Annotated in this window: 54 protein-coding genes; 34 read left to right on the forward strand and 20 right to left on the reverse strand. The window is 57.4% G+C overall.

The features are described from left to right. Both tnpA and ltrA read right to left on the reverse strand, forming a co-directional pair. A partial coding sequence (gene tnpA, locus IEN85_RS01805; RefSeq protein WP_191615361.1) for an IS66 family insertion sequence element accessory protein TnpA occupies positions 1-295 on the reverse strand: 295 nt, incomplete at its 3' end. Between the two features lie 55 nt (positions 296-350). After that, entirely contained in the window at positions 351-1,181 is an 831-nt protein-coding gene (ltrA, locus tag IEN85_RS01810) for a group II intron reverse transcriptase/maturase (protein WP_191615363.1), read from the reverse strand. Positions 1,182-1,744: 563 nt separating this feature from the next. On the opposite strand from ltrA, the gene IEN85_RS01815 reads away from it, so the two are divergent. From IEN85_RS01815 to IEN85_RS01865, 11 genes are all read left to right on the forward strand, one after another. Then, on the forward strand, positions 1,745-2,407 hold the full coding sequence (locus IEN85_RS01815) for a hypothetical protein (RefSeq protein ID WP_191615364.1): 663 nt from the start codon (positions 1,745-1,747) through the stop codon (positions 2,405-2,407). A gap of 64 nt (positions 2,408-2,471) precedes the next feature. Beyond that, entirely contained in the window at positions 2,472-3,032 is a 561-nt protein-coding gene (locus tag IEN85_RS01820; RefSeq protein ID WP_191615365.1) for a GNAT family N-acetyltransferase, read from the forward strand. 65 nt (positions 3,033-3,097) lie between these two features. After that, entirely contained in the window at positions 3,098-3,319 is a 222-nt protein-coding gene (locus tag IEN85_RS01825) for a ribbon-helix-helix domain-containing protein (RefSeq protein WP_191615366.1), read from the forward strand. Beyond that, entirely contained in the window at positions 3,306-3,566 is a 261-nt protein-coding gene (locus IEN85_RS01830) for a type II toxin-antitoxin system RelE family toxin (RefSeq protein ID WP_191615367.1), read from the forward strand. Before IEN85_RS01825 ends, IEN85_RS01830 begins: the two co-directional genes overlap by 14 nt. A gap of 283 nt (positions 3,567-3,849) precedes the next feature. After that, complete coding sequence (locus IEN85_RS01835; protein ID WP_191615368.1) at positions 3,850-4,056, forward strand: hypothetical protein; 207 nt, start codon at positions 3,850-3,852, stop codon at positions 4,054-4,056. Between the two features lie 84 nt (positions 4,057-4,140). Next, positions 4,141-4,347 carry a hypothetical protein gene (locus IEN85_RS01840; protein WP_191615369.1) on the forward strand — a complete coding sequence of 69 codons (207 nt, stop codon included), beginning with the start codon at positions 4,141-4,143 and terminating at the stop codon, positions 4,345-4,347. Positions 4,348-4,411: 64 nt separating this feature from the next. Further along, positions 4,412-4,675, forward strand: coding sequence for a hypothetical protein (locus IEN85_RS01845; protein ID WP_191615370.1), 264 nt, complete (start codon positions 4,412-4,414; stop codon positions 4,673-4,675). Between the two features lie 102 nt (positions 4,676-4,777). Continuing rightward, positions 4,778-5,326 (forward strand): MOSC domain-containing protein, encoded by a 549-nt coding sequence (locus IEN85_RS01850; protein WP_191615372.1) that lies wholly within the window; start codon positions 4,778-4,780, stop codon positions 5,324-5,326. Between the two features lie 71 nt (positions 5,327-5,397). Then, complete coding sequence (locus IEN85_RS01855; protein ID WP_191615373.1) at positions 5,398-5,895, forward strand: hypothetical protein; 498 nt, start codon at positions 5,398-5,400, stop codon at positions 5,893-5,895. 534 nt (positions 5,896-6,429) lie between these two features. Further along, entirely contained in the window at positions 6,430-6,903 is a 474-nt protein-coding gene (locus IEN85_RS01860) for a hypothetical protein (protein WP_191615374.1), read from the forward strand. A gap of 336 nt (positions 6,904-7,239) precedes the next feature. Next, on the forward strand, positions 7,240-7,590 hold the full coding sequence (locus IEN85_RS01865; RefSeq protein WP_191615375.1) for a DUF2200 domain-containing protein: 351 nt from the start codon (positions 7,240-7,242) through the stop codon (positions 7,588-7,590). Between the two features lie 48 nt (positions 7,591-7,638). Here the strand turns inward: IEN85_RS01865 and IEN85_RS01870 are convergent, their stop codons facing one another. After that, positions 7,639-9,702 carry a M3 family metallopeptidase gene (locus tag IEN85_RS01870; protein WP_191615376.1) on the reverse strand — a complete coding sequence of 688 codons (2,064 nt, stop codon included), beginning with the start codon at positions 9,700-9,702 and terminating at the stop codon, positions 7,639-7,641. A 144-nt stretch (positions 9,703-9,846) separates the two neighbouring features. Here IEN85_RS01870 and IEN85_RS01875 point away from each other — a divergent pair, with 144 nt between their 5' ends. The 11 genes from IEN85_RS01875 (at position 9,847) to IEN85_RS01930 (ending at position 26,298) form a co-directional block, all read left to right on the forward strand. Beyond that, positions 9,847-10,632 (forward strand): AAA family ATPase, encoded by a 786-nt coding sequence (locus tag IEN85_RS01875; RefSeq protein WP_224772399.1) that lies wholly within the window; start codon positions 9,847-9,849, stop codon positions 10,630-10,632. A gap of 203 nt (positions 10,633-10,835) precedes the next feature. Then, complete coding sequence (locus tag IEN85_RS24300; RefSeq protein ID WP_224772400.1) at positions 10,836-12,812, forward strand: sodium:solute symporter family transporter; 1,977 nt, start codon at positions 10,836-10,838, stop codon at positions 12,810-12,812. A 157-nt stretch (positions 12,813-12,969) separates the two neighbouring features. Continuing rightward, entirely contained in the window at positions 12,970-13,836 is an 867-nt protein-coding gene (locus IEN85_RS01890) for an HDOD domain-containing protein (RefSeq protein ID WP_191615377.1), read from the forward strand. Next, complete coding sequence (locus tag IEN85_RS01895) at positions 13,802-16,597, forward strand: tetratricopeptide repeat protein (protein WP_191615378.1); 2,796 nt, start codon at positions 13,802-13,804, stop codon at positions 16,595-16,597. Before IEN85_RS01890 ends, IEN85_RS01895 begins: the two co-directional genes overlap by 35 nt. Next, positions 16,594-17,334 carry a hypothetical protein gene (locus IEN85_RS01900; RefSeq protein ID WP_191615379.1) on the forward strand — a complete coding sequence of 247 codons (741 nt, stop codon included), beginning with the start codon at positions 16,594-16,596 and terminating at the stop codon, positions 17,332-17,334. The genes IEN85_RS01895 and IEN85_RS01900 overlap by 4 nt, the downstream gene beginning before the upstream one ends. Before the next feature lie 38 nt (positions 17,335-17,372). Next, positions 17,373-18,107 carry a MotA/TolQ/ExbB proton channel family protein gene (locus tag IEN85_RS01905; protein ID WP_191615380.1) on the forward strand — a complete coding sequence of 245 codons (735 nt, stop codon included), beginning with the start codon at positions 17,373-17,375 and terminating at the stop codon, positions 18,105-18,107. Positions 18,108-18,590: 483 nt separating this feature from the next. Next, positions 18,591-22,283 (forward strand): TonB-dependent receptor plug domain-containing protein, encoded by a 3,693-nt coding sequence (locus IEN85_RS01910; protein WP_191615381.1) that lies wholly within the window; start codon positions 18,591-18,593, stop codon positions 22,281-22,283. Between the two features lie 176 nt (positions 22,284-22,459). Continuing rightward, positions 22,460-23,017 carry an RsmD family RNA methyltransferase gene (locus IEN85_RS01915; RefSeq protein WP_191615382.1) on the forward strand — a complete coding sequence of 186 codons (558 nt, stop codon included), beginning with the start codon at positions 22,460-22,462 and terminating at the stop codon, positions 23,015-23,017. 240 nt (positions 23,018-23,257) lie between these two features. Then, positions 23,258-25,330: an elongation factor G gene (gene fusA, locus IEN85_RS01920; RefSeq protein WP_191615383.1), complete on the forward strand. Its 2,073-nt coding sequence runs from the start codon at positions 23,258-23,260 to the stop codon at positions 25,328-25,330. A 121-nt stretch (positions 25,331-25,451) separates the two neighbouring features. Continuing rightward, positions 25,452-25,808: a putative quinol monooxygenase gene (locus tag IEN85_RS01925; protein WP_191615384.1), complete on the forward strand. Its 357-nt coding sequence runs from the start codon at positions 25,452-25,454 to the stop codon at positions 25,806-25,808. A gap of 79 nt (positions 25,809-25,887) precedes the next feature. Further along, positions 25,888-26,298, forward strand: a complete 411-nt coding sequence (locus tag IEN85_RS01930; protein ID WP_191615385.1) for a hypothetical protein — start codon at positions 25,888-25,890, stop codon at positions 26,296-26,298. Between the two features lie 150 nt (positions 26,299-26,448). Here IEN85_RS01930 and IEN85_RS01935 read toward each other — a convergent pair whose 3' ends face one another. The 3 genes from IEN85_RS01935 to IEN85_RS01945 form a co-directional block, all read right to left on the reverse strand. Beyond that, the gene (locus IEN85_RS01935; protein WP_191615386.1) at positions 26,449-27,162 is read right to left on the reverse strand and encodes an RsmE family RNA methyltransferase; all 714 of its coding nucleotides are present in this window, start codon (positions 27,160-27,162) and stop codon (positions 26,449-26,451) included. Positions 27,163-27,230: 68 nt separating this feature from the next. Further along, positions 27,231-28,058 (reverse strand): ABC transporter permease, encoded by an 828-nt coding sequence (locus tag IEN85_RS01940; RefSeq protein ID WP_191615387.1) that lies wholly within the window; start codon positions 28,056-28,058, stop codon positions 27,231-27,233. Beyond that, on the reverse strand, positions 28,055-29,014 hold the full coding sequence (locus IEN85_RS01945; RefSeq protein ID WP_224772401.1) for an ABC transporter ATP-binding protein: 960 nt from the start codon (positions 29,012-29,014) through the stop codon (positions 28,055-28,057). Before IEN85_RS01945 ends, IEN85_RS01940 begins: the two co-directional genes overlap by 4 nt. Positions 29,015-29,189: 175 nt before the next feature. On the opposite strand from IEN85_RS01945, the gene IEN85_RS01950 reads away from it, so the two are divergent. From IEN85_RS01950 to IEN85_RS01965, 4 genes are all read left to right on the forward strand, one after another. After that, positions 29,190-30,569 carry an ABC transporter substrate-binding protein gene (locus IEN85_RS01950; RefSeq protein ID WP_191615388.1) on the forward strand — a complete coding sequence of 460 codons (1,380 nt, stop codon included), beginning with the start codon at positions 29,190-29,192 and terminating at the stop codon, positions 30,567-30,569. An 87-nt stretch (positions 30,570-30,656) separates the two neighbouring features. After that, the gene (locus IEN85_RS01955) at positions 30,657-31,586 is read left to right on the forward strand and encodes a carbohydrate ABC transporter permease (protein WP_191615389.1); all 930 of its coding nucleotides are present in this window, start codon (positions 30,657-30,659) and stop codon (positions 31,584-31,586) included. Positions 31,587-31,696: 110 nt separating this feature from the next. Beyond that, positions 31,697-32,539: a carbohydrate ABC transporter permease gene (locus IEN85_RS01960; protein ID WP_191615390.1), complete on the forward strand. Its 843-nt coding sequence runs from the start codon at positions 31,697-31,699 to the stop codon at positions 32,537-32,539. A 61-nt stretch (positions 32,540-32,600) separates the two neighbouring features. Next, positions 32,601-33,113, forward strand: a complete 513-nt coding sequence (locus tag IEN85_RS01965) for an REP-associated tyrosine transposase (RefSeq protein ID WP_191615391.1) — start codon at positions 32,601-32,603, stop codon at positions 33,111-33,113. A gap of 106 nt (positions 33,114-33,219) precedes the next feature. Here the strand turns inward: IEN85_RS01965 and IEN85_RS01970 are convergent, their stop codons facing one another. Beyond that, positions 33,220-35,139, reverse strand: a complete 1,920-nt coding sequence (locus IEN85_RS01970) for a TRAP transporter large permease (protein ID WP_191615392.1) — start codon at positions 35,137-35,139, stop codon at positions 33,220-33,222. Between the two features lie 221 nt (positions 35,140-35,360). On the opposite strand from IEN85_RS01970, the gene IEN85_RS01975 reads away from it, so the two are divergent. Continuing rightward, complete coding sequence (locus tag IEN85_RS01975) at positions 35,361-36,776, forward strand: glucuronyl esterase domain-containing protein (protein WP_191615393.1); 1,416 nt, start codon at positions 35,361-35,363, stop codon at positions 36,774-36,776. 171 nt (positions 36,777-36,947) lie between these two features. Here the strand turns inward: IEN85_RS01975 and ftsY are convergent, their stop codons facing one another. The 8 genes from ftsY to panB all read right to left on the reverse strand — a co-directional run bounded on the left by ftsY (position 36,948) and on the right by panB (position 42,988). Continuing rightward, a complete protein-coding gene (gene ftsY / locus IEN85_RS01980; RefSeq protein ID WP_191615394.1) occupies positions 36,948-37,874 on the reverse strand; it encodes a signal recognition particle-docking protein FtsY in 927 nt (308 codons plus the stop codon). Between the two features lie 39 nt (positions 37,875-37,913). After that, positions 37,914-38,363 (reverse strand): transcription antitermination factor NusB, encoded by a 450-nt coding sequence (gene nusB / locus IEN85_RS01985; RefSeq protein ID WP_191615395.1) that lies wholly within the window; start codon positions 38,361-38,363, stop codon positions 37,914-37,916. A gap of 3 nt (positions 38,364-38,366) precedes the next feature. Continuing rightward, positions 38,367-38,837, reverse strand: a complete 471-nt coding sequence (gene ribH / locus IEN85_RS01990) for a 6,7-dimethyl-8-ribityllumazine synthase (protein ID WP_191615396.1) — start codon at positions 38,835-38,837, stop codon at positions 38,367-38,369. Between the two features lie 129 nt (positions 38,838-38,966). Beyond that, a complete protein-coding gene (gene ribB, locus IEN85_RS01995; RefSeq protein ID WP_224772403.1) occupies positions 38,967-40,076 on the reverse strand; it encodes a 3,4-dihydroxy-2-butanone-4-phosphate synthase in 1,110 nt (369 codons plus the stop codon). A 138-nt stretch (positions 40,077-40,214) separates the two neighbouring features. Beyond that, complete coding sequence (gene panD, locus IEN85_RS02000; protein ID WP_191615397.1) at positions 40,215-40,586, reverse strand: aspartate 1-decarboxylase; 372 nt, start codon at positions 40,584-40,586, stop codon at positions 40,215-40,217. A 17-nt stretch (positions 40,587-40,603) separates the two neighbouring features. Further along, positions 40,604-41,401, reverse strand: coding sequence for a type III pantothenate kinase (locus tag IEN85_RS02005; RefSeq protein WP_191615398.1), 798 nt, complete (start codon positions 41,399-41,401; stop codon positions 40,604-40,606). Beyond that, positions 41,398-42,171, reverse strand: coding sequence for a pantoate--beta-alanine ligase (panC, locus tag IEN85_RS02010; RefSeq protein WP_191615399.1), 774 nt, complete (start codon positions 42,169-42,171; stop codon positions 41,398-41,400). The genes IEN85_RS02005 and panC overlap by 4 nt, the downstream gene beginning before the upstream one ends. A 4-nt stretch (positions 42,172-42,175) precedes the next feature. Continuing rightward, on the reverse strand, positions 42,176-42,988 hold the full coding sequence (panB, locus tag IEN85_RS02015) for a 3-methyl-2-oxobutanoate hydroxymethyltransferase (protein ID WP_191615400.1): 813 nt from the start codon (positions 42,986-42,988) through the stop codon (positions 42,176-42,178). Positions 42,989-43,207: 219 nt separating this feature from the next. Between panB and IEN85_RS02020 the strand changes: the two genes are divergently transcribed. Continuing rightward, a complete protein-coding gene (locus tag IEN85_RS02020) occupies positions 43,208-44,500 on the forward strand; it encodes a UDP-N-acetylglucosamine 1-carboxyvinyltransferase (RefSeq protein ID WP_191615401.1) in 1,293 nt (430 codons plus the stop codon). 84 nt (positions 44,501-44,584) lie between these two features. Here IEN85_RS02020 and IEN85_RS02025 read toward each other — a convergent pair whose 3' ends face one another. The 5 genes from IEN85_RS02025 to IEN85_RS02045 form a co-directional block, all read right to left on the reverse strand. After that, positions 44,585-45,358 carry a type 1 glutamine amidotransferase gene (locus tag IEN85_RS02025; protein ID WP_191615402.1) on the reverse strand — a complete coding sequence of 258 codons (774 nt, stop codon included), beginning with the start codon at positions 45,356-45,358 and terminating at the stop codon, positions 44,585-44,587. A gap of 140 nt (positions 45,359-45,498) precedes the next feature. Continuing rightward, on the reverse strand, positions 45,499-46,089 hold the full coding sequence (locus tag IEN85_RS02030; RefSeq protein ID WP_191615403.1) for a hypothetical protein: 591 nt from the start codon (positions 46,087-46,089) through the stop codon (positions 45,499-45,501). A gap of 19 nt (positions 46,090-46,108) precedes the next feature. Further along, on the reverse strand, positions 46,109-46,645 hold the full coding sequence (locus IEN85_RS02035; protein ID WP_224772404.1) for an RNA polymerase sigma factor: 537 nt from the start codon (positions 46,643-46,645) through the stop codon (positions 46,109-46,111). 194 nt (positions 46,646-46,839) lie between these two features. After that, positions 46,840-49,209 (reverse strand): ATP-binding protein, encoded by a 2,370-nt coding sequence (locus IEN85_RS02040; protein ID WP_191615404.1) that lies wholly within the window; start codon positions 49,207-49,209, stop codon positions 46,840-46,842. Further along, positions 49,209-49,763: a YfiR family protein gene (locus IEN85_RS02045; protein ID WP_191615405.1), complete on the reverse strand. Its 555-nt coding sequence runs from the start codon at positions 49,761-49,763 to the stop codon at positions 49,209-49,211. The genes IEN85_RS02040 and IEN85_RS02045 overlap by 1 nt, the downstream gene beginning before the upstream one ends. Before the next feature lie 321 nt (positions 49,764-50,084). Here IEN85_RS02045 and IEN85_RS02050 point away from each other — a divergent pair, with 321 nt between their 5' ends. From IEN85_RS02050 to IEN85_RS02075, 6 genes are all read left to right on the forward strand, one after another. Further along, the gene (locus IEN85_RS02050) at positions 50,085-50,555 is read left to right on the forward strand and encodes a hypothetical protein (protein ID WP_191615406.1); all 471 of its coding nucleotides are present in this window, start codon (positions 50,085-50,087) and stop codon (positions 50,553-50,555) included. Between the two features lie 33 nt (positions 50,556-50,588). Then, complete coding sequence (locus IEN85_RS02055) at positions 50,589-51,440, forward strand: HDOD domain-containing protein (RefSeq protein ID WP_191615407.1); 852 nt, start codon at positions 50,589-50,591, stop codon at positions 51,438-51,440. 1 nt (position 51,441) lies between these two features. After that, a complete protein-coding gene (locus IEN85_RS02060) occupies positions 51,442-52,566 on the forward strand; it encodes a hybrid sensor histidine kinase/response regulator (RefSeq protein ID WP_191615408.1) in 1,125 nt (374 codons plus the stop codon). 174 nt (positions 52,567-52,740) lie between these two features. Beyond that, the gene (locus IEN85_RS02065) at positions 52,741-55,185 is read left to right on the forward strand and encodes an ATP-binding protein (RefSeq protein WP_191615409.1); all 2,445 of its coding nucleotides are present in this window, start codon (positions 52,741-52,743) and stop codon (positions 55,183-55,185) included. A gap of 25 nt (positions 55,186-55,210) precedes the next feature. Continuing rightward, a complete protein-coding gene (locus tag IEN85_RS02070; RefSeq protein ID WP_191615410.1) occupies positions 55,211-55,759 on the forward strand; it encodes a heme NO-binding domain-containing protein in 549 nt (182 codons plus the stop codon). Between the two features lie 6 nt (positions 55,760-55,765). Continuing rightward, entirely contained in the window at positions 55,766-57,142 is a 1,377-nt protein-coding gene (locus tag IEN85_RS02075; RefSeq protein ID WP_191615411.1) for a sigma-54-dependent transcriptional regulator, read from the forward strand. Positions 57,143-57,318: the final 176 nt, after the last annotated feature.

The raw sequence follows: 57,318 nt of genomic DNA on the forward strand, positions 1-57,318 counted from the left end.
CCTTCAGCTCCCGTATCCAGTCCGCGACGACGGACCTCTCGGCGGAGAGCGGGAACTCCGCCCAGATTCCGTTTGGCAAGGCCACGCTCAAGCTCCCTTCGCCCCGTTCGGCTCCGTCGAGCTCGACGAACTGGACCGGCTTGGCCGACTCCGGGCCGAGCCAGCGCCTGAGCGTGGGATAGCTCACGTTCATCTCCTTGCAGAAGCGCGACGCGTTCATCCCGCTTTGGCGGAAGAGCTCCAAGAGCTCTTGCTTCTGTTCTGCAGTGTATCGTTTCCCTCGTTCGGTAGACATGAAGGAAAAATAGCGGATCGACAATCAAGCGTCTAGGGGGCGGAATTTGTACCGCTTACCGCGTCTTGTCCTCGTTGACCAATAGCTTGAGCTTGCACTCCACGTAGCGGCGGATCTCGGCCAAGGCCTCAAGGGCTCTGGCTTTCGATCTCGCCATCACGAGGAAGTCGTCCGCGTAGCGAACCGACGGCAGCCCCGTCCCCTCGATCATCCGATCGAGAGGATCCAGCATGATGTTGGCCAGCAAGGGCGACAAGGGGCCGCCTTGAGGAACCCCTTTCGGAGTCTTCTCGGTGGTCCCGTCCTCCAGCCTCACGCCCGCACGAAGGTATTTGCCGATCAAGCGCAGCACGCGCTTGTCGCGGACCTTCAGGCCGACGCGATGCATCAGCAGGTCGTGGTTTACGACGTCGAAGAAGCTCTTCAGGTCGCACTCCACTCCCCAGCCGTATCCATCCTTGCTGCATTGGCTTACCCGTTCGACGGCGGCGATCGCCCGGCGCCCCGTCCTGAACCCGTAGCTCCGGTCGCTGAAGTCCGCGTCGAAGACGGGACCCAGAACCTGGGCTAGGGCTTGCTGGATAACCCGGTCCAATACGGTGGGAACGCCCAAGGGGCGCTCCTCTCCGTTCGGCTTGGGTATCCAGACTCTTCTTACTGCAGCCGGAGCGTAGCGGCCTTCGCGGATCTGGTCCTTCAGACGCGGCATGTGCTCGCGGGCGAACGCGGGGAAGTCCTCGACCGACATTCCGTCGACGCCCGGAGCCCCCTTGTTCGATCGCACGCGCTTCCACGCCGCGTTCAGGTTGGATTCGCTCAAGACCTGCTCCAGCAGACCGTTCTGCGGAACTCCATTCTCCTCGGACTGCGTCGCATGATTGCTCATAGCCGCGTCCGGTCGTTTCCGCCTCCTAGGTTCGGTCCTTCGCCGCGGGTGAGCCATCCGGACACCTTCGCTGGACGGATCATCCGTCGGCAGCTACTCCCGGCTCGTTTCACGCGACTACTACGACCTCGGCTGACTCCTCGCCCCTCAATGCGTCCATCGCTGGACGAACCGCGATGTCTTGACGGTAGATCTAAACCGACACCGCGCGTGGACGAGGCCTCCCCGGGTAAGAGCACGCTGTTTCGATGCGCGACCTCGGGATTTACCTGCATGGCTGAACTGAGGGTTTCGCTGCGTTGTGCCAGCTCACCCGCCATACCGGCCTTATATCCCGTTTCTGTTCGTAGGCCCGCACCTTTGACGTAGGCTTCCTTCCCACGAAACCTCGCGATTCCGCAGTTGCCATAATCTAGTTCTTTCATAGGTATTTATGCAGTTCATGAACATGGGACTTTCACCCAATTACAACGTGCCCATGCCGGGCACACACAAGTCGGTGGTCACAATTCCGGCAGCTCCGCTGTCTCCATCGTGACACCTCGGCGATTGGGTAGAAAAGGATGAGAAGGCTACAGAATATCAAATATCTGACCTGCGTGGTAAGTGCACTTTGGACGCAATCACCGTGCCTCACTGCAAATAGCGAGTTTCAGGGCATCCTAGAGTACGACTACGTCCAACGCAACTTCCTTGGAGAAGAAAAGAAACGAACTCTGTTTTATATTAAACACCCCAAAATCAGACTAGAAGCAGAGTACCCAGAGGGTAAAACTTTTGTGCTACAGGTTGATTTGAACGAAGGAACAAAAGCTATAGCGTGGAAGGGGTTGTATAGTATCCAGTCAGGCGATTACACCGAAATTCAAGACCTCTTTTCTAAAAAGCTAGCGGAGCTTGAACTCGAAACGACCAACCAAATCGGAAAGTGTGTAATAAATTCAAGAGATGGATCTTTAACAGCAACGATTGAGTACGATGAAGCAACTCCTACTTCCTGCTTCCTCGAGTTTCATGATCTATTCCGAGCAATTACCCAGGAACACGACTTACCCCAAAACATTCCAAACTACGTCGAATACGTCTTTGGGAGCGATTCAGGCAAACTAACGCTAATTAGGATGGAAGAAAAAAAACTGGATGAGAGTGTATTCACTATGCCACGAGTACCAACTCCCATAGATGCAGATGAGGTTTTGCAAACAGTTCCGAGAAAATCAAAATGACCCAACAAGTCGTATCAGGCAACGAGCGCAAGCGCTCGCCGCCTGTACTCGGCGATGCAGAACAATGAAAACGATTGAGACAAACAGAACCATCTTGCGTTGGTTCAAACCTGACGACGTCGAAGGGGCTCTATCGTTCCTAGGAAATTCGGAAGTTATGCGTTTCTCGTTAAGCGGACCATACGACAGAAAGAAATGCCAAGAATTCGTCGATTGGTGCTTGGGACGGTATGAACTAAAAGGATACGGTCTATTCGCCGTCACGCTAAAAGAGACCAAGAAAATTATCGGCTACTGCGGATTCTACGACCAAAAAATAGATGGATGCGACGAGGTCGAGCTAGGCTATCGCCTTCACCCTGAATTTTGGAATAAAGGTTTAGGGACGGAAGTTGCTCTTTCCATACAGAATTATGGATTTCATGAGCTCGGCTTTCCTCGTCTGATATCGATCATCGAGTCTGAAAACAAGGCATCCATTCGAGTCGCAAAGAAGAATGGCATGAATCACGAGAAGGACTCGATGTTCAAGGATCAGGTCCCTGTTGAGATCTACTCCATAAAAAAAGAAGAGCATATCAAGTCGGTGCTCACAACTCCGAGGGGCGCGCCCCCCTCCGCGTGAGGCCTCGACGTTCTCTCAAAAAATGAAGAATTGACGTTTTAGCGCTATAACGCTAGCAATACCCCATGAAACGAGTAACCGTCTACTTCGAAGATGACCTGCACAAGGCATTGAAACTGAAAGCCGCCGAAGCTTCCTCATCGGTATCCGACTTGGTCAACCAAGCGATCAGGGAATCTTTGTCCGAAGATCTTGATGATCTCCAAGCGTTTAGGGATCGAGAAAGCGAACCGACCATGGATTTCGAGACTTTCCTGAAGAGCTTGAAGAGCGATGGCCGACTATAAGATCGAGATCAAAAGGTCGGCCGCAGAGGAACTAGAAAAGATCCAGAAGAAAGACAGAGATAGGATCATTGAGAAGATTCAGGCGTTGTCCGAAGATCCACGACCTCCTCAGTCCAAGAAGCTCTCAGGAGAGGAAAAGTACAGGATCAGACATGGTGACTATCGGGTCCTCTACCAAATCTACGATGAAGTGATCACCGTTGTAGTTGTAAGGGTAGCACATCGAAAAGAAGCATATAAAAGATAGAGAACAATAAAGGGACCTTTTAGTGTCCGGAATCTTTCGCAAAAAGGTAGCTGAGCCTTCAGGCAGTGGCGTATTCGTTTTTTCGTTATTGGTTAAAGGTATCTAATAGTCAGCACCTCTACTAATTTGCGAAACTTTTCGGACGTTATCTTTGACGCCATTTCTGATCGCAGACTCGCGAAGCGATTGAAACGTTACGAAACGGAGGAGCTTTGACAAAACGGGCATCCGGCAGAATCGACACGCATAAGCACTAGGAACCAGCTTCCGCTGTCTACGCGAAATGAAGTACATCGAATTCAGAGATTCAATACACCAAGAGTTGATTCGCTCCCAAAGTGGAAAGACATGGAAGGAGATAAAGGATACCTTGGATCTACCTTACGATCGGCCCTGTCCGGAATGGATTGCCCGAATGGAACTGGATATTGGACTGGAAAGAAAAGAGAGAAGAGGCAATGCGCTCGTCTGGAGCCTAGCCCACCTTTGATAGCAGATTATGTAAACCGGAAGTACGCCCGAAACGCAGTAAAATATGGATACCACACAAACACCACCCCCAGGAGGAGTCCTCATGTTCCTTCCGCTGATGATCTACACGGCAATCATCCTTGGAATGGTCATCTACCTTATAAACAAAAAGGGGAAAAGCATGATCCTGATACTGCCTGCCCTCATCCCATTCGTAAACGCCTTCGTCATGTTCTACCTGTTCGCCCAAACTAACAAAGACGTGCTGGAAGACCTAAGAAAGATAAAGGAACAGCTGGGCATTCAGTAGATCAGGATAACGCCCCATTCTTTCCTGCCCCGCACTCCAGCCAGCGCCGATCGCCGTAAGACAAATGCAAAACTGTCCTCACTGCAACGAGCCAGGATTGAGCGTTTCCAGAAAACTCACACTTGGCCCCGCGAACGCTGCGAACTGCGAAAACTGCGGCAAGAAAATAGGAGTGCCCTCAAGCGCTATTTGGTACTACCTTCCCTTCTTCATCGTTGCCTTCGCTAGCTGGCCGATGGATTCCATCGTCATCAAAGGGGTTGCCTGGCCCCTCGCCTTCATCGGGATTTGTTACGTTCAATTGAAACTACCTCTCGTGAAACGATAGCTCTCTACTGAAAAGCGGATACGATCTATCATCGCGAGGCAGTCTTTAAGCGCCTTCGAAATGACCACGCCTAAAACCTAAGCCTTGCTTCCAGAAAAACGCATGAATCACGTCACAACATCTCAATTCGAAGAGCAGATTGAATATATCCTCGACGCTCCTAAGCAAAGCGGAACGGTGAAGATGATCGTTGCCCGCCCCGCAACCAACGAGCGAAAAATCTTGGACTCCTGCCTGCTCTCGGCGAAGAGCGGCACCGATGGAGACCACTGGGCCAGAGGCTGCTGGAAGTCGCTGCCGGATGGATCGCCTCATCCCGATGTGCAAATCTCCGTAATGAACTATCGAGTGCTCCAGGTCATCGAACAGGACGAGGAGCGACGGGCCTTGGCAGGCGACAACCTTTGCGTCGACTTCGACCTCAGCGAGGAGAACCTGCAGCCGGGAGAGCGCTTGCGAATCGGCGCAGCGACCGTCGAGGTCACCAGCATCCCTCACAACGGATGCAAAAAGTTCGCGGAACGCTTCGGCTCCGAAGCCCTTGCCTACATCAACTCGGAAGAGGGAAAGAAGCTGCACCTACGAGGAATCTACGTGCGCGTCGTTGAGGACGGGCTCGTGCGCAAGCACGACACGATCGAAAAATGGTAGCCTCCGCTGATCTTCCAACTGTTATCGGACCGCAATAGATCTCGCAGCAAACGGACAGGAAGCGTCGAAACATGCACTCTACGGCCTACGAAAATTGGACCAACGACCGGCTCGCCCGCGCGGCGACCCACGAGCGCAAGCAATACGAGAAGGCAGCCATCGATCTCATCCGGAGCGAACTAGAAAAGCGAAAAATCAACAGTCAAATGCTCGCGGACTTCGAACGCTCAACTTCGAATCGCCCGCCGCACCGAACAAAGGGCACTTGGTTAATGCCTAGATTGCTGAACCGAAAACAGTTCTTTCTCAGGTGGTCATCTTGGCTGGTCGTTTTCACCGCGGGGATGATCGGGATAGTCTTGGCGCTACCGGACTCCCGCGAGCTGCGAGAAGAACTCTCCCTCTTTTTTCTGTTAATAGCTGTCCTATACAAGATCGGCTGCATCCACGTGCCTCGAGCCCGCAACGCCGGTCTCCACCCCTTGATGCTGCTGCTATTCTTGGTTCCCCTTGTGAACATTGGCTTGTACCTCTTTCTCTTTTTCGCGCCTCCCAAGAGATCAAGATGATATGCGAACGCTTGCCAAGATAGCGACCTCTACAAATGGCAGCACTCTCGTAGTTGTATTTTCACTACATCAAACCAACCCTGAAATAAGACACCCCTAATCCGAAAAATAAAGCCAAGCCTTGTTACCCTCGCCCTGATCCAATTTGCCGCCACCCACAGCTTCGCAAACACGCCTAACGACGTCTCCACGCCTAGCGCCGACGAAGCCCTGCCAAGCCCAAGCCCAAGCCCGAGGCAGAAGGTCAAGCTGCCGCCCAAGGAGGAAGATATCGAAACCTTCGTACTTAAGCCCGTTAAAGCGAAGGCCGAGACGGAGCATTTCGTCTTCGAACACGAACGGTACGAAAGCCTTCACGACCAGCCCTTCACCTGGAAAGACGGCGGCCTACTCTACGAGCATGTGGGAAAACGCGTTACAACGAAGCTAGGCTGGCAATACGATGCGCGAAATCGAGCGATCAGCCTCTTGAACGTTTCCTTCTAGCTCGCCCCTACGAATCCAGCCCCCAGCACCCCACTTCTCCCAAACTCCATGAACGAACTGCCACCCCTGCTTCGCGATCAACGCAAGGTTGACCAAGACCAACTCCGCCTCCTCGGTATCTTCCACTTGGTACTGGCAGGGCTGTCCCTCATCGGCCTGCTATTCATGTTGGCCCACTACCTCATCATGAACACCGTGATGTCCAATCCAGAGATGTGGACCAAGGCTGATACGAACAACAACCTGCCGCCACCCGAAGAATTCTTTGCCCTCTTCAAGTGGTTCTACCTTTTCTTCGGCGGCGCCATCGTAGTGGGCGGCGTTGGGAACCTCCTGTCCGGAATCTTCATCAAGAAGCGAAAAAACAGAACCTTCTCGCTGGTCGTCGGCGCCCTCAACGTCCTTCAGTTCCCTTTCGGTACAGCCCTTGGAATCTTCACCTTCATCCTGCTGCTTCGGGACTCCGTCCGCGAACTCTATGAAACGCGAGGAGCCGCCAAACCCTCGACCGAACCCCTATAGAGAGATCCTGCCAAAATGTTCGAATCCATGCTTTTCCCTCTCGTCGGTATCCTCTTGTGATCAGCCTTGCTCTTCAAACTAGCAAAGCACAAGGGAGATTCCCTCTCGGTTTCCGAGCTTAGCGAAAAGATGAAGCAAAGAGCGCAGGACTGGGAACTGTCTTCGCCTGGGCTTCAAGTAGTCCTCCTCGCCGCCCAACAAGCGGGGCTGATCCACATCTCGGAGGGATCCATTAAAATTAACAAGCAGAAGTCCTGTCTCCTTTCGATCTAGCTACCTTGACTCTCGATCAAGCCGGAGCCACAAGTACTGGCTCCCACTCCAACGCTTCCAAAGATGGCTGGTCACCGCATTTTCACTACAAGCTTTTCTAGCGTCTACCCACACTACGTTGCCAAAGCGGAGAGAAAAAGCCGCAGCAAAGAGGAAGTGGACGAAATTATCCGTTGGCTGACCGGCTACAGCCAGAAGCAGTTGGAAGCCATCCTTGAGAACGGCACCGACTTCCAAACCTTCTTCGACCTAGCTCCCGCCCTCAACCCCTTGAGGGAGGCGATTAAAGGCACCATTTGCGGGGTACGCATCGAAGCGATCGAAGACCCGACCATGCGAGAAATCCGCTACCTCGACAAGCTTGTCGACGAGCTGGCCAAGGGGCGGCCCATGTCGAAAATTCTACGCAGCTGAAGCCGTCCCCGCCAGTACTCCGAACGGGGACAGGAAAAGCCATAAAGCCTAAGCCAAACCGCAGCGCGCGAGCAATGCTTGCGGGTCCGGGTCGCGGCCCATGAAGTCTTTGAAGAGCTTGGCCGGATCCTCGGAGTTGCCCTTGGAAAGAATGCAATCGCGGAAGGCGCGTCCGGTTTCCTCGTTGAAGATCCCTTCCTTCTCGAAGCGCGTAAACGCGTCCGCGTCGAGCACCTCCGCCCACTTGTAGGAGTAGTACCCAGCGGCGTAGCCGACCGGGCTCGAGAAGAGGTGGCCAAAGCGGCGAACCATGCTCTTGGGCGTTGTCTTGAGCTTGGCCAAGTAGCCCGAGATCGCTTCGCGGATCTTCCCATCCAAATCGCCCTCGTAGTAGTTTTCTGGATTCACGTGCAGCTCAAGGTCCATCTTGCCGAGGCTAAGCTGTCGCATCGTGAAGGACGCGCTCTGGAAATTGCGAGCTGCCACCATCTTGTCGAACAGGTCCTGCGGGATGGGCTCGCCGGTTTCGTAGTGACGGGCAAACTGGTTTAGGCTCTCGCGATTCCAACACCAGTTCTCCATGATCTGCGAGGGCAGCTCTACGAAGTCCCAAGCCACGTTCACCCCATTGAGCGACTTGATGTCGACCTGCCCCAAGAGGTGGTGCAAGAGGTGCCCAAATTCGTGAAACACGGTCTCGACCTCGTTGTGCAAGAGCAAGGCTGGCTTACCGTCGACCGGCTCCGTCATATTGCCCGTGATCAATCCCACATGCGGCGAACGGCTGCCGTCCGCCTGCGGAGCGCCTGTATCCAAATAGTTCATCCAAGCGCCGCCGCGCTTTTCTTCGCGCGGGTGCCAGTCCGCGTAAAAGTAGCCGAGCAACTCCCCTCCCGCATCGTAAAGATCGTAGAGCTTTACATCAGGATGCCAGCTATTCTCTGGTCCTTCGTGATTTTGTATCCGCAAACCGAATATACGCTCCGCGATGCGGAACATCCCATCCAGCACCCCGTCGATCGGGAAATAAGGACGCAGGGCCTCGTCGTCGAAGTCGTACTTCTCCAAACGCAGCTTCTCGGACCAGTAGCTAACGTCCCAAGGCTCCAGATGGTCCTTGGCTTGTCCCGTCTTTTCGGCAACGAAGGCTTCGAGCTCGTCGAACTCAGCCTCGAAGGCTTCCTTACACTTGCGGTAGAGATCGTCGGTAAACGAAAGGGCGGAGTCGCCGGACTTCGCCATGCGACGCTGCAGCACTTGGTCCGCGAAGTTCTTCTTGCCGAGCAGTTCCGCCTTTTCTTGGCGCAGCTTCAGGATTTCTCGAATCAGCTCCGTATTGTCCCACTTGTCCTTGAAGCCGATCTTGGCCGCCTCCTGGTGAATCGTCTTACGCAGCTCCGCATCGTCCGCGTACTTCAGAACCGGGAAAAAGGAGGGAGCTTGTAGTGTAAATCTCCATACAGGCTTTTCGTCGGTGCCATGCCCCTTGGACTTGGCGCTCTGGCGAGCGGCCGCTTTGGCGGAATCGGGCAAGCCAGCGAGGCGGCTCTCGTCGTCGATGAGCAGCTCGTAGGCGTTGGTGGAGTCGAGCACGTTGTCGGAAAAGCTCTTGGTCTTTTGGGCGAGCTCCTGGTTCAGGGCCTCCAAGCGCGTTTTCTTCTCCTGGGGCAAGTCGGCGCCAGCTTGCTTGAAGTCTGCAAGGGTTTCATCGAAGTAACGCTTCTGAATTCCGGTGAGCTGAGCGGCTTCGGGCTTTTCCGCGAAGCTTTTCAAGGCAGACCAAAGCGCCGCGTTGAGCGGGATGCGGGAGGAGTATTCGGTCACCTTCGGCAGCATGGCTCGATGGGCCTCCCGCAGGGCTTCGCTGTCCTTGACCGATGTCAAGTGATCCACCCGCCCCCAAGCTCGGCTCAAGGTCTCGCCGGCCGACTCGAGGGCCAAAAAGGTGTTTTCGAACGTCGCCTCTTCCGGAGCTACCGCGCAAATCGCGTCGATCTCCGCTTGCGCTTCGGCAAGGGCAGCTTCGATGTCTGCGGCGATTTTGTCGGGAGTCAGGGTCGACCAGTCGACCAGTTTGGCGGGGCTGTGAAAAGGGTGGGTGTTTGAATTCATGTGGCCTGCACGCTACGAATCGCCTCTGCCAATTCAACCGCGAAGCGCCGATTTGTAGGAAGCGACCTTGTGTCGCGATTCCTAGGACACCACTCTGTGCCCTTCGCTGAACCAAGACTAGCGCCGCGCCCTGCCATTACCACTATGCCGCATCTGAAGCGTATCCACTGCCCCACTCCAAGCGACGATTCCGCCTTCCCTTTCTCGCTACCTTTCGTGGCAAGCCTCGTGGAACGGGAAATCACCTCCAGCATCCTCTTCCTCGTCGGCGAGAACGGCAGCGGCAAGTCCAGCTTGCTCGAGTCCATCGCCATCGCCTCCAAACGGATTAGCGTGGGCGACTCCGCCCTCGACCAAGACCCCACCCTCGCGGAAATCCGCCCTCTCGCCCAATCGCTCCGCCTCGGCTGGAGCAAGCGCACCGGCAAGGGCTTTTTCCTGCGGGCCGAGGACTTCTTCAACTTCATCCGCCGCAACAAGGAGATGGAAAAAACCTTCGACGGCTATATCGAGCACTTCAAGGACGACGCTCGCGTGCGCGGCTACATGGAGGGCAACAAGCGAGCCATCAACGCTCGCTACGGCCGCGACCTCAACGACTTCTCCCACGGCGAAGGCTTCCTCGAGTTCGCCAAATCGCGCGTCCACCCTGGCGGACTTTACCTGATCGACGAACCAGAGGCCGCCCTCTCCCCGCAGCGCCAGCTGGCCTTCGCCCTCTTCATTTTCGAGATGGCCCAGCAAGGCTGCCAATTCATCATCGCCAGCCACTCCCCCATCATCCTCAGCGTCCCGCAGGCCGAGATCTGGAGGTTCGACGAGTTCGGCTTGGAAACGGTTTCCTACGAGCAGCTCGAGCACGTTTCCTTCACCCGGAATTTCCTGCAAGCTCCCGAACGCTACTGGCGGCAGCTTACCCAAGAGGACTGAGCTCGAAACCACCCGCCAGCGCCCTCGCTCCCCCAAAAGGGGGATCCGGCAACAAGAAGCTGCTATTCAACGATTAAAACAGGAAACCATCGCTTCTTTAACTGATACAGCAGAGCCTGCCCAGCGAATGATTGACCGTCGTAATTTTGGACAATACACCTCTCAGCTTCCCCTGATTCTGATTCATATAATCCCGTAAAAGTATGCTACTCCTCGAAGTAACTCTCTTCATCGTCGCCGTGGTCGGCGTCATCGCCCTCGGTATTTGGAAAAGCCGTACGCCCGAGCACGAAGGCGGCAGCAACGCCAGCGACTACTTCCTGGCCGGTCGCGGGCTTACCTGGTGGCTGGTCGGCTTCTCGCTGATCGCCGCCAACATCTCCACCGAGCAATTCGTGGGCATGTCCGGTTCCTCGGCCAACTGGCTGGGCATGGCCATCGCCTCCTACGAGTGGATGGCCGCCCTCACCTTGGTGGTGGTGGCGTTCTGGTTCCTTCCCAAGTTCCTCAAGGCAGGCCTCTACACCATTCCCGAATTCCTGGAGTACCGCTTCGACGGGGTAGCCCGCTTGGCCATGGCCATCCCCGCGATCGTCACCCTCGTTTTCGTAACCACCTCCTCGGTTATCTTCTCCGGAGCCAAGTTCGTCTCCGAGTACTACAACGACGTACCCGTCATCAATAGCTTGACCGCCATGTGCTGGCTCATCGCTGCCTTCGCAGCGGTCTACGTCTTTATCGGCGGCCTGAAGGCTTGCGCCTGGACCGACCTCGTCTGGGGCGTGGCCCTGGTGCTCGGCGGCGTGGTCGTCATGGTCTTCGCCTTCAACCTGCTCGAGCAGAAGCCCGCTGAGGAGCTCATCCTCACCAAGGTGCAAAACTCCGAGGCCACCGTGGCCGACTTGGAAGGAGCCGGAGGCTGGGAGCGCTTCATGCTGCTCAACGACGGGGTCGACGGCGAGGCTGTCGCCCAAAACGGGCCCAACGGCTCGGGCGGCAAGGTGCACATGATCCGCCCCAAGGAGGACACCGACATCCCATGGACCGCTCTCCTGATCGGACTTTGGATCCCCAACTTTTTCTATTGGGGCCTCAACCAGTACATCGTGCAGCGAACCCTCGGCTCGAAGTCCCTGGCGGAAGGCCAAAAGGGTATCGTGTTCGCCGCCTTCCTGAAACTGATCATCCCCTTCGTGGTGGTGATTCCCGGCATCCTCGCCTTTAACCTCTTCAGCGGCGACCTGCACGAATCCGCCGCGGAACGCAACCTGCGCAACGTGGAGGCCGCCAGCGAGCAGGTCGTCTTCGAAGTGGACGAGTCCTTCGTGGACTTGCAGCCGGATCTGGCTGCGAAGGTCTTCGCCCGCAACGCCTCCCTCGCCGGCGAAATGGCAGCCCTTCCCTCCAGCCTCGGCTCCCAGGAGTTGGCAGCCAGCATCAACTCCCTCGCAGCCAAGGCCGCCGCAGCGGACCCACTCGTGGAGACCGCCAACAAGCTGGTCGGCTACGACTACGATTCCGCCTTCCCGGTGCTGGTGCGCAATCTGGTGCGGCCCTACCCATGGATCTCCTGGTTCGTGCTCGCGGCCCTCTGCGGCGCCGTGATCAGCTCCCTGGCTTCCATGCTCAACTCCGCCTCCACCATCGCCACCATGGACCTGTACTCCAAGTTCACCGGGCAAAACGATCCGGAAAAGCTGGTCAAGGTCGGGCGATTCTTCGTGGTGGCCTTCGTAATCCTCGCTGGCTTCGTCGCTCCCAAGCTGGACAACTTCGGCAGCATCTTCGCCTACATCCAAGAGTTCCAAGGCTTCATTTCGCCGGGCATTTTGGCCGTTTTCATCTTCGGCTTCTTCTCCCCCCGCACCCCTCGCTACTTCGGAGCGGTGGGCATCGGGACCAACGTGGTGGCCTACGCGTCCTTCAAGTGGCTGATCGGCCCGTGGATGGTCAGCAACGGCTGGTGGTACGCCGACTCCATGGCCTTCCTCGACCGCATGGCCATCTGCTTCTTCATCGTGATCGCCGTAGGCGCTATCCTTACCCTAGCGAGCCCCTTGAAGCAAAAGGTAGTGATGCCGGAAAACAAGGAGATCGCCCTCGAGACCTCTCCGATAGCGAAGTTCTGGGGCGGCGTGGTAGTCGCCGCTACCATCGCCCTTTACGTCGTCTTCTGGTAAGGAGCGGCCCGGCCCTTTGCCTCCTTTTCGAGAGCCCAGTTCCCCGAGGACTGGGCTCTTTTCATGCCTATCTCCCTAGACTCGCAGGGCGATTTTACTCGCTCGCCCTTGCAGGGCCCCTTTTCTTGGACACTGTCCAACGAGTCGCATCGTACGCATGTCCAGTAAACCGAACGAAAAGATCAATCTAGAGCTGCTCATCGAGCACGCAGCGAGCCTTCCGACCTCTCCTCGGATCTACACTCGGCTGAACCAACTCCTCAACAACGAGGACGCCTCGCTCGACTACATTTCCTCACTGGTAAAGATGGACCCCGGCCTCGCCGCCCAAGTGCTGCGCGTCACCAACAGCGCCGCCTACGCCGGCACCATCAAGGTCAACGAAATCGGCACCGCCATCAGCCGCATCGGCTTCAACGAACTGCGAAGCATCCTCAAGATGGTGGTGGAAAAGGAAGCCTTCTACCAGGCCCTCCCCGTCTACGGCGAAACCGCGACCGCCTTCGCCGACCGCTCCTTGGAAGTGGCAATCATCTCGGAGGTCATCGCCAACCGGGCGGGCTTCGAAACCAACGCTCCCTACATCACGGGCTTGCTCCACCAAGTCGGAAAGCTCGCCATCAACCTCTACCTCGAGCGCATCGAAAAAGCCTTCGATATCACCGAACACCTCGAGGAACGCCCCTTGATCGAGGTGGAGCAGGAACTTCTCGGACTCAGCCACTACCGCGTCGGCGCCGAAGTGCTCAACAACTGGAAGTTCGAAACGACAATCTGGCAACCCATCAAGAACCAGAACAGCCCCCTGCACGCCCACTCCCACCTGCGGGAGACCAGCATCCTTTCCCTCGCCATCTGGTTCGCCGACCAGCTAGGCGGCTACGACCCCGACGCCACCACCCCAGAGCACATCAAGCGTGCCTGCAAGGAACTCGGCCTCGACGCTCTCGATCTTACTTCACTGCTCGACGATTCACGCTTCGAGATCAATGATCGCAAGAACCAACTCGCGATGCTCCTCTAAACCGCCTCGCACTTCCCAACTCCGTTACCCTAGCCCTCGCGCACCCAAAAAATCGATACGCCGCGCTCGCCTCCAAAAAGCGAGACGAGCCATCGCATGTACATGCCTGTGCGTATCCCTCTCCGCGTCGCAGGAAATCGAATACCGTACCCTACCCGAACTCATCGACGCAGGTAGCCAAGCCCTCGTTCGCGGCGACTTCCATCATGCCGCGCATGCCTTCAATTCCATTCGCCACAACTACGCTGCAGAACCGATTTGGCTCGAAGGAGAACTCCCCGCCAAAATCCTCCCCCTTGCCGGCTTCGCCTCCCATAAGGCCAACTTGCAGAGCGAGGCCATCGTCGCCCTCGAAAGCTACCTAGAAAACTACGCGGCCGAGCAAGACTCCCAAATCTTCGCCCGCTACACACTTGCTTCCAGCTTGCTCCTGAACGAGCAAACCGCGGAGGCACGCCAAGCCTTCGCGGAACTGAGAAAGCTGGCAGGCAAATCGCCCTTCCGCGATCTGGCCTCCCTGCGCGAAGCTCAACTCTCCGAGCCGACCAGAGCGATCGAAATCCTGCAAGAAGTCGTCGCCGCGCCCAACTCGCAGCGACTCGCGACCTACGCCCGTCTTCGCCTCATCCAACTTCAACTTGAAAGCGAAAACGTCGAGGAAGCGCGCATCCACCTTCTCAATACAACTTGGCCCGAGACCTCCATGCCGGAGCTTGCCACCCTCACCTTTCTGGCAACCCAAGTAGCCGACCAGCTTATCGACGAAAACCCAAGCGAAGCTCTGGAGGCCTACCGCCTCGTGTCACCAAAAGCATTGCTGATTGACGCCCAGGAACGCCGCATCAATCAGCTACAAGAAAGGTACCGAAATCTCGCCCCCGCCCTCCGTACCGAGCAAAGCATGTGGAGCGAGCAATTCCGCCAATCCATTCAGCAACTCCAGTTCCAGTTGGAAACGCTTCGGGACTCCCCCGACTACGGTCCTGGCATCGACCTGCGCAAAGCTCGCTGCTTCGCTCGCTTGAACCGCCCTCTCGAAGCATGGATCCTTCTTCAGCCAATCGCCATCAGCCAAAACCCGCTCGCTCGCGAGGCACACCTGGAGTGGATCTCCAACGCCCGGTCCATGCGAGCCTGGAACCAGGCGGCCCGGATTGCCCAATCCTTCTTGAGCGCGTATCCAGAAGACAAAGACATCCCCCAAATACTGCTCTGGATCGCCCTCTCGCAAATCGAGCAAGAGAATTACTCAGAAGCCATACAGTCCCTGCGAGCCCTCGTCGAAAGGGAGCCAGCTCCCGACATCGCAGCAGCCGCCCACTACTACCAAGGCTACTGCTATTTCAGGCTCAAGGACTCCCTCCTCGCGATAGCCGCTTTCCAAGAGTGCCAAGGTGCCGCGCCCGACACCCCTGTAGCCCAGCAAGCGCTGATCTGGACCGGTATTTGCCACTTCACTACAAACCAACTCGAAAAAGCCATCGCCAGCTTCGTCGCAATTCAACAGAACCCGCAGGCCCGCTTCCTCCATCCCGAAGCCCTTTTCCGGGAAGCAACCTGCTACTTCGCCCTCGGCGAGCTCGAGCGAGCCTACACGCTCTCCGAAACTTGGCTGGAAAACTACAAGCTGCACCCTCGCGAGGCCGACCTCTATTTTCTGCAAGGAGATATCTTGTCCGAGCAAAACAAGGTTGACGCAGCCATCGCTGCCTACGCGGCCGTCGAGACCGACGACGCCGAGCTCGAGTTCCTCGCTCTCGAAAAACGCTGCGAGCTACTCCTGTACACGAACCGAAACGAGCAAGCTCGCCGCCTCCTTACAGCATACCGCAGTAAACAAGCAGTCTCTCCCCTGCACATCGGTGCCTACACCCAACTTCTCGCCCAATGCCTTCCTATCCACGTTGCTCAAGAGGAACTCGCCAAGGCTGTAAACAATTACGGAAACAATCCACAGGCCAAAGGAATCGTTGAGCTGATACATCAACTCGAGTCCCCGCCAGAACTTCCCGAAGCGCCGAGCCCTCTTGCCAGTCGCATCCTCGTAGCCGCCATACACGCCCACCGAGCTGCAGGAGAGCAGACCCCCGCCAAACTCAAAGCCCTCCAGCTCGCATCCCGCTTCAAAATCGAAGACCTGCCGCCTGAGGCCCTCGCCGAGGCAGGCTTCGCCTTGAACGAAATAGAGTCCCTCGAAGCGCCCCCATACTTTTTCAGGATCCTTCAAACATATCCAGAATCCTACTACACGAGCAAAGCCCTCCTAGGACTTGCCCAGCACCACAGAAACCGAAGCTCTTTCCAGGAAGCTCTCGCCTACCTGCTGCAAGTTCCCGAAGACGACATCGATACCCTCTCCCTGAAACTCGATCTCGAAACAATGCTCGAGCAACACCTCAGTGCAGAAAAAACAGCGAGCGCTATCCTCATCGACCCACAAGCAAAACCAAGCCACAAGGCAAAAGCCCTGCAAGCCCTCGGCCATGTGGCCCAGCAAAACGGCAGAAACCAGGAAGCGTACGCCTACTATCAAAGAATCTTCACGCTCTACAGGGGCGAAACCGACCAAGTCGCGGAAGCCTACTTGAAATGTATCCAAATTTTGGAATCAGACAAACGCTTCGAGGACGCCCAGCAAGTCGCATCCGAGTTCCTCGCCCAAAACGATATGCAAAAGCACCCAAGCTACCAGGATGTGCAAGACCGGTTTGAGCGAACCGCAGTCGAGCTTCCCGCCACAGCGAAACCAGCTGCCCTATGACCAAGTTGCTTTTCACTTTACTGGCGTTTCCCGCAGTTGCGCTTGCCGACACCGTTACCCTCTCCACCGGAGAAGCGATCGAAGGCGAACTCCTCGACCTACAAGCGAGCTTCGTGATGTTGCGACTTCCAGATACCGAGGGCGAAGCCATAAGACGCCTCGGACCCGACCGCATCGAGTCGCTCTCGTTTTCCGATCCGCAAGCCTCACTGGAATCTCAAGCGCTCAAAAGAGCCAAGTTCATCTCGCTCCTATCCCTTGAAGACGCTCGCCTGCTCCCTCGCTACCTGTCGCAGCTTCTGGACGCAGGAGATGCTCTTTCAGCCCTTTCCTACGCCAAGCTTTGGCACCCGAAAAACCGCCATCCCAGCTTGGATTCGCATTATCGAGTGACTCTCGTGCGAAGCGCGGCCGCTGCCGGCCTCTCCGACGAAGCCCTCGTCCACGCCCAACGATGGCTGGCCCTCTCCCCTCCTCCCGTCGACCATCCCCTGCCTTGGCAGATACAAGCCCAACACCAACTGGAAAAGGGAGACTTCGAGGCCGCCCTTTGGACCAGCCTCACTCCCCTTGCCCACGCACAGCATCGTTCGAGCAGCGACCTTGCAGCCCTCAGAGCCATCGCCTCTCAAGCATATCAGAACCTTGGATACGCCGAACACTCTTTAGCCTACCAATCCGATTTTCCCCGACCCACACAGCCCTTCCATTTCGATCCACTCCACCCGCCTCAATAATCCCGCCCCCAAAAAAAAGGACCCAACTCCCACTCCCTATGAAAAAGCGTACCCTAGCCCCACTCTCCTTCTTGCTCGCAACGACTCACCTTCACGCCGAGGGTCCAGAGAGCAGCTCCTCGCTCTGGTCCATGATTCAACAAGGCGGTTGGGCCATGTACCCGCTAGCCGCATGCTCGCTCGCCCTCATCTACATCGCTATTCACTGCTACCGAGAAACGCGCCCCAAGAACTTTGCCCCGCCAAGCCTCCTCAATGACCTCCGCACCGCTTTCGAAACAGGAAACGTCCCAAGCGCCCAGCAACTCGCGCTAGGATCTCAAACGACCCTCGGCCGAGCCCTCACCAGCGCCCTACCTAAACTCAAGTCAGCCAGTTCCCCGAGCGAACTCGAATCTTTCGAGACCGAGATGGGCGCCGCGCTCTCCTCCGAAGAGAGCTCCATAGCCCAATGGATACACTACCTCAGCGTCGTGGCGAACGTATCCCCGATGATTGGCTTGCTGGGCACCGTAAGCGGCATGATCGGAGGTTTCCAAACCATGGCGACCGGCGGCATGGGCAGGCCCGAGCTTTTCGCCGGCGATATCGGCGAGGCGCTCATAACCACCGCAACAGGACTCTGCATCGGAATCCCTGCCATGATCGCCCACTCCGTTTTCAACAACCGCCTGCAAAACGCCATCACGGAAACCACCCGACAAACAAACGCCCTCATCGACAGCCTTCCGCCGGAAATGCAAGGCCGAGAAAAGCAGGTCCACACCGCTTGAAAAACGTCAGGCGCGGGAATCGATCCCCCGACCGAGCAGCGCTCACTCGCGTTCGCTCCGACTCTATAAGAGGAACTTACCTTCGGTCGCATCAGGACGTATCTTTTGATATAACGCTGACGGCCCATTGCGTACTGTCAGATTTCGATTTAATTGTCCAACGGTGCGATACCCCCAATAATTTTCAGCGGCGCCGAAGGATGAAAATCGCAGGTTTCATTCCACTCGGCGGTTCCCCGTTTGTTACACACCCAACCATCTGTCTTTAGATATCTGTATTTTACGTTTGGTCCGCCTTTTAGACGGCTGCGGCTAGCGAGAATCACGACTGCGAGCGAACGACTCGATTAGAGCAAACTTCCGCGCACCCGTGTACCCAAATTGCACGTGTCGCCACCTTCATACCTCCCCTCCAAGGGAGGAGCGGTGTCTCTTTGTGTCCATAATTCCACTACAAACACCCTTTCATCACAACACCTAGATATGAAAAACCAATATCAAACCCAAAATTCCCAAGCGAAATGGCTGCTAGCCCTTGCGCTTACCGTCGGAGCGGCAAGCCTCCAGGGACAAGACGAGTCTGAAGAAATCTTCGAGCTCTCCCCCTTCGAGGTGTCCGCCTCCAAGGACGACATCGGCTATCGCCAACAAAACACCCTCGCAGGCTCCCGCCTCAACACCAACGTAGCTGACCTCGCTGCCTCGATCTCCGTAATCACCAAGCAGCAGATGGAGGACACCGCTTCCCTCGACGTGAACGACCTGTTCCGCTACGAAGCCAGCACTGAAGGGTCCGGCACCTACACGCCTTCAGTCCAGTCGCTGCGTAACGACGGCGTGGTCGACGTCAACGCCGGCTACACCCACGGCGGCGACGGGCAACCACAAACCAACGCGATCGCTAACCGTGTGCGCGGTATCGGCATCCCCGACGCTTCGATCAACTTCTACCGCGCCATCCGCAACGTCCCGCTCGACACCTACAACGTTCAGTCAGTCGAAGTAAGCCGCGGCCCGAGCTCTATGCTCTTCGGCATCGGCAGCCCCGCTGGCTTCGTCAACCAAAGCCGCTCCAGCGCGGTGCTCGACACCAAGTCGACCTCCGTGAAGTTCCGCTTTGACCAAAACGGATCCAAGCGTTTCAGCGTATCCACGAACCAACCCCTACTCGAGGACAAGCTCGCCCTCTTCTTTGCCGCCCTCCACGACGACAAGGAGTTCGAACGCAAGCCGTCCTACGACGACACCCGTCGCGAATACGTCGCCCTGACCTACAAGCCATTCGGCGACACCCGCATCAAGGCCAGCTTCGAAAGCTTCCGCAACAAGAACAACCGTCCCAATACCCTCACGCCGCGCGACTACGTCTCCGAGTGGGTAGAAGCCGGTCGCCCCGCTTACGATCCCAGCAGCCAAACCGTCAGAATCCTCGACACCAACCAAGTCGTTGGCCCCTTCGTCGGCCGTAGCGACTCTCCCTACATCGACGACGTACGGGCCTACATCATGGCCCAGCCTGGCTACGATGCCAGCAAGTGGAACAGCGCCCAAACCACCTACAATGGCGTCAGTATCTCAGGTGGCCAAGCCCTCACCAACCCCGACTCGGCGCTCTACGTGCCTGGTCTCGGCATCGCCAACGGCCGTCCTACCATGCAGGTGGCCAACAGCCAAGTCGTCAACTGGTTCCAAGCCGCTCCCGGCCAGTACCGCGCCGGTTGGGGCACCGCTACCAATCCAGCGGCGAACCAAAGCCTCATCCCATCCGTCGCTAGCATTCAGTCGGACTTGGATACCGCGGCCGCTTACAACCAGTTCTGGACCACTTCGGCCAACTACTCGCAAACCGGCGGCGACATCGGCAGCTACCGCTACCCGGGCGTAACCGACACTTCCATTTACGACTACACTTCGGTCAACATCCTCTCCATGAACTTCGGCGAGGACGAAAACGAAACCTATAACCTCGAGCTCGAACAAAAGATCACGGACGACCTCTTCCTCACCGCAGGGTTCTTCCGCCAAGACTTCGACTCGCTCGCCAGCTACACCGTTTCGCAGCTGAACGTCGCCACTCTCTTTGTCGACACCAACCTTACGCTGCCCACCGGAGCGCCAAACCCCTACTTTGGCCTTCCCTACGTGGAAGACTTCGATCCGGATCGCTTCGTCAATCGCATCACCAGCGACCAATACCGCGCCGCTCTCGCCTACACGCCTGACTTCACCGAGCGCGACGGCTGGGCCAAGTGGCTCGGTCGCCACCAGTTCCTCGCCTACGGCTCAAAGGAGGAAGTATCCAGAGACTTCATACGCCAACGTTTGAACTTCACCGGCGGCGACGAAGTTGCCAACGGCACCATCCGCTACCTCGCCAACGAGAACAACAACGCGGACGGCACCCCAACCGGCTGGAGAAACGAAGGCGGCAGCACCCGTCGCACGTATTACCTCGCCCAACCCGGCGATCCCTACGGCACCGTGACCAGCACTGCGGGAGCCATCGACTACACGCAGTACACCGGTCCCCTCACCGCCTACAACTTCGGTAACGAGTCATGGGAAAACATCTCCATGACCCACACCTTCAAGGACCACTCCGCCTCGACCAACCGTTCGCAGACAGAGATCACCTCCTACAACCTCGGCGGCACCAGCTACCTCTGGGACGATCGCATCATCGCGACCTATGGCTTCCGCAACGACGTAGCTAAGAACCGCTTCTCGTCGCCCAACCAAATCTCAGACCTCGACGGCAATGTTCTCTACGAGTCCATGACCAATCCAGAGCGCTGGATCAACGGCGTCTACCAGACGGAAACCGTTTTCCAACGCCTCTCCGCGTGGAGCGAGGAAGAAGCCGACACCGCCACCACAGGCGTCGTCGTGAAGCCGCTCAGCAACTTCCGCAAGTTCCAGGACAAGGCCCGCGAAGGGAACCTGTTCTACGAGTTCATCGACACCTTGGGCTTCAGCTACAACAGGTCCGACACCTTCAATCCGCCGACCACTACCAACATCGACGTGTTCGGCACCATCCTTCCCCTTCCTGAAGGAGAAGGTAAGGACTACGGTATCCAGTTCTCCCTTTTCGAGAACAAGCTCTTCGCTCGCATCAGCAAGTACGAGTCGACCAACGACAACGAGCGTACCAACGGCGGTACACCTCTTAGCCGCTTGAACAGCAATTTGGATACAAACACATTCCGCGCGTGGGCTCGCACCATCGCCCTCATCAACGCGGGTCACGACCCCCGTCTCGACGGCTTTGGCGAAGATCTCACCCCAGCCGAAGAGGACTCCATCCAAGCGGCAACCAGCGTAATCTGGGGCCAAGACTATCGCTACTACGAGCAACTCCCCGGATCCATCGCGGCAACCCGTTCCGCCAAGGCTGAAGGCACCGAGCTACAGCTCACCTACAATCCAACCCGCAACTGGAACATCAAGCTGACCGGCGCCAAATCCGAAACACGCTACTACAACGTGCTGAAGGAGTACGACGCATGGCTCGCCCACCGCTACCCCGTCTGGGAATCCGCGAGAGCAGCCGACTACTTGCTGCCACAGTACCAAAACCTCGTGACCTACTCGACTCCAGGGAACGATCCCGAGGCGGAACCAAACGTCAACCTGACCAACTTCCTGCAGAGCTACGGCTACGCGACTCAGATCCGCATCACCGATGCGGACCCGATCAACACTGCCCTCGACTACTTCAATGCGGTCGTGGTGCCGCAAGCCTCGCTCGCGAAGGACCTCGACGGTCAAGTGTCTCCCGGCCAAAGCAAGTACTCCGCGTCGTTGATCACCAACTACAAGTTCCTCGGCGACAAGCTCAAGGGAGTAGCAGTCGGCGGCAGCATGCGTTGGAAGGACAAGTCGATCATGGGCTACTACGGCAAGTCGAGCGGAGCCATCTCCCCCGACTACCTCGACATTTCGGACACCACACGTCCGATCTTCACGCCTGCCGAAACCTACTACGATCTCTGGGCCTCATACTCCCGCAAGATCATGAAGGACGAAGTCAACATGAAGATTCAACTCAACATCGTCAACGCCTTCGAAGACGGCGGCCTGCAGACCGTCGGCGTCAACTACGACGGTTCGCCCAACGCCTACCGTATCGTCGATCCACGCCAGTTCATCCTGAACGTCTCCTTCGACATGTAATCGCTTTCCAGTAGTAGGCCGGAGAAATCCGGACTGGATGCAAAGGAAACGCCTCGGCCAAAAGCTGAGGCGTTTTTGTTTTTCACCCCCATTCCGCAGGAGCATGCTCGTCACGCGATTCCCAAGCCAAACGAAAACACTTCACTTTTCCCCCATCACCCTTTCTCTCCCAGCACATGCGAATCTCCGGAGGAAAAGCCCGTGGCGTTACCCTGCGCGTCGACCAGAAAGCGGTGCACCGCCCTGCCATGGACAAGCTCCGCCAAGGCATTTTCTCCAGCGCCGCGGCCTGGGTGGAAAACCAACGCGCCCTCGACCTCTTCGCCGGCACCGGCTCCTACGGCCTCGAAGCCCTCAGTCGCGGCGCCGCCCACTGCACCTTCGTCGAGCTCAACGCCCGCGCCACCGCCATGATAAAGGCCAACGCTGACATCGTAGCCAAAAGCATGCAGGAAAAACTGGATACGCAAATCCTCGCCAGCGACGCCACCAAGTTCCAGCTCCCCGCCGGAGCCGCCCCTTTCGACCTCATCTTCGTCGACCCGCCCTACGACCAGCTCGAGCAGCTCACCCCCAAGCTCTTCCCCGTCTTCGACCAATGCCTCGCCCACGACGGACTCGTCGTCTTCGAGGCCCCTGGAAACTTCGAACCCGCCGCCGAAGGCTGGACCCTCAAAAAGCGCCTCGGCAAAGGCATCGACCAACCCACCGCCTGCCTCCTCCGCCGCGCCTAGGAGCGACCTTGGTCGCGATCCCGCACCTAAGCCAATCCAAGGTGGATCGGCCGCTCCGCGGGCGATTTCCCAACCTACATCCAGCTTCCCCATTCCCCTTCTTGACCCCACCCCCAACCCGCGCCAATTTAACTCCCGCGGGTCTCCGCAAAACGCCCACCCAAGCAACATACGTCTTTTGCCCCAAGAAAGCCGAGCGTCCCAAACGGGTCGCCCAACCCTCCACCCTAAAAAGACGCTATGAGCTATCCTCCAGAACGCATCCGCAACTTCGCCCTCGTCGGCCACCAATCCGCCGGCAAAACCTCCCTCGCCGAGGCCATGCTGGCCTGCGCCGGAGCCATTCCCCGCATGGGCACCACCCAGGCCGGCAACACGGTGAGCGACTACCACGCCACCGAAAAGGAACGGCAAATCTCCGTACACGCCTCCCTCCTCCACTGCGACTGGCAAGGCACCAAGTACAACATCATCGACACCCCGGGCTACCTCGACTTTATCTCCGAAGGACTCGGGGCTCTTCGTGTAGGGGACTTTGCCATGGTCGTCGTCAACGCCAACTCCGGCCCCGAGATCGGCACCGACCAAGTCTGGGACTACGCCAACCAGTTCCAGCTCCCCAAGCTCATCGTCGTCAACGGCATCGACAAGGAAAACGTCGACTTCGACCGCGTGCTCGACGAGCTGCGCGAACACTACGGTCGCAAGGTCTTCCCCATGACCCTGCCCATCGACCCCGGCCCCGGTTGCCGCCGTATCCTCGACGTGCTGCGTTCCGAAGAAGTCGACTACGCTACCGACGGCTCCGGCGAGTACACCGAAACGCCCGCCGAAGGACCCTGGAAAGACCGCGTCCGCCGCCTGCACGCCGAACTGATCGAGCTGGTCGCCGAAGCCGACGACACCCTCATGGAAGAGTTCTTCGACCAAGGCGACCTCACCGAGGAACAGCTCCGCTCCGGCGTGCACGCCGCCATCCAAGCCGAAACCTTCATCCCCGTCTTCGCCACCTCCGCCACCACCGACGTCGGAGTAGCACGACTCATGGACCTCATCTCCAAGTACGGCTCCTCCCCGCTCGACCGCAAGGTCGTGCCCGCCATCGACGAGGAAGGCCACCGCGGCGACATCGCTCTTAGCGATGCCTCTCCCGCCTGCTACATTTGGAAAACCATTTCCGAACCCCACGTGGGCGAGCTCTCATTCTGCCGCATGTACTCCGGCTCCATCCGCCCCAACATGGAGCTCTTTAACCCCTTCCACGGCACCACCGAAAAGATCGGCCAAATCTTCACCCTGCAAGGGCACGAACGCCAAGCCATCCAAGAGATCGGTCCCGGCGATATCGGCGTCATGGCCAAGCTCAAAGACACCCACACCGGCAACACCCTCACCAGTCCCGACCGCAAAGTTCGCCTCCCCGCTGTCGCGTATCCAAAACCCAATATACACGGCACCCTCGTCGCGCTGCACAAAGGCGACGAAGACAAGCTCGCTGCCGGCCTCGCCACCCTGCACGAAGAAGATCCGACCTTCCTTTTTGGATACAATGCCGAAACCCACGAACTCGTTGTCTCCGGCCAAGGCGAGCTTCACCTCGAAGTCCTCAAGAGCCGCCTCGCCCGCCGCTTCAACGTAGAGGTCGACATCGTCGAACCCCGCGTTCCCTTCCGCGAAACCATCCAAGCCCCCGCCGAAGCCAAGTACCGCCACAAGAAGCAGTCCGGAGGAGCCGGCCAATTCGCCGAGGTCTGGCTGCGCATCCGTCCCACCGAACCGGGCGGCGGCATCGAGTTCGGACACTCCCTCACTGGCAACAACGTCGACCGCGTCTTCGTCCCCTCCGTCGAAAAAGGCGTGCGGGCCGCCTGCGAGGCCGGCATCCACGCCGGCTACCCCGTGACCGACGTGGCCGTCGATTTCTACGACGGCAAGATGCACACCGTCGACTCCAAGGACATCGCTTTCCAAACCGCCGGCCGCGAAGCCTTCACCGAAGCCTTCAAAAACGCTCGCCCTCACCTGCTCGAGCCCATCCTCTCCATCGAAGTCAAAGTGCCCGAGCAATACCTCGGCGACGTGATGAGCGACCTCTCCGCCCGCCGCGGCCACATCCACGGCATCGAAGGCGAAACCAAGTACCGCACCATCAAAGCGGAGGTCCCCCAAATGGAGATGTACCGCTACGCCACCACCTTGCGATCCCTCACCGGCGGCGTCGGCCTGCACAGCGAAGCCTTCGCCCGCTACGATCCCCTTCCACCCAACCTAGAATCCCGCGTCCTCAAACAACCCGAATTCGCCAACGCGTAGGAGCGACCTTGGTCGCGATCCTCCCAACCCGATCCGTGGGAAGCGACCTCGCGTCGCGATAGCCCACGCAGAAATCGCGGCACAAGGCCGCTTCCCATAAACCTTCGAGCTTAGCTTACCCATGAAAGACACCGTCGTATCCATACATCCCTACTTCAAAGTCCACCCCGAGAGCCACGACGACTTCAAGGCCCTCTTGCCGCAGTTCATCGAGCGAACCAAAAAAGAGGCCGACTGCCTCTACTACAGCTTTACCCAACACGAGGACATCATCCACTGCCGCGAGGGCTACAAAAACGCGGAGGCCCTGCTCGCGCACACCAACAGCGTAGGCGAGCTCATCGAAAAAGCCCTCACCATAGCCGAGCTGCTCCGCCTGGAAATCCACGGCCCTGCCGACGAGTTAGCCAAGCTCAAGGAACCGCTCGCCGCCCTCCCCATCGACTACTACGTGCTCGAAACCGGTTTCCGTAACTGAACTGGAGGGACGGCTTCCACGCCGTCCGCGCCGCAAGATACAACGGAACCCAACACCTCAAAGGACAGTCGTTCCTCGCATGAAATCCAAACGTTTCCTACCCCTCTTCGCCATCGCAGCTCTCTCCGTCAACGCTTCCGATCAAAGCGCCAGCTCACAACCCTCTCTCGACTACCAGATCCTGCCCCTCGCCATAGAGACCGACCCCGAATCCAAAGATCTACTAGAAGACTTCTTCATCGAGAATCCCGTAGTGAAATCCGAGGAGCCAGGTATCGAGTACAAGGTACGTATCGTCACCCCCGATCCGAACATCGACTATAAGATCCTCACCGTCTCTCCCAAATCCGATATCGATTTCAAAATCCGTATCATCGATCCCGATACCCGCAAAGAATCGAAAATCCTTACTCAACAATTACAGGACGAACTCCAGCAAAAGCTCGTCCCACAGCCTCTCCCATCAGATCCATCAAGAGAATCTGAGTAATTGTCTCCTCGCGCCGTCCCACATTGACCGAATCATGGAGGGACCGGTTCCACCCGGTCCACGCTGCAAGAACGAGCACCCTACCGACACCCTAAACCCGATCTGTAGGAAGCGGCCTTGCGCCGCGATCTCCCAACCCAATCCAATCCGCTACCTCACCATCAACTCCCGCGCCACCGCCACGGCGGCCACCACCGCCGTTTCCGTACGCAAAACCCGATCGCCCATTTCCACCAACGACCATCCCGCGCCTCTCAACAAATCCCGTTCCTTGGCAGTCCACCCCCGCTCGCTGCCAATCGCAAGCGCCAGCTCACCCCCTGCAGCCACCGCCTTACCCAATCGCATCGTCCCCTCATAGTTGTCCAAAGCCAAGCGACAGCTCACCTCAGCCACCTCCGCAACCCCCTGCTGCAGCGACATTCCCCAGCTCACTTGCGGCACCCGCGTCGTAAACGCCTGAGCCACACCCGCCAGCACATGGCGACGCCATTCCCCGCTGGACCAGAGTTTCGACTCCGCATAGCTCGGCTCCCCTCGATCCGTAGTCACGAAACGGATACTTCTCACTCCCAAGGTCGTAGCCTCGTTCAAGATCTTACGCATGGTCTGCGGCCGACTCAAGCCCACCACTAAATCGATCGGCAACAGCTCCGGCTCCGCCTCTCCCCAAGAAAACTCCAACACCAATCCCGTATCCAAGATTTCCTTTACAACCGCCTTGCCCTTCGGCCCATCCACCAAGCCCACGTCGAAATCATCCCCTACCTTCCGCCGCAGAACCTTCAACACATGCGCAGCCCGCTCATCCCCAGAGGGCAGCACACCCTCCAATTCGCTCTCCTCAAACAAAACGATATTCATAATCCAAACTCCCCAACCTCATCATCAGTGAAAATCAGTGTCCATCTGTGACTAGAAAAAGCCTCAAGCTAACTCCGCAAATTCTTCCCCGACTTCAACAAGCACCACGCCAGCACCGCCGAGATCGCCAGAAAGACCCCGCTCACCGCAAAGCAACTCGCGATTCCCACGTCCCCTACTCCCGTCATGCCATAGCGGATACCGTTCACCATGTACAAAAACGGATTAAACAGAGCCACCATCTGCCAAACGTCCGGCAGCAAGCTGATAGAATAGAAAACGCCACCCAAAAAGGTGAACGGTACCACCACGAAGTTCGGTACCAAATTCACATGCTCGAACTCCTTCGACACCACCGCCGTGGCCAAGCCAAACAAGCTAAAAGCGCAAGAGACCACCACCATGAACGCGACCGTCAGCAACGGATCGAACAAGGTGTTCGCACCGAAAGCCGCCGCGATTCCCCAAATGATCACCGAGGTCATCATACCTCGCACCAAGGAAGCCGCCGTGTAAGCGACCATGATCTGCAAGTTCGACAAGGGCGAAGCCAACAAGTCCACCACCGAGCCGTGCACCTTCGTCAGAAAGAAAGAAAAGGACGAGTTGATGAAAGAGTTGTTTATGAGCGACATCATCATCAGGCCCGGAGTCAGAAAATCCATGTATGAGACGCCGCCCATTTCGTCCAAACGGCTTCCCAAAGAAAAGCCAAATACCAGAAAGTAAAGCATGGTCGTTATCACTGGGCTCACCACGCTCTGCCCCAGAATCACCATGAAACGCTTGATCTCGCGGCGAAACAAGATCCACGCCCCATACCAGCCCGAAGCCCGCTTCGCCTCCTCCGCGGTACGACGCATTCGCTCGCTCGCGAGCACACCGTTCGCCCTCATCCTCGCCCTCCCTTCTTTGCCAAGAGCCCTTTGAAGATATCCTCCAGCGAACTGCGACCCGCTCGAATGTCTACCACTACCAAATCGCGAGCTCGGGCGAAATCCAAGACAGCTCCGACCGCATGCTCCTCCTGCGTGGCTCCGCTCCCAGAGTCGTATTCGATTCTCAATACAGACGAAGACACCTGTTCAATTCGATCCGCTTGCAGCCCCGCAAAGACGCTCGCGGCCACGTCTTCGGAAAAACTCAGCTCCACCCAACGTTTCCCCAGCTCCAGCATCAGCTCCTCCCGAGGCTGCACCCGTAGGATTTTGCCGCCATCGATGATCCCAATCCGATCCGCCAGCTGCTCCGCCTCCTCCAAATAGTGCGTCGTTAGAACGATGGTCACCCCCTCGTCCCGCAAGCCGCGAACCACCTGCCAAAGGTCCTCCCTCAGCTCCACGTCCACGCCGGCCGTCGGCTCGTCAAGAAACAGCACAGCCGGGTCATGCATCAAGGCCTTACACACCATCAAGCGACGCTTCATGCCCCCGGAAAGGCGACGAGTGTTCGTATCCGCTTTCTCATACAAGGCAAATTTCTTCAGCATGGCCTCAATCTTCAGCCGATCCGGCTTGAGGCCATAATATCCCGACTGGAAGAACAAGGCTTCCCGCGCGCAAAAGAACCCATCGAAGTTCAGCTCCTGCGGCACTAAGCCCACCAAGCGCCGCGTAATTCGATAATCTTTACGTACATCGTAGCCGCCAATTTCGATCCTGCCCTCGAAATCCTGAATCAGCCCCGAGGCGCAGCCAATCGCCGTCGTCTTGCCCGCCCCATTTGGCCCCAACAAAGCGAAGATCTCCCCCGGCTCCACCTCCAAGTCCACCGCGTCCAAAGCCTGCAGCTTCCCGTAGCGCTTCGATACCCCCCGCAAACGCAATGCCGCTCCAATTCCATTCTCCGTCATCCCCTCGACCCAAACTCCCCCCGCCCCTCCACGCAAGATCCTTGTGGGAAGCGGCCTTGTGCCGCGATCGACACTTTTGCAATTTCCCCCTTCACAGATTCCCCAAGCCTCCCCACTATCCGAAACCAACTTGGTCAATCAGCCCCTGCCAATCACGTACAGCCACCAAAAATCAGTGTCCATCAGTGTCCATCAGTGGTTCAATAAAACCCAGATCGCCCTCATAAGCGTAGTCGCCCTCCTCCTTTCCAGCTGCTCGCGTATCCCCCAAGACCGCACCGAAGACGGCCGCACCATCGTTACCCTCTGGACCAGCTGGGCTGGCACCGAACGGGCCGGCATCGACTCCGTAGTCGACGACTTCAACGCCGCCCAAGGCGATATCTTCGTCCGCACCCTCAACATCACCGACCCGCAAACCAAGATCATGCTGGCCACCGCCGGAGGAAATCCCCCCGACATCGCCATCATGAACAACCAGTTCATCGCGCCCTACGCCGAGAACAACGCCCTCACCCCACTCGACGGCCTCTGTGAAAACGCTGACATCCGCCCAGAGCATTTCGTCAAAACCTTTTGGGAAACCGCCACCTACCGCGGACGCATTTGGGCCGTCCCCCTCACCTGCTCAGTCACCACGCTGCACTACAACAAAAAGATATTTCGCGAAGTCGGCTACGATCGCCCTCCCGAAACCCTCGAAGAGCTGGAGCGTATCAACGATCTCATTACGCAAAAGCGAGACGACGGGTCCATCTCCCGCATCGGACACTTCCCTCTCGAGCCTGGCTGGTGGCGCCCCGAGTGGAGCAATTGGTTCGGCCTCGGCTCCTATGACGGGGAAAACCAAATGCTTTTCGAAGCCGAAGGCTGGCAACAAGCTGCCGACTGGCTCGCTTCCTACCACCAACGCTTCGGCAAGGACGAGCTCATCAAGCTCCGCTCCGGCTTCGGCCGCTTCTCCTCCCCGCAAAACCCCTTCTTCGACGGAAAAGTCGCCATGGTCCTGCAAGGCATCTGGATGAACCGCTTCATCGAAACCTTCGCCCCCGACGATTTCGAATACGGCGTCGCCCCCTTTCCCGCCTCCGAGGAGGCCGACATCCCCTACTTCGCCATCGCCGACGCTGACCTCGCCGTCATCCCCAAAGGGGCCGACCACGTCGACGAAGCCTTCACCTTCCTCCGCTACCTCATCGAGGATGGCGGCCTCGAGAAACTCGCCCTCGCCCACGGCAAGATGACGTCCCTCAAAGCCGTGTCTCCAGATTTCTACGACAAGCACGACCACCCCTACCTCGACGTGTTCCTCGAGATCGCCAACTCCGGCTACGCCAAAGCCCGGCCCCAGCTCGCCCAATACCAAAACTACTTCACCGACACCAACGAAGCCGCCAACTCCCTCCTCTACGGCCTCGTCACTCCCGAGGAAGGCCTCGCCCAAATCCAGTCCCGCCAACAAAAGGCCCTCGACAAGAAACAGCTCCGCTGGTCCCGCGTCGAAGCCTCCTACCAAGACCTCTGGCAACAACAGATCGACGAATCGAAAAACTAAAATCGCCCACGAAGTACACTAAGACCACGAAGGTAAACTAAACTCTAATTCGTGCCCCTTAGTGCCCTTCGTGGACGAAAAAAAAATATGACCCGTACCCAGCGCATCAATACAACCAAGGGGCTCCTCTTCATCTCCCCCTGGATCCTTGGCTTCCTCACCTTTGCCCTCTACCCACTGATCGCGACCCTGTACTTCTCGTTCATGGACTACTCGGTGCTCGCTCCTCCCGTGCCCGTCGGCACCGAAAACTACGCCGAGCTCGCGACCGATACCAACTTCATGAAGGCCGTCTTCAACACCGTCTTCTTCGCCGCCATCTCCGTCCCCCTCAACACCGCCCTCGCCTGTTTCCTCGCGGTGCTGCTCAACTTCAACGTACTCGGCAAAAGCTTCTTCCGCACCGCCTTCTTCCTGCCTTCCCTCGTCCCCATGGTCTGCCTCGGAGTCATCTGGCGCTGGCTGCTCAACGGAGAAGTCGGCCTCATCAACCAAGTCGTCGGCCCCTTCGCCGACGTCGCCAATGCCGTGCTCGGCACCACTTTCGCTACCCCCGCTTGGCTTGAGGATCCCGCCTTCACCAAGCTCGGTCTCGTCGTGGCCAGCGTCTGGGGACTCGGACACGCCATGGTCATCTTCCTCGCCGGACTCCAGGAAGCGCCCGTGGAGCTCTACGAAGCCGCCGAGCTCGACGGAGCCGGCTTCTGGTCCAAGCTCAAGCACGTCACCATCCCCATGGTATCGCCCTACATTCTCTTCAACATGATCATGGGCTTCATCGCCGCATTCCAAGTCTTCGCGGTGCCCTTCGTCATGATGGACGGCGTCAACGAGCCCCCCGGCGGCCCTGGCGGCTCCATGCTCTTCGCCGCCACCTACATTTACCTCAAAGCCTTCCAAGACTGGGAAATGGGCTACGCCTGCGCCATGGCCCTCATCTTCTTCCTCCTCGTCGTCAGCCTCACCATCACCCTCATGAAACTCTCCGAACGCCGCGTCTACTACGCCGGAAAGTAATCTTCTTCTGCTTCTCCCTCTTCGTCTTCTTCAAAAAATAGAAGCAGATTAAGATAAAGAAGCAGAAGAAGACTCGTCCGAAACATCCTTCCTAATTCAACCCTTCCAAAGTGCCTACCCACAAACTCAGCCTCCTCGGAAAGATCCTCCTCTACGCGCTGCTGGTCCTCTTCGCCATCCAGTTCGCCGCCCCTTTCGCCTGGATGATCTCCACCGCCTTCAAGCCACTGGAGGAAACCATGGCCCTGCCCCCAGTGTGGATCCCCTCCGAGTGGAAATGGGAAAACTTCAAAGAGGCCATCGATTCCATGGGCAACTTCTGGCGCTACGCTGCCAACACCCTCTACGTCGCCCTCCTCTCCGTGATCGGTTCCGTGCTTTCCAGCTCTCTCGCCGCTTACGGCTTCTCCCGCATCGACTGGCCCGGACGCGACAAAGTCTTCTACCTTTGCATCGCCACCATGATGATCCCCTTTCCCGTCATCATGGTCCCCACCTATGCCCTCTTTCGCGAGCTCGAGTGGATCGGTACCTTCAAGACGCTCTACGTCCCCTTCTTCCTCGGCAACGCCTTCAACATCTTTCTGCTGCGTCAGTTCTTCCTCGGTATCCCCAAATCCATTACAGAAGCCGCCCGCATCGACGGCTGCAGCGAACTGCGCATCTTCTGGCAAATCATCCTGCCGCTCTCCAAGTCAGCCCTGCTGGTGATCGCCCTCTTCACCTTCATGCACAGCTGGAACGACTTTTTTGCCCCCTTCATTTTCATCAACGACCAAGAGAACTACACCCTCGCCCTCGGCCTCCAAGCCTTCCAGTCCCGCCAAGGCGGCACCGAGTGGCACTACCTCATGGCCGCCAGCACCCTCATCATCCTCCCCTTGATCGTGCTCTTCTTCTTCACCCAAAAAACCTTCATCCAAGGCATCACCGCGACAGGAGCGAAGGGGTGAGTGAGAGCGTCAGTTCTAGTAGGAAGCGACCTCGCGTCGCGATTATGAACCAAAACCTCGAATGCAACGTCCGCCCCATGCCAAAGACCTTCGCAAAGGCAGATATTCGGAACCGAATGCACGTTATTTCGTAACCTTCAATACAGTAGCACCCACACCATCTATCGCTGAAGTCAGCTACTTTCAGTCACTGTCCACAGCAGTTTTCGAGATGGAAAGCGCCAAGCAACTTTCCGAAGCGTCATTCACGGTTATGCCCGACCACGTGCATCTCTTGTTCAGGCTCGGGAGCACGCTCACGCTTTCCCAAGCTATTGCTAAACTGAAACAACGATCAAGAGGGAGTGCCCGCGTGAACCCCCTCCACTGGCAAAACGGTTTCCATGACCACAAACTCAGAAACGACAGCGAACTGCATCCAATTCTTCACTACATGTATTTGAATCCTTACCGAGCGAGACTACTCGACCAGGGTTCAATTTGGCACTATGTTCACGTAGAGCCGTCTGCTTGGAATTGGATCCAGCCGCTTCTCGACAAGGATTGCCCCTATCCAGAGTGGTTGACCGATTGATCGCGGCGCAAGGCCGCTTCCTACAAAGACAATTACTAGGTAGGAAGCGACCTCGCGTCGCGATTGCCCAATGCAGGATCAATCAACCTGATCCTCCAGCATCCCCCTACTGCCCCAACACCACACCTGGCAGCCAAGTCGTCAAAGCCGGCCAATAGGTAATCAGCAACACGCCCACCACAAAGACCACTAACATCGGCAGGGCCGCTCGAATCACCATGCTCATGGGCTTCTCGAAACGGTAGCTGGCCAAGAACAGGTTCATGCCGATCGGCGGGGTGATGTATCCAAGCTGCAAATTCGCCAAGAAAATGATCCCCAAATGCACCGGATCGATCCCAAAGGCCGCGCCCAGCGGAACAATCAAAGGCACGATGACGATGATGGCCGAGAAGATATCCATCAAGCAGCCAACCACGATCAGGAACAGATTAAGCAGCAACAGGAACACCAGAGGCGACTCGATATTCTCCGTGGCCCACGTAACCAGCTGGTCCGGAATCATCTCCGTCACCAAGTAGTTGGTGAAGCCCATAGCCACCCCGAGAATCAAGAGCACGCCGCCCACCAGCAAGCCGCACTCCGCCATCACTCCAGGAAGCTCCTTGAGCATGTAAACCTTACGCACCACCTTAGCGTCCACGATATAGAGTATCATCGCGTAAAAGGCCGACACCGCTGCCGCCTCCACCGGAGTCGCGTATCCACTGAACAAGGCAAACAGAGCCACCACCGGCAGCAGCATTTCACCCGTCGCTCCCCACGCAGCCTTGCCCAGCTCCTTGGCCCAGACTCCTAAATCCAAACCTGCCCCATCAGGCGAAGCCGCCTTCTTGGGTTCCCGCAAAATCCCGTATCCAATTGTCAATACAAGCAACAGGGTACCCGGCAATAGCCCTCCGAGAAATATCTGCTCTAGCGAAATGCTCACGCGAGAGGTGGACGCCACCACGCTGTACAAGATGAGCGGCAAACATGGCGGAAACAGCACCCCCAGCGAACCCGCTCCCGTCAGCAAGCCAATGCTGCGTCGGTCTCCGTAACCCGCAGCCAACAGGACCGGCATCAGCAGACCGCCCAGGGCCAAGATCGTAACCCCGCTGGCGCCCGTGAATACAGTGAAAAAGGTACAAACCAAAACCGTTACGATCGCCGGTCCCCCCCGCACCCGCCCGAAGAGGGCATTGATCAAGCGAATCAAACGTTGCGAGGACTGCCCCTGAGCCAAGAGGTATCCCGCGAGCGTGAAGAGCGGCAGCGTCACCAGCATGGGACTCTTCACCAAGTCGTATAAATTCAAGGCGAGGATCGGCCCCACCTCTTCCGGCCAATAACCACCCCAACCCCAGAACAGCACCAGAGCCGCGCCCGCCAAGGTCACGAAAATCGGAGCCCCCAGAACCGTAGCGATCAGAACCACAATCAGCAGCGGCCAAACGAAGCCGCTCACTTCCTCGAACTCGTAGAAACCAAAATAGAACAAGCCGGCGCTCACTACGATGGGGATCAGGCGGAGCCACCAACGATCTCCCGACTGCCAAATAAGCCGCAAGGTCAGCATGAAGAAGCCGAAAGGCAAAATCAGCTTGGCCCACCAAAGCGGGAACCCCGGGAACAGCTCCCCTTCCCGATCCGCAAACTCGCCAAATATGTACGCCCAACTTCCGGCAAACAAGGAAGCCGATACGAACACCGCCACCGTGCTGCTAATGTTCTTGGCCGCGGCCGCATACCCAGATTTCAAATACGCCGTAAAGGTGGAAAGGGAAAGCAAGCGAGCTTCGCGAGCCGCGATAACGCCGCCCACCATTGCCACGAATAGAACCAAGTGCTGCTGGATCGCAGAATTGCCGGAAATGCCCGAATCAAATTGACGCATCACGATCTCCAGAAGCGGCAAGAGCATCATAGCCCCCAAAGCGATCGCGATGGACCAGTTTTCCAGCCGGTTGAAAACCGCCAAAACCGGATCCCACCACTTGCGGGAATTCACCTCGGGATCGTTTGAGCCAATTTCTTCAGACACGCCCAACATGCAAGCCAGCCGCCCTATTGAAGCAAGGGGAAAGCATGGGGGCCGGCCATTCTATCGACAGCGCAACGTGCAGCAAAGGCAGGGTTGATCGCTGAGCTTCACGATCCTAAAAACTTAGACGCTCATAGAGCATATCTTTGACCGTAGGCTTGCAGCTTGCTGTAGACGGCAGTGCAGGTTCATCGACACGTCAACGCTTCGCCCTAAACACCATGAACAAGCCCCATCTCCTCTGCCTCAAACTACTGCTTATCAACGCCTTTGTTTGCACGCAAGCAGCGGACAACCCCACCCCGCTCGAGTGGACGACCACCCAGGACCACCAGAACATGATGGAGCAACTCGGCATTACCGAGCTACGCCCGGGGCGCAACGGCTGGGCCCAAGCCGGCGAACCAAACGCCGCCAACTACGACGAGTCCCAAGCCAATCCCTATCCCGACCTTCCCGAGCTCCTGGTCACCCTAGACGGTTCTCCCGTCGCGACTGCCCACGCATGGCGAACCATTCGACGCCCCGAGCTCATCGCCGCCTTCGAGTCGGAAGTCTACGGACGCATCCCGCAAAACGTGCCCGAGGTCGATTGGCGCATCGAACACAGCTACGAGAACCTCACCGTGGACAGCATTCCCGCCATCGCTCAAAGACTTGCTGGGGTGGTCGACAATTCCGCGTATCCAGAAATCGATGTCAGCATCGACGCAACCTTGGTCCTCCCCCAGAAAATGGACAAGCCCGCCCCCGTGCTCATCATGTTCGGCTGGAAACCACTGGAGTTTCCAGACGATGCTACGACCGCCTTCACCCTCGATGGCACTCCTTCACGCTTCAACGAAGACCCGCCTTCCTTCAGCCAACTGATCGCCGCCGGCTGGGGCATCGTCTACTTGATCCCGACCTCCTACCAAGCCGACAACGGGGCCGGGCTCACCCGCGGCATCATCGGCCTCGTCAATAAAGGACAGCCCCGCCAACCCGACGATTGGGGCGCCTTGCGAGCTTGGGGCTGGGGCGCCTCCCGCTGCCTCGACTACCTGGAAACGCGGCCAGAGGTGAACGTCCGCCAAGTCGGCATCGAAGGCGTTTCCCGCTACGGCAAAGCCGCCTTGGTCACCCATGCCTTCGACGAACGTTTCGCCGTCGGCTTCATCGCCTCCTCTGGCGCCGGCGGAGTCGCTCTGCATCGACGCAACTTCGGCGAGTCCACCGAAAACCTTGCCAGCTCCGGCGCCTACCACTGGTTCGCCGGCAACTATATCAAGTACGCCACGGAAAAATCCCGTTTCGGCCGCATGACCCCCGACAACTTACCGGTCGATTCCCACCAGCTGATCGCCCTCTGCGCTCCGCGCCCCACCTTCGTGAGCTACGGCATTCCGGAGAACGGCGATGCCCTTTGGTTGGACCAGCAAGGCAGCTACATGGCCACGGTGGCCGCCTCTCCGGCCTTCGCATTGCTAGGCGCCCAGGGCCTCGGCGAAACGAAAGACTATCGCACCGCCCCCTTGCCGCCAGTCAACCAAGACCTGCTGGATGGAGAGCTCGCTTGGCGTCAACACGACGGCGGCCACGAATCCCAATCCAACATGAAACACTTCCTCCGCTGGGCGGAGAAGAAGATGAGGTAGGGCCCGCTGTCTCAGCGGGCCGGTAGGAGCGACCTTGGTCGCGATTCGGAAATATGTGATCCTGCAATACGGACGACGTGGAAGTCGTCCCTCCACATCGCGTCCTGGAGGGACCGGTTCCACCCGGTCCGCAACTGTAGGATTAACTGCTGAAGCTCCGCGCTCCCCTCCCTACGCTTCCTCGTCGCTTCCGAATATCGCGTCGACGTAGTTGTCGATTCGATACTCCTGCAGATCTTCCGGCTTCTCGCCGAACCCAAGGAAAAAGATCGGCAGCTTGAGCTCGCGGTAGATTCCTACCAAAGCGCCGCCACGGCTGGTGCCGTCGAGCTTGGTGACTACCAAACCGTCCAAGCCAAACTTTTCGTTAAACACGCGGGCCTGCTCGATGGAGTTGGAACCTAGGCTGCCGTCCACGACCAACAAACTGTAGTGCGGAGCCGCTTCATCGTGCTTCTGCAGGACGCGGCGAATCTTCGCCAGCTCATCCATCAAGTTGCTCTTGGTATGCAAGCGGCCTGCCGTATCGATGATCAAGGTATCGTGACCACGAGCCTTAGCCGCTTGGTAAGCGTCGAAGGCTACCGCCGCGGAGTCCGCTCCGTGCTGACCGGCAATGATGTCGAGCCCAAGGCGTGACGACCACTCCTTCAATTGCTCGATGGCTGCCGCGCGAAAGGTATCGCAAGCAGCCACCATGGGATTGCGGCCATCCTGCTTGTACTGGTGGCCGAGCTTGGCCGTGGTAGTCGTCTTGCCGGAGCCATTCACCCCGATCAAACAGATCACCGTAGGCGATCCCTCCACAAATTGGATACGCCCTTCCGAACCGTCGAGCACCCGCTTGAGCACGGAGGAACCGATGGCGGCGACATCCTTGCCGCGCAGTTCCTTATCCTTCTTGTAGGCTTTCTGCGTTTCCTCGATGATTTCTTCGGTGGTTTCGTAACCGAAGTCGGAAGCGAAAAGCGCTTCCTCGAGCTCTTCGATGGAATTGGCGTCGAGCTTTTTGCGACCGAAGATCCCGCCTGTCTTTTCAGCGATGCTCTTGGCTGACTTGGCGAGGCCTTGCTTGAACTTCTTGAAAATCGATAGCATTGGATCCCTATCTAAAAACTAAGCGTATCCGTAAAAAAACTACTCCCAGCTGGCCGTACGGGAAGGACGGTCGAGACCGCCCTTGAGCTTGTCCAAGATTCCGTTCACGAAGCGGCGGGACTCGGCGGTGGAGAATTCCTTACTCAGGTCGATCGCTTCATTGATGGTGACAACCGGCGGAATGTCCTTGCGATAGAGCAGCTCGTAGACTGCGAGGCGCAGGATGGCGAGGTCGATCTTGGCGATGCGGTCGAAATCCCAGTTCTTGGCCAGCGACATGATCTTGTCGTCGATCTCCGCGGAGTACTCGATGACGCCGTGCACTAACTCTTCTGCAAAGTTATAGTAGTCACGCTCTTCCTCGAGGCCTTGGAAGAATACGGTCAAGTCATCGGACAAATCGTTGGGACGATTGATCGACCAAGCGTAGATGTATTGCATCGCGGCGACGCGACACTGACGGCGTTGAGATTTTTTTCCCTCGGACATGTCTTAAAGATAGTTGCGGCGCAGCTTCGCCATTTCCAGAGCACATTGCCCAAATTCCGATCCCTTGGGGATCGATCCGATGCAGCGCTCGCGCACTTGCTCCTCGTTCTCTCCCACGATCAGGCCAGCGACTACAGGCAATCCCGACGTTACAGCCACCTGCTGAAGCCCATGGTTCGCGGAATCGGAAACCATCTCGTAGTGGCGCGTTCCACCGGCGATGACCACGCCGAGAGCGATGACCGCATCGAACTTGCCCGTATCTACCAAGAACTTGGCCGCGACCGGCAACTCGTTGGCTCCGGGGACGCGTTCCACGACGATTGCGTCGTCCGCCACTCCCGCCTGTTTGAGGGCGGCAAGGGCTCCGTCGAGCAAGCCCGCGACATACTCCTCGTTGAATCGGGCTGCAACGACACCGATCCGGAAGTCGGACCCGTCGATTTTCAGCGCGGATGGCGATAGTTGGCTCATAATAAGAACAAGTTAAGAACAGCTACGTGAGAGGAAGGGCAACTTGGCTCCCTCCCTAGTCTTGTAAAGGCAAAAGGCGAATCAGAAGCCGATCTCCAATTCGCTCCTCGCCCCTCACAACTCACTCCTTCAAAGCCCCACCGTTTCCACGATCTCGAGACCGTAGCCGTCGAGGGCGATCACGTTGCGGCTGGAATGGGAAAGCAAACGGATCTTTTTCAGGCCGATCGCAGAGAGGATCTGGGCTCCGATTCCGTACTCGCGCAGACTCATGCTCTTGTCCTCCGGGGAGTTAACCAATCCTCCGCCAGGTCGGCGAATGTAAACGATGGCTCCGCTGCCCTCCGCCGCGATGCGCTTCATGGCGAGCCCGATGGAGTCTTCGCCCTCGCTGCCCTCCGGATGGAAAATGTCTTTCACCACGTTCTCCGCATGCACGCGCACGAGGGTCGGCTGCTCGGAAATTTCTCCCGCCACCAAGGCCACGTGCTCCCGCCCGTCCAGCAAACTGCGGAACACTTTCATAGTGAAGGCTCCATGCACGCTAGCATACGGTTTCTCGCTGACCAGCTCCACCAGGTTCTCTCGCTTGTGGCGGTACTCGATCAAGGAGGCGATGGAGATAAGCTTCAGGCCGAAACGCTTCTTGAATTCATAGAGCTGCGGAGTGCGAGCCATGGTGCCGTCGTCGTTGAGCACCTCGCAAATCACGGCGCAGGGGAATTGCCCTGCGAGCGAGGCGAGATCCACCGCCGCTTCCGTGTGCCCGGCCCGTTCGAGAACGCCGCCCGACTTGGCCTTGAGCGGAAAAACGTGCCCCGGCTGCACCAGCTCGTCAGGACGGGTGTCCGGATCGGCCAGCAGCTTGATGGTGTGGTAGCGGTCGTAAGCGCTGATGCCCGTGGTGATTCCCTCTGCCGCATCGACCGAAACCGTGAAGTCCGTCTTATGCGACTCGCGATTCTCCTGCACCATGGGGCTGATGCCCAAACGCTGCAAATGGTGCGGCGTGCACGGGACGCAGATCAGGCCACGGGCGTGCTGGATCATCAAGTTCACGTTTTCCACCGAGGCTTTCGAAGCGGCGAAAACCAGGTCGCCCTCATTCTCGCGATCCTCGTCGTCGGTCACGATCACCGGCTTGCCCGCCGCGATGTCTGCGATCGCATCTTCAACCGAATCAAAAACTACTTCTTCTGCGTCTTCCGCCATAATCTCGCCAGCAAAAGCAGGAGCCATCGAACTGACAACCCGATAAACGTAGCGCTGAGCTTTAGCCAGCGACCGCATTGCAAGATCCCTGTAGGAAGCGACCTTGCGTCGCGATCAAAACGCTGAAATCGCGGCACAAGGCCGCTTCCCACAACGAGCTTCCCCTTACGGCCTGCGAATAGGCGGCTCGCCGACGTGCTTGATGGAATTGTCAGCGTTGACCATCACCAGCTTGGGCTTGAAGGCGTCGATGTCCGCGTCGTCCACTTCCTGGAAGCTGCAGATGATCACCTTGTCGCCGCGATGCACCAAACGGGCCGCCGCGCCATTGAGGCAAATCTCACCGGGCTTGCCCCAGATCACGTAGGTCGTGAGACGGTTTCCGTTGTCGATGTCGTAGACATCCACCTTTTCGAACTCCACCAGATCCGCCGCCTTGCAAAGCACGGGGTCAATGCTGATCGAGCCTTCATAGTTTAGATCCGCATCCGTCACCGTAGCGCGGTGGATCTTCGACTTAAGCATGTGTCGCTTCATAACTAAATTCTCCTGTATCAGGCTTCCGCCCCTTCTTTTTCTGGCTCGACTGGATTCCAAGTCAGCATCGCGTTCACGCCCCGCAAAACGAGGTCGGGCACGATCTCGTCAAACAAACCGGAGTCGCGGTAAAGCTGCGAAAAACCGCCCGTCGCCACGATGCGCGTCGCCTCGTCCCCAAAGGCTTCCTGGCGGATGCGTTCCACCAAGTGGCGAATCATGCCGAGGTAACCGAAATACAAACCGCTCTGAATCGCTTCCGTAGTGGAGCGACCGAGGGCTCGCTTGGGAGCATTGATTTCCACAAAAGGCAACTTCGCGGTCTTGGAGCCCAAAGCCTCCATGGCCAAGCCCAAGCCCGCGCAAATGGAGCCGCCCAAGTACTCGCGCTGAGCCGTCACTGCATCCAAAGTGATAGCCGTCCCAAAATCGACCACTACGACGTTCATTTCTGGATACATCTCCGCCACCGCGATCGCGTTGGCGATGCGGTCCGCCCCCACTTCCAGCGGGTTGCGGGTCTTGATTTTCAAGCGCGTCTTTACGCCGGCTTCCAAGAAGAGCGGCTCGAGGGCGAAATAGATGCGGCAAGCATTGCGCAACGAGTGTACCTCGTCCGGCACAACGCAGCTGATTCCGATGCGCTCGATGCGGCTGGGATCCACACCATGCTCGCGCAAAACGGCGACCAGAAACAGGCCAATTTCATCGCGCGAAGAATGGGCGCTCTCCTTGCGAAACTGGGTCACGAAACGGCCATCGTCATAGACCGCTCCATGCATCTGCGTATTTCCAACATCGATACAAAGATTCATCGCACCGCCTTTCTCTCTACATTGTCTATCAAGCGTACGCCTTCCAGCACCACCGCGCCGAGGCGACGCTCGCCGCGATCTGCCACGTACTCCGGCTCGAAGCCAGCCGCCTTCAATTCATTCATTGCAGTGGCCTCATCACTCGCCGTATTCAAAATCTGGTTAAACTTAGCGGCTTGCTTGAATCCCTCCGGCGACAAGCGGCGATTACGCGAACTCATAGCCAAACCGCTCTCCTCGCGGATAGTGGGACAAGCCACAATTTCGACTGGCAAGAAGAACGCATCAACCAAGCCTTTCACTAGCTGCAGCTGCTGCCAGTCCTTCTCCCCAAAATAAGCGCGTTTCGCGTCACCAACCATTAGAAGCTTCATTACCACCGTGAGCACGCCATCGAAATGACCGGGACGATGCTCCCCTTCCAACTCGGTGGATAGCTCCGACTCGCTGATCTTGTAGCGATAGTCGTCGGGATACATGTCTTCGTATTGCGGAGCGAAAATCGCGTCCACTCCGAGTTCCTGCAAGGCTTGTAGGTCTTCCTCGAATACAGCGGGATACTTGTCGAAATCCTCCTGCTTATTGAACTGGGTGCGATTGAGAAAGATGCTCACCGCCACGTGCTCGTTTTCCGCAAGAGCCCGTTTCACAAGATCCAAGTGTCCCGCATGCAAGCCGCCCATGGTCGGGATGAAACCGAGGGTAGACGTACCCACAGTTTCCTTACGCCACGCGCGGTAGGCCGCTACCGACTGCAATACTTGCGTCATGGCCCTAGCTTTCCAACTTCGCCAAACGGGAGGAGTACTCTCCTGCCGCTGGAAACGTCGCGCTTCGCACGTCCGCGCAATAGCGATCGACCGCTAGGCCGATGCGTTCGCTAAGCGTTTCGTACTTACGAGCAAAACGTGGTTGGAAGCTGGCATCCATGCCGAGTAGGTCGTTGATGACCAAAACCTGTCCGGAAACGTCCGGACCGCAGCCGATCCCAATGGTCGGGATGGAAATCGCATTCGTCACCTGAGCCGCCACATCGCCCGGAATGCACTCCAGCACGATGGAGAAGCAGCCAGCCTGCTCCAGCATTTGGGCGTCTTCGATCAAGGCGCGGGCCGCCGCCTCGCTTTTGCCCTGCATCTTGAAGCCGCCAAACTCGTTGACTGACTGAGGCGTGAGACCGAGGTGCCCCATGACGGGGACTCCGCTGTCCACGATGTGCTCGACCAGCTGGATGTTGCCCTTACGGCGCTCCAGCTTCACCGCGTTGGCGCCGGCTTTCATGAGCTGGTCCACCGCGTCCATGGCATGGTCGATGCCCTTGCGATTGGAGAGAAAAGGGAGATCGGCGATGATGACCTTGTCCGGGGCCCCGCGACGCACGGCAGCGGTGTGGGCGGCGATCATTTCGACGGTGGCGTGAACGGTACTGTCAAAACCATGCACCACCATGGCGCAGGAGTCGCCGATTAGAATCGAGTCAACGCTCGTGGCGTTCACGATTTTCGCGGTCGCGGCATCGTAGCAAGTCACCATGGTGATCGCTTTGCCGTCCGCCTTCCATTTGAGGAAGTCAGGTATGCTTTTCATGTTTCGGGTGCCTGTCGCGAGGATCAGGATCCTAATTTGAGTTAATACTGATTTCTTGGTGCCCCGGGTCGCTGGAACAAGTTCTCAACGCTCGAGACCCGTGTAACAAACGAACGAAAGCCGTATTTTCAATGCAAAACGGATTGATTCACTTTTCGTCCCCATTTCCGGTTGAAATGCGTCAAGCGGATCGCGAAGCTGCCAGCCGATTCTTCCCTCATGGCAAACCTCATCGTACACGGCGGCAAACCTCTCTCCGGAACCATTACCCCATCGGGCAATAAAAACGCGGTTTTGCCGATCCTGTGCGCCACTCTTCTCACCGACGAACCGGTGACCTTAAGCAACGTTCCCGCCATCACGGACATCGAAAAGCTGGTCCGCTTCTTCCGCGAGCTCGGCTCCCGCATCGACTGGGATCGCGAAGCCAAGACCATGCGGCTTGACCACTCCGACCTCGGCTCGGACTTCGATCCGCAAACCTTGCCCCAAGGCATGCGCTCGGCCGTCCTGCTCTTTGCCCCTCTCCTGCAACGCTTTAAGGAAATCCACCTCGACTCCAACCCCAAGGGCTGCGCCCTCGGCATCCGCGAGCTCGACCCGCATCTGGAAATCCTCACCTGCCTCGGAGCCAAGGTCGCCCACAACGGCGAGCTAAAGCTCTCCATAGCCGACACGTTCAAGGCCGCCTCCCACTGGGCAGACTACATGTCGGTCACCACCACGGAAACCTTCGTCATGGCCGCCGCCACCGGCAACGGCGTCTCCACTCTCACCAACGCGGCCAGCGAACCGCACGTGCAGGACCTTTGCCGTTTCTTGCAGAGCATGGGAGCCAAGATCGAAGGCATCGGCACCAGCGTCATCACCGTCACCGGCGTCGACTCGCTCTCCGGCACCGACGCCGCCATTTCCTCCGACCACCACGAGGTGGCGACTTTCCTCGCCTTGGGCGCCATCACTCGCGGCGACGTACGGATCACCCATTCCGTGCCACAACACTTCGACCTGATCAACCGCAGCTTCGCTAAGCTCGGAGTCGCGATCGACTACGAGGGCGACACTGCCATCTGCGGGCCTCAACAAACGCTCAAAGTCCAACAGCCCTTCACCTCCAATTTGCTGCCCAAGATCGAGGCGGCTCCCTGGCCTTATTTCCCTGTAGACTTGCTTCCACCGATGGTGGCCCTCGCCACGCGGGCCGAAGGCGTAATGCACTTCTGGAACAAGGTTTACGAAGGCGGTTTCGCCTGGCTGCCTGAGCTGGTGAAGTTCGGCGCCCACGCGGTGGTGAGCGACCCACACCGCGTCATCATCTTCGGCCAACGCCCCATGCGACCTGCCGAAGTGGAAGCTCCCTATATCATTCGCGCCGCCGTGGCGCTCTACATGACTGCGGCCAGCATCGAGGGCCGCTCCATCGTGAAAAACGCCGACCCTATCCGCCGCGCCCATCCGCACTTCGCGGAAAACCTGCGCAAGCTCGGCGCCGAAATCGAGTGGGACGAGTAGCCTTGTAGGAAGCGGCCTTGCGCCGCGATTGAAGTGGTCTCTGGTCCGCTAGGACAGCGGACCCTACCTCGTGGAATTGAGTCCTTACGCGCGACGCAACTTAAGCTCTGAACCCGCTTTCTGCCGCGCCCCGGAACGCACGCGCTTGGCAAAGTTTTGCAGCAAGACTCCCATACGCTCGCACTCGCATGCGTTGATCCGTTGCTGGTAAGACATTGGGATCGTATCCACATAACCGTTACGCAAAAATGCCTGCCACAAGTACCGGAGGTCCTCGCTATTCATCTCAGGATGAAACTGGACGCCCGTCAGCAGGTCGCCAAGCGCAAAGGCTTGCACAGGCGTGTGAGCAGTAGAGGCGAGAAGTTCGCAGTCGGGCGGCAGGGTCAACACTGCATCGTTGTGCGTCTCCACAGACCAGATACAAGCGCCCTCGACGTCGTCGAAAATAAAATGCTGCCGCCCTTTTTCCGAAATTCGAATTGCCGGAGCGCCTAACTCGATTCCTTCCGGATGGCGGGCGACGTGGGCTCCCAAGGCCCGGCCCAGCAACTGAGCTCCGTAGCAGATGCCGAAGAAGGGAATCTCGTTATTCTTGCAGATCGCGATGAGGTCGAGCAAGTGGTCGTTGAAAGCGGTGTCCTCCCACGCCGACGCTTCGGAACCTCCCAGTATCACGCCATCCGCCCGCGAAGCCCGGCGGCAAAGCTCGGCATCCTTGGCAGTGGTGTACTCGAAGACGACGTCCTCCACATTGCGCAAACACGCTTCGTAGCAAGAGCGAGAACTCCATAGCACGCCGCCGTCCCCCGAAGGCAGAGAAAGGTCGAGCGGGTCTACGATGAGAAGCTTAGGCATGGAATTAGAAAGTTGATAGCGCAGATTGGCGTTATCTTGCTGAGAACCAGTACGCGCGCCATCACAAAAAAGGCGACCCAGCCTAGCGCTCGGGTCACCCTTTTCACAGTCTTTTAAAATTACTCAAGGACTCGTTAGGCCTATTCCACTAAGGCGAACAAACGGTCGCCGTCCTCCCACATGGTAACGTCATTGGCCGCTAGGTGCACCTCGCGATCGGAAGCCTTCAGTTCTTTCAAGGATCCGTTCAACGAAGCGACGTAGAGCGTGCAAAGTACGCCGGTGGTGCGGTTGCGGACCCTCATGTGCACGCCTTGCTGCCCTTCGAGAAAGCAGTAGCGAGCACCCACTACTTCGTAGGCGGAGAGCAAACCTTGCTTCACATGAGGCGTCACGGAGAAAGCCAAGTCCTTGAGGCTGCTTTGAACCTCGTCAAAGGAATGGGCCTCCACGTCGAAAGGTCGCACCCCGTTATGGCGCATGGCGATTTCGCCGGCCACCTTGGTTGCGAACTTGGAAACGTCGTAGTTCTTGCCGATCTGGAAGGAAACCAGCATCACGAAGGCAGCAGCGGCTGCCACAGGCAGCCAAGGGCGCCACCATGCTCTGTCGTGAATTTCCTTCGCCTTCTTCCCTCGGGCAAGGATCGTCTGAACCGAAGCTGCCGAGAGGCTTTCCGCCATGAAACAATCGCGGATCTTCTGGTCTAACTGTTGATCGTCGGTAGTCATTTTGAATATCGAAGCGAGATTACTTCTTCGTTGCGTCACGAAACTCTCCACCGAAGGCCTTCGCCAACTTCTGGCGAGCGCGGTGGATGTGACTGAGAATGGTGCCCCGTGGGGAACCCGTCTGTTCTGATATTTCCGTAGCCGTAAACCCCTCGACTACATTTAGATAAATTGCTTCCCGCTCCTCGGCTCGAAGCTTGCCGAGCACCAGCTCCATGTCGAGGGACACGCCGTTGGACTCGCCCTTGCCGGGTTCGGGAGATTTTTCGAGTGGCTCAAACTGCACGATCTTGTCGCGGCGCTTGATGTCATAAAAAAGGTTGCGGATCGTCCTGAAGAGGACGGGAGTGCCCTCGACTCGGCCGTAGGCACGCATCAGCTTCAGCCACGCTTGCTGCACCAAGTCTTCCGCATCCTGATGATGACGGGCAATGGAGAGAGCGTAGCGATAGCCTGCCTGCACGAGCTCTGTCTCCGAGAGGGACTTGCTAGCGGTGTTGGAGGAGGTCATCGGTTCGTTAGATCTATCGGGAAAAGTAAGTACTTCAGCGCTCATGTTCAACATGGATTTGATGTTCGGTTCGCCAAATTCATAGAAACTGCAGGGCGGCGCAGGCTTCGGTACGGCAAGCTGCACAGTCGGGAAACGCCCCGTGTTTGCGGCTGATTGCCAAATTTCGCCCGCGCTACAAAAATCCCTAGAAGCGCTTCAGTCGCGCCTCAGCCGCCTCGTAAAGAGGCCGGCGCGCCCTAGCTGGAGCTAGCGAGGTAGCGCTTGAGGTAGCACTCCAGTTGCTCGAACTGCACGGGTTTCGACAAGTAGCCGTCCATCCCCGCCTCGTGACATTCGCTCCGCATCCGCTCTGACGCATGGGCCGTCATCGCTACTATCGGAACCCTGCGTCCCGAGCTTCTTTCAGTCTCTGACTCGCGGATCACCTTGGTCGCCTCCAAGCCGTCCATCAACGGCATGCGCACATCCATGAGCACCAGATCGTAGTGGCTGTCGCGGAGCTTCTCCGTGGCCACGAGCCCGTTCTTGGCCCACTCGAAGGGAACCCCTAACTTGCGGAGCTTCGCTTCCACAAGCTTCATGTTCTCGACGTCGTCTTCCACCAACAGAACGCGATTGACCCCGAACTCCGGCGAGCGCGGAACGAGTTTCGGCGCGTCTCCCGATTCTCCAAACCGCTCGTCGTAAACGTAACGCACCGGTACCGACAAGGAGAAGACCGAGCCCTTTCCGACCTCGCTCGATACGGAAATCTCTCCATCGAGGCACTCGGCAATGCGCTTGCAGATCGAAAGCCCCAGCCCCACTCCCTCGTGCTTGCGCTGCAGGGACATGTCCAACTGGGTGAATGGCTCGAAAATAAACTCCTGCATTTCCGGACTGATCCCCAAACCCGTATCCTCAACTTGAATACACACTTCCACCTTTTCTCCGGGCAGTTCCACAACCTTTGCGTCCAGCCATACCTTGCCGCCGTCCTTGTTGTACTTGACCGCGTTGGAAAGGAAGTTGATGACCACCTGGCGGATCTTGCCCGCATCGGCGAAAAGCTGAACGCCTTCCGGGACGCATTTGGAGTCAAGGGTGCGCAACGCTACTTCGATTCCGTTCGCAGCGCCGCTGCGCTCCGCTATGTCCATGGCGTTGCGGCAAAGGTCCGGTAAATCGAAAGCTTCCGGATTCGCCTCCAAACGCCCCCCTTGAGCTCGCGTAAACTCGAGTATGTCCGTTATCAAATTGAGCAGGTGCTCGCTGGAGCGCCGAATCGAACTCAGCATTCCCATCTGCTCCTCATTCTGCTCCGTGAGCATGAGCAGGTCCACGAAACCGATGATCGGATTGAGCGGCGTGCGCAACTCGTGGCTCATGACCGAGAGAAACTCGTCCTTGGAACGATTCGCTTCCTCCGCCGCCTGCTTGGAAGCCAGGAGAGCCTCTTCAGCTTTCTTGCGGTCCGAGATGTCTTGGATGAGGGTTAGGTAAAGGGAATCGGTTTCTCCTAGGACCTTGGCCAAACGCCGCACCGAGATGATAGCGAAAATCTGCACTCCGCCCTTGCCCTTCAGCCAGCGCTCCTCGCTGAAACCGGGCTGGCAGCGCTCCTTCAAGGCTTGGAAGGGTCCCACCTCTTTCTCTGCTTCTGCCGGCACCACCCAATCGTCGAAAACGGTCTCCAAAAGCGACGTCTCGTCCGTCTCCAGCAACTCGCCCAAACGCTTGTTCGCCTCCACGAAACGTCCCGAGCTATCCAAGATGGCCATGCCCGCGACTCCGAGTTCGAAATACTCGCGGAAGCGCTCCTCGTTCGACCGGATGATCGCCCCCTTCTCCTCGATCTGCTCCAACATCTGGTTGAAGGCATCGACCAAGACTCCCGTCTCGTCGTTGAAAACCTTGTTCTGCCGCTTGGAAAAGTCGCGATCTTGGGAAATGCGATGGGCCGTCTGAGCCAGCTCGAGAATGGGCACGGTGATGAGACGGCTCATGCGAGAGGCGATCCAAATGACGAGCACGGCGCCCATGCCTAACAACAGGACGAAGAGCAAAGACTTGACCGCAAACGCTTCGTAAATCGGCCCTAAGTCCCCCACCAGGTAGACATAGCCTCCCGGCGAATCCAATAAAGCGTTCTCGTTGAGAGCCGTTCCGAATCGCTCTCCAGTTTCAAGAGAACCAACCGGCTCCATGACTTCAATACGACTCTTCAAGTAGGACAGTTCAACATAGCCCTGCGACTCGAATCGCGGTGCAAATCCATCAGGAATTTCACCGATACTGGCGAGTTTTACACTGTAGCGATCAAAGACAGCACCGTAGATAAGTCCTTCGTTTTTGAAGAAAGCCCGCAACATCTTCTCAGCCCCAATAGAATCTTCGAAGTCTAAATGTGGCGTCGTATCCATGGCGATAACTTCCCCCAACGACTGGTACTGGCTTACGATCGCCCGCCTCGAAAACGCATAGTCAAAAACCGCCAAAAGCACCACTGTGATAAGGATCAGGCCCAATCCCGAAAGCCCGAGGATCAAGGCGATCTTGCGATTCAGCGAATAGTCGCTGACGCGGCGAAGCAGCTTCGCCCAAATGCTTGAAAAAAGCGCCCTCATCACCGGATCAACTCCACCGCCCCCCTCGATAGCCTAGACTCAATCTTGATGCCCGAATCCTTCGCTCGCTTCAGGTTGATCCCGTACTCCGGCTTGCGCAGCGAGGAAACCTGCAGCCGGATGATGCCGCCCTTTTCCAAAATGCTGTCATGCTCCCCGATCACCAAAACCGGCTTGCCCGCCAAGGAATCCAACAAATCCAACGGCAGCTTCGACTTGCCCGCAATGTAAACCAAATCGAAATCAAGGTCGTCCACTGCCGCGCCCGACAATTCCACCAGCTCGTAAGCCAAGGGGTATTTGTCACACAACTCCGAAAACATCTGCAGGTAGCCCTTCCCGCGGGTACGATCGTACACCCCAACGCGAATCCGTTGCCCCAACTCCACCTTGGCCTGACCGTCCCACTCCACGTACTTGAGAACTTTGAGGGCCAAGGTCGGGAAAATCTCGCGCTCGTCCACCCCGTCTCCCGGCGCCCCTTCCAAGGGCGGCAGCGAAACGAGCAATAGCGGAAGAACCGCAAACCAAGCGGGCTTTACAAATTTCAACAAGATCGCAGCGGAAAAAGGCTTAGAAAGGGACTCCGGCAAAACTGCCGGCTCTGGAGGCAGAGCTTAGAGCAGGCGGCAGCAAATACAACCCCGCCCTCAAAGGATGAAAATACTGCCACCGCAATTTACAACTATTTAGCACCCTTCTGTTCCCATTGGCAACGAACAGAAGCGACCCGCCAAGCGGAGGTCTAAAAATTCCCGGAAAGTCGCCCGCTCCTGTTGACCGTACCCCCAAGCCCCCTTCCTTGAAGCTGAAATCAACACGACCGGAGACCGGCGTCTGTTACCCGCCCAATCCGCCAACTCTAAGCAAACCCCATGAACAGACAAAACGCGATCCACGACGAAGACCCCACGCTCCTAAAGTTCGGCGAGACCCTTATCAACCGTTTCCTCCTCATCGAGGCCCACCACAACGCCAAGCGCGCCTCCCCACCCCAAGTCCTAAGTCCCCTCGCTCAGCTGCAAAAACTGCTGACCTATTTTCTCGACCAAACGCTGCGCTCGGGAGCTAGGCTGGAAGCCTTCTACCAAGACAAAGCCCACTCCTACTACCTAGAGTTCAACGCTTCGCTGCAAACCGCGATCCGGATCGAGCAAACGCTGGCAGCCTTCTTCGCCATCGGTCCCAAGCCCTACGTTCTGCATCGGTACGTGGGAGCCGCTACCGATTGCCTGAAGCTGAGCAGAACCGCCCCCCCTCCAGCCAAGGAACCGAATAGGCTTCCCTCCCCAATCACTCCAAAGAGAGCGCACCCTCTGACCGTAAAAAACCCCAAAAGCCGCTAGGCAATCTGCCGATATCCTAGGGACGCGAGCAAAATGGAAACCCCACCTTCCGAAAGCAGTTTTGAAGAAACCGTGAAGAGCATCGGAGAGCTCCACGGCAACATGGCTGTGCTCTCCAAGCTGGACGCGGTCCTCAAGGACCTGAACACCGACATCTCGGAGCCCGAGCGCCTCATCCAGTCCGACGGCGCCATCTCCGGCACCATCGTCCAGATCAGCAACAGCCCCCTCTACGGCTTCTCCGAAAAGAGCGACAGCATCGCCACCGCCCTGCAAAAAGTCGGCTACAACCAAGCCCTCAAGCTCGTCGGCATGGCCCTCTCCAAACAGGTCTTCATGCGCGATCTCGAGTCTTACGGCATCACCGCCGACAGCTACTGGCGCTACAGCTACTTCACCGCCGTTTTCCTCGAGCGCCAAGCCAAGACGCTCGGACTCGACAGCGACGAAGCCTACCTCTACGGCCTTCTGCACAGCATCGGGCGCGTCGTCATCAACGAGATCCTGCACGCCCGCCAAATCGAGGTCTTCTGGGACCGATTCATTCCGGAAAAGGAATGGGAGCTCATGACCATCGGCTTCAACAACCACAAGGCAGGCGCTCTGCTCCTGCAAATCTGGGACTTCCCTCCCGAGCTCTGCAAGCGGGTGGAAACCCAAAACAACGCGCCCGCCCAAAGCAAGGACCCGCTCATCTGCTTGCTCGACTACGCCCGATCCCTCGCCAACTACCTGATCGACCCACCGCGCCTGAAAGCCCTCTGCAAGCCCGGCGCCCACCCGATTCAAAAGCAGCTCAAGCTCAACGCGAATCAGCTGTACAAGGAAGTAACTGAAATCGAATCCCTAGTGGATGAGGTTTACGCAAGTTTGAAGGATTGCTAGCATGAGCGAGACGGCTAAAAGAAAAGGAGTATTCAATATCTTCATACTGGATGACAGTTCATCCACTCGAAACATTGCGAAATACAGCCTCGAGCAAAACCTCCCCTGCTCCGTCGAATTGTTCGCCGACCTGCCCGCTCTCCTCAGCCAGATACCACGCAACACGCCCGACCTCATCCTGCTGGAGGACAATGCGGAGAGCGACGTAGGAATTTCCGCCTGCGAATCCCTCAAGAAAGCCCCCGTTTCCCAAAGCATTCCCGTATTCTTCCTTTCGGCAAAGAAGGATCCGAGCAAGCGGGTGGCCGCCCTCAAAGCCGGAGGCGTCGACTTCCTGCTCAAGCCCTTCTACCCAGAGGAACTCGTAACCAGAGTTCGAATACACATCCAAATGCATCGTCTCCGTCTGGAGAACGCAGCTCAGATCGCCGAACAAAAGGCCCTGCTGCGCGTGCTCTGCCACGACTTGGTCAACCCCATCTTCGCCGCCCACAGCCTGCTCGACCTAAAGCTCAGCCTCGGCAAGCCCGTGGAGGAGCCCACCCTGAAAAGCGTGCTCAACTGCTGCCAAAGCGCCCTCGACATCGTCACCCACGTTCGAGAGGAGCACAGCTTGGTAAAGACGAACAAGCAGTTCAAGAGCGAGACTGTCCTCGTAGCAGAAGCCTTCGAGGAAGCCCGCAGCACCCTTGGCGAACGGCTATCCAAGAAGAGCCTGACGCTCACCCTCGAAGCCCCCGAGGACCTGCAGCTTGAGGTAAAGCGGGTCGTGCTCGTGCACAACATCCTCAACAACCTGCTCACCAACGCCATCAAGTTCTCCCACGAAGGCAGCAAGATCGAAGTCCGCGCCCGCAAGGACGACAGCGAAGAATTCTGCGTCATCGAGGTTCGAGACTACGGAATCGGCATGCCCCCGCAAATCCTCAAAAACGTCTTCAAGGACGCAGCCAAAACCTCTCGCAAGGGAACCGGCGACGAAGCCGGCACCGGCTTTGGCATGCCGCTCGTCAAACGCTACGTCGAAAAAAGCGGCGGAGCCATCAGCATCGCTTCCGTGGAGGCTGGCGAGGACATCGCCCCCAGCGATCAAGGGACAACCGTGAAGCTCACTTTCCCACTCTAGGACGAGCCCTCGTGACCCGCAGCCAAGCAGTAAGAGCAAACTCCCGCACGCCGCAACCCAGAGATAGCTTGCCTCTGCAGGTTGATATTTCCCAGATCGTATTCACAGTTTGGTCATTCCAATCAACTTGCCCGTAAACGATCGCTCGCCCCAGCCACCCCCTCTCCAGATCCGATGCCCGACGACGAACAGCTAGAGATTTGGAAAAGGCAATACCAGCGCGAGAAGCAAAGCCGCAAAGAAGCCGAAGCGCTGCTGGAGAGCAAAAGCCGAGAACTCTACCTCGCCAACGAGGAGCTCAAGTCGCTCACCAAAGAGCTCGAGAAAAGGGTCGCCGAACGAACCAAGATCATCGAGCGACAAAAGAACGAAGCCCTGCTGCAAGCCGCCCAATTGCAGGAGTCGGAAAAGCGCTTCCAGGACGTAACTCAAGCCGCAGGAGAATACGTTTGGGAAACGGACGAAAGCCTCACCCTCACTTACCTTTCAGAACAAGCGAGCGACTCCTTGGAGTACGATATCGAGGACCTTGTAGGCTTCCCTCTCGTATCCATCTTCGCCAACCAGTCCGACGATGATCAAGACAGCATCAACTACTTGATAGAGCTCTTCAAGGAGAGGAAAACCTTCAAAGGCCAAGCCCTCCGATGCCGCGACAAATCGGGTAACTTGAAATGGCACACCATCAGCGCGGTGCCCAAGATCGACCCACACCAGCGGTTTCGTGGCTATCGAGGAACTGGGCGCGATATCACAGACATGCAAAAAGCCCGCGACGAGGCGATCAAGGCAGCTCGCGCCAAGTCGGAGTTCTTCTCGAACATGAGCCACGAGATACGCACTCCCCTGAATGGCATTGTCGGAATGAGCAGGATCCTACTCGAATCCAACTTGCGCGAAGACCAGTTTAACTACGCCCAATCGATCAAGAGCAGCGCCGATAGCCTCGTCACCCTCGCAAACTCGATCTTCGACATATCCCTGATCGAGTCAGGGAAGCTTGAGCTCAAGGAGAAAGACTTCTCCATCGACGAGCTCCTGGACAGTTGCCTCGACTACATCAAAGGAAAAGCCGACCCCAAGAGTATCGAACTGAGGTTCGCCGTCGCAAGGAACGTTCCCCAATACGCCTTCGGTGACGCAGCGCGCCTAAAACAAGCGATCCTCAACCTCCTCGAAAACGCTGTGAATTTCACGAATCAAGGAGAAGTAATGCTGAGCGTGCAAGCGACCGAGAACGACTTGATCTTTGAAATTTCGGACACAGGTATCGGTATTTCCGATACAGAAATAGAAAAAATATTCAAATCTTACGAATCCAGCCATAGCCTATCCTACCAAAGAGAGGGCGGCTCCGGACTCGGACTTTCCATCAGCAAAGGCATAGCCGAAGCCATGGGCGGACAGCTCACCGCAACCAGCGCCTTGAAGAAGGGAAGCACCTTCCGCCTTAGCATTCCCTCGAAGAAAGCTTCTATCGAAGCGCTATCGTATCCAGAAAAACATTGCGCCGTACTTTCCAGCGACAATCGTCAGGCAAAGCGCCTCGCCGAAAGACTACAGCGCCTTGGGTGCCAAGTAATTGATACCCTCGAAGCGTCTCAAGAATGGGAAAAGCTGTCGCAAAAAGGAGACCTCCTCGCTTTCCGATTTCTTCCACTCGGCCAAAACCGGCCTAGCGAAGCCGAGGAGAAGCGGGACCGTGCCTTACGTGAAAAAGGCGCTTCCCTCGTCTATCTGCACAGAGAGTCCGAGGCGGGGAACGAGCCGGGAGTCGCATACATAGATCGTCCTGTGCGCACCTACCGCCTGCTGCGCGCCCTCGCTCCCGATCCACTCCCCGACGATTCTGCAGCCAATCTCCCTTTCAAGGGAATTAGATGCCTCGTCATCGACGATAATTCAATCAACCTTCAGGTAGCGGAGTCAATGCTGAGCAAGTTGGGTGCTCTCGTAGAGGTAACCACTTCCGCTTCAGCTTGTATCCAAAAGTTGAAACACTCTAGCTTTGAAGTCATCCTGATGGATATTAGGATGCCTAGCGTCAACGGCGTCGAAGCGACCCGCATGATCAGGTCCAACGGCATCGCAACGCCTATCATCGCCGTAACCGCGAACGCTGGCGAAGGAGAGATCGATACCTTCTTCCAGGCAGGGATGAATGGATATATCCCCAAGCCACTGCTGAGTAGCGAACTTGAAGCGGAAGTCTCCCGTTGCCTAAAACTGAAGCAAAAGACCCAAACGCCTGCAACAACAGCAGCCCACGGCAAAACCTCAAACGTTTTCGACGAGCTCGAACTCCTCTCACTCTTCTCCCACAACTTCGAACTATCCAAGCTCGTCGTATCCGAATTTTCCAAACAAACCAAATGCCTGATGGAAGAGCTCACCCAGCTGGTCAAGGCGGACAATCCCACCAGCACTCGAGAGTGCCTTCACAACCTTTCCGGTTCGTCCTTCAACCTTCGAGCCAACGCATTCGGCGAATCCTGCGCGAAGCTCAGCAAACTCATAGGAAACGAGGCCAGCGAACAAGTGGTCGACGCTCAGTTGAAAACTCTCCACGAAGACTACGCGACCTTGCGGGCCCGTTTGGAAGCATTCTTGAACACATAAAAAACCAACCGACCCACGACCGCGCATGAAAGGTATCATATTCACAGAATTCCTCGAGATGGTGGAGGAACGTTTCGGAATCGAGATTCTCGACGAGCTCACCACCCACAAGGGGAAAGGTTGCCCCATGTCCTTCACCTCCGTCGGCAACTACCCACATCAAGACTTGGTCGGCATGGTTACAGTGCTCAGCAAACGCACCGGCATCGATCTAAACGACCTGCTAACCACCTTCGGACGACATCTCTACTCGATGTTTCAAAAGAAATTCCCCCACTTCCTGGAGCACCACACCGATCCCCTCGACATCCTCGAAGGCATCGAAACCGTCATCCACACCGAGGTCCGCAAACTCTATCCTGAAGCCCGCCTTCCACACTTCGAATGCGAGCGGCCCGATAAGGATACCTTGATCATGAGCTACAGCTCGAATCGCCCCTTCGCCGGCGTCGCCGACGGGCTGATACACGGCTGCATCGAGTCCTTCGGCGAAACGGTCGCCGTCGACCGCCAGGACCACGAGGTCGAAAGCGGATCCGCCTCGACCTTCACGCTCAAAAGAACCGCCTCCTAGCTTTCGATGCCACGCACAGCCAAGCTTCCCTCTATCCTGGCCGCCGACGACGACGTCGTCGTGCAACGTCTCGTAGCCCACTCCTTCGAAGCAGCCGGCCTCTACGTCACTGTCTACGAAAGCGGCAAAGCGCTGCTCGATAACGTCAACGAGGACACGCTCGTCTGCTTGGTCGACATGGTCATGCCTGAGGTTTCGGGAATGGATTGCCTGCGCGCCATCAAGAAAAAATTTCCAAACACCGAGGTTGTCATTCTCACCAACGTCAATGACGCCAGCAACGCCATCGAAGCCATGCGGCAGGGCGCTTTCGACTACCTCACAAAACCCTTCGATCCAGACGAACTCTGCCTCAGCGTGCGCAAGGCCATGCAACTCGCCAAAGCCAGCCGAGAAAACGAAGGCTTGCGCGAGGCTGTCAACTCCGCCCCCTCCCTCGGATCCAGTCCCCTCGTGGGCGACGCCCCATCCATCGCCCGCATCCTCAAGATCGGCAACCGGATCGCCAAGTCCAAGAACTCGGTTCTCATCAATGGCGAAAGCGGAACCGGCAAAGGCGTCATGGCTCGCTACCTGCACTCCATCAGCGATCGAGCCGACAAGCCCTTCATCACGGTATCCTGCCCGTCACTACCAAAAGATCTCTTGGAATCCGAAATGTTCGGCCATGAAAAAGGAGCCTTCTCCGGGGCCATCCAAAAACGCCTCGGCAAGGTGGAGCTCGCCCACGGAGGCACGCTCTTTCTCGACGAGATCGGCGAAATGTCGCTCGACCTGCAGCCTAAGCTCCTCTCCTTCATCCAAGAACGAACCTTCTACCGCGTCGGAGGCGAGAAGCAGCACGAGGCCGACGTGCGCATCATTGCCGCCACCAACCGAGACTTGCAACAGATGTCGCAAGACGGCGGGTTTCGAGAGGACCTCTACTTCCGCCTCAACGTCCTGCCCATTACCATGCCGCCCCTACGCGAGCGTCCCGGCGACACCCTCCTGCTCGCCCAACACTTCCTGAAAAGGGCAGCCAAACGAGAAGCCTCACCCGCTCCCAGCCTGAGCGTCGAAGCTGCCCAAGCCCTGCAGGCCCACGACTGGCCCGGCAACGTGCGCGAGCTGGAAAACGTGATCGAGCGGGCCTTCACCCTCCGCGAAGAGGAGGACAGCATCCAAGGCGAAGACTTACCCGCGGAACTGAGGGCAGCCAAAAGCCAGGCCTCAACCGCGACTCCGAGCTTGGCCGGCAAAACGCTGAGCGAAATCGAGAAAATCGCTATCGAGCAAACCCTCGAACACTGCAAAGGCAACAAAGCCGAAAGCGCCCGGATGCTGGGCATTTCCGAAAAGAGCATCTACAACAAAATGAAGCGCTTCCAATCAGGATCCTGAGCATGCAGTAAAATTTACTGTCTCTGAAAAAGTTCAGTCCAAACACAGTAACTTTTACTTTACCCTCTGCCTTCGCACCTCAATGCGAGCAGAGGGCTTTTTATTTTAATCCCTAATTACCAGCAGTTTACAAAACATAGGATTTAAGTTGGCGCAGCGCATGCGATACGGGAGGC

Origin of the sequence: Pelagicoccus enzymogenes (assembly GCF_014803405.1) — a bacterium.
GTDB classification, from domain to species: domain Bacteria; phylum Verrucomicrobiota; class Verrucomicrobiia; order Opitutales; family Opitutaceae; genus Pelagicoccus; species Pelagicoccus enzymogenes.

What these genes read in the sequence shown, in the direction of transcription:
- ltrA (WP_191615363.1), bottom strand. Translation starts at nt 1,181, where the DNA reads ATGAGCAATCATGCGACGCAGTCCGAGGAGAATGGAGTTCCGCAGAAC.
- IEN85_RS01815 (WP_191615364.1), top strand. Translation starts at nt 1,745, where the DNA reads ATGAGAAGGCTACAGAATATCAAATATCTGACCTGCGTGGTAAGTGCA.
- IEN85_RS01820 (WP_191615365.1), top strand. Translation starts at nt 2,472, where the DNA reads ATGAAAACGATTGAGACAAACAGAACCATCTTGCGTTGGTTCAAACCT.
- IEN85_RS01825 (WP_191615366.1), top strand. Translation starts at nt 3,098, where the DNA reads ATGAAACGAGTAACCGTCTACTTCGAAGATGACCTGCACAAGGCATTG.
- IEN85_RS01830 (WP_191615367.1), top strand. Translation starts at nt 3,306, where the DNA reads ATGGCCGACTATAAGATCGAGATCAAAAGGTCGGCCGCAGAGGAACTA.
- IEN85_RS01835 (WP_191615368.1), top strand. Translation starts at nt 3,850, where the DNA reads ATGAAGTACATCGAATTCAGAGATTCAATACACCAAGAGTTGATTCGC.
- IEN85_RS01840 (WP_191615369.1), top strand. Translation starts at nt 4,141, where the DNA reads ATGTTCCTTCCGCTGATGATCTACACGGCAATCATCCTTGGAATGGTC.
- IEN85_RS01845 (WP_191615370.1), top strand. Translation starts at nt 4,412, where the DNA reads ATGCAAAACTGTCCTCACTGCAACGAGCCAGGATTGAGCGTTTCCAGA.
- IEN85_RS01850 (WP_191615372.1), top strand. Translation starts at nt 4,778, where the DNA reads ATGAATCACGTCACAACATCTCAATTCGAAGAGCAGATTGAATATATC.
- IEN85_RS01855 (WP_191615373.1), top strand. Translation starts at nt 5,398, where the DNA reads ATGCACTCTACGGCCTACGAAAATTGGACCAACGACCGGCTCGCCCGC.
- IEN85_RS01860 (WP_191615374.1), top strand. Translation starts at nt 6,430, where the DNA reads ATGAACGAACTGCCACCCCTGCTTCGCGATCAACGCAAGGTTGACCAA.
- IEN85_RS01865 (WP_191615375.1), top strand. Translation starts at nt 7,240, where the DNA reads ATGGCTGGTCACCGCATTTTCACTACAAGCTTTTCTAGCGTCTACCCA.
- IEN85_RS01870 (WP_191615376.1), bottom strand. Translation starts at nt 9,702, where the DNA reads ATGAATTCAAACACCCACCCTTTTCACAGCCCCGCCAAACTGGTCGAC.
- IEN85_RS01875 (WP_224772399.1), top strand. Translation starts at nt 9,847, where the DNA reads ATGCCGCATCTGAAGCGTATCCACTGCCCCACTCCAAGCGACGATTCC.
- IEN85_RS24300 (WP_224772400.1), top strand. Translation starts at nt 10,836, where the DNA reads ATGCTACTCCTCGAAGTAACTCTCTTCATCGTCGCCGTGGTCGGCGTC.
- IEN85_RS01890 (WP_191615377.1), top strand. Translation starts at nt 12,970, where the DNA reads ATGTCCAGTAAACCGAACGAAAAGATCAATCTAGAGCTGCTCATCGAG.
- IEN85_RS01895 (WP_191615378.1), top strand. Translation starts at nt 13,802, where the DNA reads ATGATCGCAAGAACCAACTCGCGATGCTCCTCTAAACCGCCTCGCACT.
- IEN85_RS01900 (WP_191615379.1), top strand. Translation starts at nt 16,594, where the DNA reads ATGACCAAGTTGCTTTTCACTTTACTGGCGTTTCCCGCAGTTGCGCTT.
- IEN85_RS01905 (WP_191615380.1), top strand. Translation starts at nt 17,373, where the DNA reads ATGAAAAAGCGTACCCTAGCCCCACTCTCCTTCTTGCTCGCAACGACT.
- IEN85_RS01910 (WP_191615381.1), top strand. Translation starts at nt 18,591, where the DNA reads ATGAAAAACCAATATCAAACCCAAAATTCCCAAGCGAAATGGCTGCTA.
- IEN85_RS01915 (WP_191615382.1), top strand. Translation starts at nt 22,460, where the DNA reads ATGCGAATCTCCGGAGGAAAAGCCCGTGGCGTTACCCTGCGCGTCGAC.
- fusA (WP_191615383.1), top strand. Translation starts at nt 23,258, where the DNA reads ATGAGCTATCCTCCAGAACGCATCCGCAACTTCGCCCTCGTCGGCCAC.
- IEN85_RS01925 (WP_191615384.1), top strand. Translation starts at nt 25,452, where the DNA reads ATGAAAGACACCGTCGTATCCATACATCCCTACTTCAAAGTCCACCCC.
- IEN85_RS01930 (WP_191615385.1), top strand. Translation starts at nt 25,888, where the DNA reads ATGAAATCCAAACGTTTCCTACCCCTCTTCGCCATCGCAGCTCTCTCC.
- IEN85_RS01935 (WP_191615386.1), bottom strand. Translation starts at nt 27,162, where the DNA reads ATGAATATCGTTTTGTTTGAGGAGAGCGAATTGGAGGGTGTGCTGCCC.
- IEN85_RS01940 (WP_191615387.1), bottom strand. Translation starts at nt 28,058, where the DNA reads ATGAGGGCGAACGGTGTGCTCGCGAGCGAGCGAATGCGTCGTACCGCG.
- IEN85_RS01945 (WP_224772401.1), bottom strand. Translation starts at nt 29,014, where the DNA reads ATGACGGAGAATGGAATTGGAGCGGCATTGCGTTTGCGGGGGGTATCG.
- IEN85_RS01955 (WP_191615389.1), top strand. Translation starts at nt 30,657, where the DNA reads ATGACCCGTACCCAGCGCATCAATACAACCAAGGGGCTCCTCTTCATC.
- IEN85_RS01965 (WP_191615391.1), top strand. Translation starts at nt 32,601, where the DNA reads ATGCAACGTCCGCCCCATGCCAAAGACCTTCGCAAAGGCAGATATTCG.
- IEN85_RS01975 (WP_191615393.1), top strand. Translation starts at nt 35,361, where the DNA reads ATGAACAAGCCCCATCTCCTCTGCCTCAAACTACTGCTTATCAACGCC.
- ftsY (WP_191615394.1), bottom strand. Translation starts at nt 37,874, where the DNA reads ATGCTATCGATTTTCAAGAAGTTCAAGCAAGGCCTCGCCAAGTCAGCC.
- nusB (WP_191615395.1), bottom strand. Translation starts at nt 38,363, where the DNA reads ATGTCCGAGGGAAAAAAATCTCAACGCCGTCAGTGTCGCGTCGCCGCG.
- ribH (WP_191615396.1), bottom strand. Translation starts at nt 38,837, where the DNA reads ATGAGCCAACTATCGCCATCCGCGCTGAAAATCGACGGGTCCGACTTC.
- ribB (WP_224772403.1), bottom strand. Translation starts at nt 40,076, where the DNA reads ATGGCTCCTGCTTTTGCTGGCGAGATTATGGCGGAAGACGCAGAAGAA.
- panD (WP_191615397.1), bottom strand. Translation starts at nt 40,586, where the DNA reads ATGAAGCGACACATGCTTAAGTCGAAGATCCACCGCGCTACGGTGACG.
- IEN85_RS02005 (WP_191615398.1), bottom strand. Translation starts at nt 41,401, where the DNA reads ATGAATCTTTGTATCGATGTTGGAAATACGCAGATGCATGGAGCGGTC.
- panC (WP_191615399.1), bottom strand. Translation starts at nt 42,171, where the DNA reads ATGACGCAAGTATTGCAGTCGGTAGCGGCCTACCGCGCGTGGCGTAAG.
- panB (WP_191615400.1), bottom strand. Translation starts at nt 42,988, where the DNA reads ATGAAAAGCATACCTGACTTCCTCAAATGGAAGGCGGACGGCAAAGCG.
- IEN85_RS02020 (WP_191615401.1), top strand. Translation starts at nt 43,208, where the DNA reads ATGGCAAACCTCATCGTACACGGCGGCAAACCTCTCTCCGGAACCATT.
- IEN85_RS02025 (WP_191615402.1), bottom strand. Translation starts at nt 45,358, where the DNA reads ATGCCTAAGCTTCTCATCGTAGACCCGCTCGACCTTTCTCTGCCTTCG.
- IEN85_RS02030 (WP_191615403.1), bottom strand. Translation starts at nt 46,089, where the DNA reads ATGACTACCGACGATCAACAGTTAGACCAGAAGATCCGCGATTGTTTC.
- IEN85_RS02035 (WP_224772404.1), bottom strand. Translation starts at nt 46,645, where the DNA reads ATGAGCGCTGAAGTACTTACTTTTCCCGATAGATCTAACGAACCGATG.
- IEN85_RS02040 (WP_191615404.1), bottom strand. Translation starts at nt 49,209, where the DNA reads ATGAGGGCGCTTTTTTCAAGCATTTGGGCGAAGCTGCTTCGCCGCGTC.
- IEN85_RS02050 (WP_191615406.1), top strand. Translation starts at nt 50,085, where the DNA reads ATGAACAGACAAAACGCGATCCACGACGAAGACCCCACGCTCCTAAAG.
- IEN85_RS02055 (WP_191615407.1), top strand. Translation starts at nt 50,589, where the DNA reads ATGGAAACCCCACCTTCCGAAAGCAGTTTTGAAGAAACCGTGAAGAGC.
- IEN85_RS02060 (WP_191615408.1), top strand. Translation starts at nt 51,442, where the DNA reads ATGAGCGAGACGGCTAAAAGAAAAGGAGTATTCAATATCTTCATACTG.
- IEN85_RS02065 (WP_191615409.1), top strand. Translation starts at nt 52,741, where the DNA reads ATGCCCGACGACGAACAGCTAGAGATTTGGAAAAGGCAATACCAGCGC.
- IEN85_RS02070 (WP_191615410.1), top strand. Translation starts at nt 55,211, where the DNA reads ATGAAAGGTATCATATTCACAGAATTCCTCGAGATGGTGGAGGAACGT.
- IEN85_RS02075 (WP_191615411.1), top strand. Translation starts at nt 55,766, where the DNA reads ATGCCACGCACAGCCAAGCTTCCCTCTATCCTGGCCGCCGACGACGAC.